At 39.7% G+C, this 57671-nt stretch carries 48 protein-coding genes and 3 tRNA genes (2 of these 51 cut by a window edge); 33 read left to right on the top strand and 18 right to left on the bottom strand.

Translation table 11 applies throughout. From position 1 onward, the window contains the following. A protein-coding gene (gene mutL / locus EDC17_RS00555; protein WP_132775892.1) for a DNA mismatch repair endonuclease MutL crosses the window boundary here: on the bottom strand, positions 1-1755 show its 5' portion. 126 nt of this gene lie to the left of the window's left edge; 1755 of the gene's 1881 nt are visible here — the first part of the coding sequence; its start codon is at positions 1753-1755; the stop codon falls past the left edge of the window. Between the two features lie 220 nt (positions 1756-1975). Here mutL and EDC17_RS17155 point away from each other — a divergent pair, with 220 nt between their 5' ends. Together EDC17_RS17155 and EDC17_RS00550 are read left to right on the top strand one after the other, a co-directional pair. Continuing rightward, positions 1976-2380 carry a hypothetical protein gene (locus EDC17_RS17155; protein WP_243645928.1) on the top strand — a complete coding sequence of 135 codons (405 nt, stop codon included), beginning with the start codon at positions 1976-1978 and terminating at the stop codon, positions 2378-2380. After that, entirely contained in the window at positions 2361-3191 is an 831-nt protein-coding gene (locus EDC17_RS00550) for a transposase (RefSeq protein WP_243645927.1), read from the top strand. The genes EDC17_RS17155 and EDC17_RS00550 overlap by 20 nt, the downstream gene beginning before the upstream one ends. 70 nt (positions 3192-3261) lie before the next feature. Here the strand turns inward: EDC17_RS00550 and EDC17_RS00545 are convergent, their stop codons facing one another. Further along, positions 3262-3732 carry an Lrp/AsnC ligand binding domain-containing protein gene (locus EDC17_RS00545; RefSeq protein WP_132775890.1) on the bottom strand — a complete coding sequence of 157 codons (471 nt, stop codon included), beginning with the start codon at positions 3730-3732 and terminating at the stop codon, positions 3262-3264. 307 nt (positions 3733-4039) lie between these two features. Here EDC17_RS00545 and EDC17_RS00540 point away from each other — a divergent pair, with 307 nt between their 5' ends. Then, complete coding sequence (locus EDC17_RS00540) at positions 4040-5083, top strand: hypothetical protein (RefSeq protein WP_132775888.1); 1044 nt, start codon at positions 4040-4042, stop codon at positions 5081-5083. Here the strand turns inward: EDC17_RS00540 and ruvC are convergent. Then, complete coding sequence (ruvC, locus tag EDC17_RS00535; protein WP_132775886.1) at positions 5080-5643, bottom strand: crossover junction endodeoxyribonuclease RuvC; 564 nt, start codon at positions 5641-5643, stop codon at positions 5080-5082. The two genes, EDC17_RS00540 and ruvC, sit on opposite strands and share 4 nt — an antisense overlap. Positions 5644-5733: 90 nt before the next feature. Here ruvC and EDC17_RS00530 point away from each other — a divergent pair, with 90 nt between their 5' ends. Continuing rightward, positions 5734-6711 carry a lysylphosphatidylglycerol synthase transmembrane domain-containing protein gene (locus tag EDC17_RS00530; protein ID WP_132775884.1) on the top strand — a complete coding sequence of 326 codons (978 nt, stop codon included), beginning with the start codon at positions 5734-5736 and terminating at the stop codon, positions 6709-6711. Then, positions 6695-7828 (top strand): glycosyltransferase family 2 protein, encoded by a 1134-nt coding sequence (locus EDC17_RS00525; RefSeq protein WP_317126021.1) that lies wholly within the window; start codon positions 6695-6697, stop codon positions 7826-7828. Before EDC17_RS00530 ends, EDC17_RS00525 begins: the two co-directional genes overlap by 17 nt. Here EDC17_RS00525 and EDC17_RS00520 read toward each other — a convergent pair. Continuing rightward, complete coding sequence (locus EDC17_RS00520) at positions 7821-8561, bottom strand: lysophospholipid acyltransferase family protein (protein WP_132775882.1); 741 nt, start codon at positions 8559-8561, stop codon at positions 7821-7823. The two genes, EDC17_RS00525 and EDC17_RS00520, sit on opposite strands and share 8 nt — an antisense overlap. Positions 8562-8724: 163 nt before the next feature. Between EDC17_RS00520 and EDC17_RS00515 the strand changes: the two genes are divergently transcribed. The 4 genes from EDC17_RS00515 to EDC17_RS00500 are packed head-to-tail and all read left to right on the top strand — an operon-like array spanning position 8725 to position 11394. After that, complete coding sequence (locus EDC17_RS00515) at positions 8725-8997, top strand: DUF2089 family protein (RefSeq protein ID WP_132775880.1); 273 nt, start codon at positions 8725-8727, stop codon at positions 8995-8997. Further along, complete coding sequence (locus EDC17_RS00510) at positions 8984-9466, top strand: hypothetical protein (protein ID WP_132775878.1); 483 nt, start codon at positions 8984-8986, stop codon at positions 9464-9466. The genes EDC17_RS00515 and EDC17_RS00510 overlap by 14 nt, the downstream gene beginning before the upstream one ends. Next, the gene (locus EDC17_RS00505; RefSeq protein ID WP_132775877.1) at positions 9450-10031 is read left to right on the top strand and encodes a hypothetical protein; all 582 of its coding nucleotides are present in this window, start codon (positions 9450-9452) and stop codon (positions 10029-10031) included. Before EDC17_RS00510 ends, EDC17_RS00505 begins: the two co-directional genes overlap by 17 nt. Before the next feature lies 1 nt (position 10032). After that, the gene (locus tag EDC17_RS00500) at positions 10033-11394 is read left to right on the top strand and encodes an alpha/beta hydrolase (protein WP_165894343.1); all 1362 of its coding nucleotides are present in this window, start codon (positions 10033-10035) and stop codon (positions 11392-11394) included. 41 nt (positions 11395-11435) lie between these two features. Here EDC17_RS00500 and EDC17_RS00495 read toward each other — a convergent pair whose 3' ends face one another. Both EDC17_RS00495 and EDC17_RS00490 read right to left on the bottom strand, forming a co-directional pair. Beyond that, positions 11436-12146, bottom strand: coding sequence for an SDR family NAD(P)-dependent oxidoreductase (locus EDC17_RS00495; protein ID WP_132775873.1), 711 nt, complete (start codon positions 12144-12146; stop codon positions 11436-11438). 6 nt (positions 12147-12152) lie between these two features. Continuing rightward, positions 12153-13073: a lysylphosphatidylglycerol synthase transmembrane domain-containing protein gene (locus tag EDC17_RS00490; RefSeq protein ID WP_132775871.1), complete on the bottom strand. Its 921-nt coding sequence runs from the start codon at positions 13071-13073 to the stop codon at positions 12153-12155. 168 nt (positions 13074-13241) lie between these two features. On the opposite strand from EDC17_RS00490, the gene EDC17_RS00485 reads away from it, so the two are divergent. Further along, positions 13242-13808, top strand: coding sequence for a hypothetical protein (locus EDC17_RS00485; protein ID WP_243645926.1), 567 nt, complete (start codon positions 13242-13244; stop codon positions 13806-13808). A 34-nt stretch (positions 13809-13842) separates the two neighbouring features. Here EDC17_RS00485 and EDC17_RS00480 read toward each other — a convergent pair whose 3' ends face one another. After that, positions 13843-15015 (bottom strand): trans-sulfuration enzyme family protein, encoded by a 1173-nt coding sequence (locus EDC17_RS00480; protein WP_132775869.1) that lies wholly within the window; start codon positions 15013-15015, stop codon positions 13843-13845. A 256-nt stretch (positions 15016-15271) separates the two neighbouring features. Between EDC17_RS00480 and EDC17_RS00475 the strand changes: the two genes are divergently transcribed. The 5 genes from EDC17_RS00475 (at position 15272) to EDC17_RS00455 (ending at position 20897) form a co-directional block, all read left to right on the top strand. Further along, the gene (locus tag EDC17_RS00475; protein WP_132775867.1) at positions 15272-17119 is read left to right on the top strand and encodes an alpha-L-fucosidase; all 1848 of its coding nucleotides are present in this window, start codon (positions 15272-15274) and stop codon (positions 17117-17119) included. 1 nt (position 17120) lies between these two features. Continuing rightward, positions 17121-19430 (top strand): glycoside hydrolase family 95 protein, encoded by a 2310-nt coding sequence (locus EDC17_RS00470; protein WP_132775865.1) that lies wholly within the window; start codon positions 17121-17123, stop codon positions 19428-19430. A gap of 259 nt (positions 19431-19689) precedes the next feature. Beyond that, entirely contained in the window at positions 19690-20145 is a 456-nt protein-coding gene (locus EDC17_RS00465; RefSeq protein WP_132775863.1) for a hypothetical protein, read from the top strand. Then, positions 20142-20606, top strand: a complete 465-nt coding sequence (locus EDC17_RS00460) for a hypothetical protein (protein ID WP_132775861.1) — start codon at positions 20142-20144, stop codon at positions 20604-20606. Before EDC17_RS00465 ends, EDC17_RS00460 begins: the two co-directional genes overlap by 4 nt. A gap of 57 nt (positions 20607-20663) precedes the next feature. After that, complete coding sequence (locus EDC17_RS00455; protein ID WP_132775859.1) at positions 20664-20897, top strand: hypothetical protein; 234 nt, start codon at positions 20664-20666, stop codon at positions 20895-20897. Between the two features lie 131 nt (positions 20898-21028). Here the strand turns inward: EDC17_RS00455 and EDC17_RS00450 are convergent, their stop codons facing one another. The 5 genes from EDC17_RS00450 to EDC17_RS00430 all read right to left on the bottom strand — a co-directional run bounded on the left by EDC17_RS00450 (position 21029) and on the right by EDC17_RS00430 (position 27656). Beyond that, the gene (locus tag EDC17_RS00450; RefSeq protein ID WP_132775857.1) at positions 21029-22045 is read right to left on the bottom strand and encodes an asparaginase; all 1017 of its coding nucleotides are present in this window, start codon (positions 22043-22045) and stop codon (positions 21029-21031) included. Between the two features lie 3 nt (positions 22046-22048). Further along, complete coding sequence (locus EDC17_RS00445; protein ID WP_132775855.1) at positions 22049-22831, bottom strand: TatD family hydrolase; 783 nt, start codon at positions 22829-22831, stop codon at positions 22049-22051. A 144-nt stretch (positions 22832-22975) separates the two neighbouring features. Then, a complete protein-coding gene (locus EDC17_RS00440; RefSeq protein WP_132775853.1) occupies positions 22976-23959 on the bottom strand; it encodes an FKBP-type peptidyl-prolyl cis-trans isomerase in 984 nt (327 codons plus the stop codon). 19 nt (positions 23960-23978) lie between these two features. Beyond that, the gene (locus EDC17_RS00435; RefSeq protein WP_132775851.1) at positions 23979-24989 is read right to left on the bottom strand and encodes a DHH family phosphoesterase; all 1011 of its coding nucleotides are present in this window, start codon (positions 24987-24989) and stop codon (positions 23979-23981) included. A gap of 48 nt (positions 24990-25037) precedes the next feature. After that, complete coding sequence (locus tag EDC17_RS00430) at positions 25038-27656, bottom strand: hypothetical protein (protein ID WP_132775849.1); 2619 nt, start codon at positions 27654-27656, stop codon at positions 25038-25040. 137 nt (positions 27657-27793) lie between these two features. Between EDC17_RS00430 and EDC17_RS00425 the strand changes: the two genes are divergently transcribed. After that, positions 27794-28183, top strand: a complete 390-nt coding sequence (locus EDC17_RS00425; protein WP_132775847.1) for a DUF423 domain-containing protein — start codon at positions 27794-27796, stop codon at positions 28181-28183. 68 nt (positions 28184-28251) lie between these two features. Then, positions 28252-30729: a replication restart helicase PriA gene (gene priA / locus EDC17_RS00420; protein WP_132775845.1), complete on the top strand. Its 2478-nt coding sequence runs from the start codon at positions 28252-28254 to the stop codon at positions 30727-30729. 34 nt (positions 30730-30763) lie between these two features. Here priA and EDC17_RS00415 read toward each other — a convergent pair whose 3' ends face one another. Both EDC17_RS00415 and blaOXA read right to left on the bottom strand, forming a co-directional pair. Then, positions 30764-31600 (bottom strand): DUF4886 domain-containing protein, encoded by an 837-nt coding sequence (locus tag EDC17_RS00415; RefSeq protein ID WP_132775844.1) that lies wholly within the window; start codon positions 31598-31600, stop codon positions 30764-30766. Between the two features lie 19 nt (positions 31601-31619). Continuing rightward, positions 31620-32432 (bottom strand): class D beta-lactamase, encoded by an 813-nt coding sequence (blaOXA, locus tag EDC17_RS00410; protein ID WP_132775842.1) that lies wholly within the window; start codon positions 32430-32432, stop codon positions 31620-31622. Between the two features lie 146 nt (positions 32433-32578). Here blaOXA and EDC17_RS00405 point away from each other — a divergent pair, with 146 nt between their 5' ends. Genes EDC17_RS00405 through EDC17_RS00395 form a run of 3 tightly spaced genes read left to right on the top strand, consistent with a single transcriptional unit; the run spans position 32579 to position 35518 of the window. After that, a complete protein-coding gene (locus EDC17_RS00405; RefSeq protein ID WP_132775841.1) occupies positions 32579-33235 on the top strand; it encodes a protein-L-isoaspartate(D-aspartate) O-methyltransferase in 657 nt (218 codons plus the stop codon). A gap of 42 nt (positions 33236-33277) precedes the next feature. Then, on the top strand, positions 33278-35083 hold the full coding sequence (locus tag EDC17_RS00400) for a MutS-related protein (RefSeq protein WP_132775839.1): 1806 nt from the start codon (positions 33278-33280) through the stop codon (positions 35081-35083). 33 nt (positions 35084-35116) lie between these two features. After that, the gene (locus EDC17_RS00395) at positions 35117-35518 is read left to right on the top strand and encodes an acyl-CoA thioesterase (protein WP_132775837.1); all 402 of its coding nucleotides are present in this window, start codon (positions 35117-35119) and stop codon (positions 35516-35518) included. A gap of 113 nt (positions 35519-35631) precedes the next feature. On the opposite strand, the gene EDC17_RS00390 is transcribed toward EDC17_RS00395, so the two are convergent. Next, positions 35632-37119 carry an SUMF1/EgtB/PvdO family nonheme iron enzyme gene (locus EDC17_RS00390; RefSeq protein WP_449441388.1) on the bottom strand — a complete coding sequence of 496 codons (1488 nt, stop codon included), beginning with the start codon at positions 37117-37119 and terminating at the stop codon, positions 35632-35634. Positions 37120-37273: 154 nt separating this feature from the next. Between EDC17_RS00390 and ispF the strand changes: the two genes are divergently transcribed. After that, complete coding sequence (gene ispF, locus EDC17_RS00385) at positions 37274-37750, top strand: 2-C-methyl-D-erythritol 2,4-cyclodiphosphate synthase (RefSeq protein ID WP_132775833.1); 477 nt, start codon at positions 37274-37276, stop codon at positions 37748-37750. A gap of 2 nt (positions 37751-37752) precedes the next feature. Here the strand turns inward: ispF and EDC17_RS00380 are convergent, their stop codons facing one another. Further along, a complete protein-coding gene (locus EDC17_RS00380) occupies positions 37753-38961 on the bottom strand; it encodes a TCR/Tet family MFS transporter (protein WP_132775831.1) in 1209 nt (402 codons plus the stop codon). Between the two features lie 198 nt (positions 38962-39159). Here EDC17_RS00380 and EDC17_RS00375 point away from each other — a divergent pair, with 198 nt between their 5' ends. The 3 genes from EDC17_RS00375 to uvrC all read left to right on the top strand — a co-directional run bounded on the left by EDC17_RS00375 (position 39160) and on the right by uvrC (position 45350). Next, entirely contained in the window at positions 39160-41196 is a 2037-nt protein-coding gene (locus EDC17_RS00375) for a hypothetical protein (RefSeq protein ID WP_132775829.1), read from the top strand. A gap of 16 nt (positions 41197-41212) precedes the next feature. After that, positions 41213-43462, top strand: a complete 2250-nt coding sequence (locus EDC17_RS00370; protein ID WP_132775827.1) for a penicillin-binding protein 1A — start codon at positions 41213-41215, stop codon at positions 43460-43462. A gap of 73 nt (positions 43463-43535) precedes the next feature. Continuing rightward, positions 43536-45350, top strand: coding sequence for an excinuclease ABC subunit UvrC (uvrC, locus tag EDC17_RS00365; protein ID WP_132775825.1), 1815 nt, complete (start codon positions 43536-43538; stop codon positions 45348-45350). A 139-nt stretch (positions 45351-45489) separates the two neighbouring features. On the opposite strand, the gene era is transcribed toward uvrC, so the two are convergent. Further along, positions 45490-46368 carry a GTPase Era gene (gene era, locus EDC17_RS00360; RefSeq protein WP_132775824.1) on the bottom strand — a complete coding sequence of 293 codons (879 nt, stop codon included), beginning with the start codon at positions 46366-46368 and terminating at the stop codon, positions 45490-45492. Between the two features lie 118 nt (positions 46369-46486). Between era and EDC17_RS00355 the strand changes: the two genes are divergently transcribed. From EDC17_RS00355 to EDC17_RS00320, 8 genes are all read left to right on the top strand, one after another. Then, positions 46487-46558 (top strand) — tRNA-Met (locus tag EDC17_RS00355). 47 nt (positions 46559-46605) lie between these two features. Next, positions 46606-46677, top strand: a tRNA-Met gene (locus EDC17_RS00350). A gap of 44 nt (positions 46678-46721) precedes the next feature. Next, positions 46722-46793 (top strand) — tRNA-Met (locus EDC17_RS00345). Between the two features lie 184 nt (positions 46794-46977). Beyond that, entirely contained in the window at positions 46978-50049 is a 3072-nt protein-coding gene (locus EDC17_RS00340; RefSeq protein WP_132775822.1) for a SusC/RagA family TonB-linked outer membrane protein, read from the top strand. Between the two features lie 18 nt (positions 50050-50067). After that, positions 50068-51780 carry a RagB/SusD family nutrient uptake outer membrane protein gene (locus EDC17_RS00335; protein WP_132775820.1) on the top strand — a complete coding sequence of 571 codons (1713 nt, stop codon included), beginning with the start codon at positions 50068-50070 and terminating at the stop codon, positions 51778-51780. A 175-nt stretch (positions 51781-51955) separates the two neighbouring features. Continuing rightward, positions 51956-53263, top strand: coding sequence for a ribosome biogenesis GTPase Der (gene der, locus EDC17_RS00330; protein WP_132775818.1), 1308 nt, complete (start codon positions 51956-51958; stop codon positions 53261-53263). Between the two features lie 30 nt (positions 53264-53293). Next, positions 53294-54766, top strand: coding sequence for a cysteine--tRNA ligase (gene cysS / locus EDC17_RS00325; protein WP_132775816.1), 1473 nt, complete (start codon positions 53294-53296; stop codon positions 54764-54766). 24 nt (positions 54767-54790) lie between these two features. Next, complete coding sequence (locus EDC17_RS00320) at positions 54791-55660, top strand: DUF4440 domain-containing protein (RefSeq protein ID WP_132775815.1); 870 nt, start codon at positions 54791-54793, stop codon at positions 55658-55660. A gap of 101 nt (positions 55661-55761) precedes the next feature. Here the strand turns inward: EDC17_RS00320 and EDC17_RS00315 are convergent, their stop codons facing one another. Then, positions 55762-57126, bottom strand: coding sequence for a peptidylprolyl isomerase (locus EDC17_RS00315; RefSeq protein ID WP_132775813.1), 1365 nt, complete (start codon positions 57124-57126; stop codon positions 55762-55764). A gap of 231 nt (positions 57127-57357) precedes the next feature. Between EDC17_RS00315 and EDC17_RS00310 the strand changes: the two genes are divergently transcribed. Beyond that, positions 57358-57671 carry the 5' end (the start) of a lactonase family protein gene (locus EDC17_RS00310; protein WP_165894342.1) on the top strand. The gene runs 709 nt beyond the window's last position, so 314 of the gene's 1023 nt are visible here — the first part of the coding sequence; it begins with the start codon at positions 57358-57360; the stop codon falls past the right edge of the window.

Genomic DNA, 57671 nt, shown 5'->3' with positions numbered 1-57671 from the left:
ATTGTCCAAAGCTGTGCCAGCTTTTATCGCTGAGCTTTTCGCTAATGATTTGGCGAGATTATCTCTCTTATTTACTCTTAAATCCGAACTATTGTGTTTGTAATCTTCCAATAATTGTTCGATTATCTGCTTTTCGTTGATATTGTTGCCTAAGTCCGCTGGTATTCCGTCTACAATATAAGTAGTTTTTCCGAATGGTCTTAATTGAAATCCCAATGTTTGCAAATCCGGCAAAATATCATTCATCAATTCAAAGTCGGCAGCTGTCAGGTCGACAGTCGTCGGAAACAAACTTTGCTGACTGCTCCCTTGATTGGTTTCTAACTGCTCTTTATATTGTTCGAAAAGAATACGTTCGTGTGCTGCTTGCTGATCAATCAGCATGACGCCCGAGTGTATTTGTGAAACAATATAGCGGTTATGAATCTGAAAAAAGCTCTTTTTCGCTTGGGCGCCAGGTACAATTAGATCAGAGTTATTTTCTTTTTCCTCCTCGTGTACAATGAGTGGCAACTGTACATGATTTTCCGTTTCCGTGATTTTGTACAAGGTATCCCAATTCTGAGGAACTGCTTCGCGGTCGAATCTTGAGCTGTAATCCGTCGATCGTGTGCTATTGGAAGGTCGCAAAGCGCCAATTTCATTCTCAAAAGGATTGAAATTAGGGTTAAAGCTAATTGTAGGAGCTTGTATCTCATCCAGCGGCTTATTCGAGATCATATTACTAAAACTCGTCTCCTGGTCAAAGTCGAGCGAGGGAGTGATGTTGTATCTTCCCAAAGATCTTTTTACCGCCGAGCGGATAATGGCGTAGATGGCCTTGTCATCCTCATATTTTATCTCGGTCTTTGTCGGATGTACGTTTATGTCGATTTTGGCTGGATCAATGTCAATGAATAGCACATACATCGGGAACGTTTCAGCTGGAAGAATATCCTCATAGGCGTTCATTACCGCATGATGCAGGTATGGATCGCGAATAAAGCGTTTGTTGACAAAAAAGAATTGCTCACCGCGTGTTTTCTTCGCGTACTCCGGTTTGCCTACGAATCCCTTTAATCCAATGATACTGGTTTCTTCTTCTACGGGTACTAGCTTTTGATTATAATTGTTGCCAAACAAATGGACAATCCGTTGTTTGAGTGTGCCCGGTGTCAGGTGAAATAATTCATTGTTCTCACTATGGAGACTGAGAAATATTTCGGGATATGCGAGCGCAATACGTTGGAATTCGTCAATGATATGTCTCATCTCGACCGAATTACTTTTCAGGAAATTGCGTCGAGCAGGGATGTTATAAAACAAGTTTTTTACGGATATACTCGTTCCCGCGGCTAAAGCTTCTGGTGATTGATTGACCACCTTTGAGCCTTCGATTTGTACGACAGTACCCAATTCGTCTTCTACTCTTCGCGTCTTGAGCTCTACTTGTGCGATCGCCGCTATTGAGGCCATCGCTTCGCCACGAAATCCCATCGAACGGATGGCAAACAAATCTTCAGCTTTGCGGATCTTACTTGTAGCGTGACGTTCAAAGCATAGTCTGGCGTCAGTGACACTCATGCCACATCCATTATCTATGACTTGGATAAGGGACTTTCCAGCATCTTTGACAATAAGTTTTATTCGGTCGGCACCAGCATCTATAGCGTTTTCAATCAACTCTTTGACAGCTGAAGCTGGTCTTTGAACCACCTCTCCAGCAGCTATTTGATTGGCAACCGCGTCAGGAAGTAATTGAATAATATCCGTCATATGCTGCAAAGTTACAAAAAAATATATGGCTAATGATTGGACATCATGATTATATACACAATAAAAAAGGTGGCCTAAGCTAGTCATGGTCGGAAGATTTTTCTTCCGATTTTTTTGTGTTTTAGCAAAACAAGAAATTGTCTTAATTAATTGATTATCAAATATTTATATTGTTTTTTTATTATGAATTTTGTATCTTTATCACTAGTAATTATATAGTATGTCTGTATTTAAAGATCACAAAATCTCTCTCAGCCAAGTTTTAGCATTTATACCCGAAGCTCTTTTAAGCCATCTTTCGGCAACCCCTAAAGTTGATTATTATAGCAAAGTGCTCCATGGGAAAAAGATGTTTTATCTGCTTTTGTTCTGTATTTTCGATAACGAAAGATTAAGTCAGCGAACATTAGAAGATACTTTTAACAGTAGTGGATTTAAAGCCCTATTTGGATTGGGAGAAGAAGAAAGGGTTCGCAGAAGCTCTATCTCCGATAGACTTTCCAAGATTGATCCCAGTTATTTCAAAGAAATCTATGAGCAGATGTACCAGCGGTTTTCAGGGGTTTACTCGAAGACCGAAATCGAAAAGTATAATCTTATACGAGTTGAGCACTATTGTTGCTGATGCCTGTACGAAGCTAAAAGAAGGCATTGACCAGAAAAGCGGTAAGAAATTAGTGAAATTTAGTTTTTCGTTTGACGGCATTTTACCTTCGGGAGTAGAAGTTTTCACTGCTCAGAAATACTCTTCCGAAGAGTCCGCACTCCCGGAAGCTATTTTAAACCAAGTAAAGAAAGAAGAATATCACGACAATATTTATGTCATAGACAGAGGCTTGCAATCAACACGGTCAATGAAAGAATTTGATGGACAATCTGTTAAATTTATCATTCGTTCGAAAGATAACAGAAAATTTGAAGAGATGGAATCATTTCTCGAGCCGAAAAAACCTCTAAAATGGGATGACTGGGAAGTACTAAAAGACAGCAAGGTAAAGCTTTATACCGGAAGTCCCATACAAAACCAACGAGGCAAAGTGCATTTTCGGCAAGAGAAAGTAGAAACTGAGTTTCGTTTGATGGTCATTAAAAGTCAAAAAACAAACAAGGAATTTTGGTTTCTAACTAACGAATTTCAACTATCAGCCAAGGAAATTTCTGATTATTACAGAAAACGCTGGGATATTGAAGTGTTTTTCAGGTTCCTGAAACAAGAACTCAACCTAAGTCATTTGGTTTCAATGAACAGGAACGGAATTGAAGTGATGGTCTATATGACAATGATAGCAGCGATGCTTTTGTTGATTTATAAAAAATCAAATAATTTGGGCTACAAAACAGCCAAACGAAGAATAGCAATGGAGCTTAGAGATATGATAACGGCCATTCTAATTATATTTGCAGGAGGAGACCCAGCTAAAGTTTTCAAAACATAAAAAATGGTCGGAAGAAATTCCGACCATGACTACCTAAGCCACATTTTTTATGTTTTTTGTCAGTTCAGAATTACAAGGTAATTTGACGTTTGATACTCTCTTCCAAAGAGATAATCGTTTCTGTGCGTTGTATACCTTTCAATCCTTGAATATCTTCATTCAAGACCTTACGAAGGTGTGCCGTGTCGCGGCATACTATTTTGGCGAACATACTATATTGTCCGGTACAATAGTGAAGTTCTACGACCTCTTTTATGTTTTTCAACTGAGCTACAGCATCCGCATATTGAGAGCCTTTTTCTAAATAGATACCCAAAAATGCTGTAATGTCAAAACCTACTTTTTGTGGATTGATGATGAGGTTGGAGCCATGAATGATTCCTAATTCTTCCATTTTTTTCATGCGTACATGAATAGTACCACCGGAAACAATCAGTTTTTTTGCAATTTCGGTGTATGGAATAGATGCGTCCTCCATCAATATTGAAAGAATTTGAACATCAAGATTGTCTAAGTCGTAATTAGAATAATTTTTTTCCATAATGTGATTTTTTCAATAACCGCAATAGACATACTAGTACGATAATTGTATATTGTTCTTTTGTGGACTTTAGTCCTTTTTTATAGATTTATAATTAGATAATTAGTACCCGAGATATAATTACCACTCCGCACTAATCCATCTTGCCTATAAATTTATCTCTTTGATTCTTTTGCAAAAATAGTAACAAAATTTGATATTTTATTTGGTTATTTTGAATATAGGCAATTTAAATTGACATATTTATATAATGTTTTTTTATAGAAAAGATATTAGCTTTAAAGGAAAAATAGAATAGGGAGGAAAAATGAAAATTGAAGATGTAATCATATCGCGCAAAAAGCCTATCTATCCAGTAGGGGTTGGATTGGCGAAGTACCTGAAAATGTACCAACGTGAGGCTAAGCTCCCGATTTCGTATTTCGACCTGCTCAATTTTCAAGAGACTGTGCCGGTGATTGACAAATTTGGAAATGACACCTATTGGGAAACACCTTTATATCCGCCCTATATTCAGGACCAATTATATGATGGACTAAAAATTATCTATGCTAACCTCAAAGCATCCGGGAATACCCGTATCGTGCAGCACAAAATTATCGATCGCATCGAGTATTGTGCTTTTGGTAATACGCGGCCTTTCCGCATCCGGATTATCAATCGACTGAATGATGTATATGATTATTTTTATGTCAAACAGGCGGACGCATCCAGAATCTATGGATTGGAGCTCGAAGAGATACTTTCGCCGAATCAAGTGAATTATATCTATGACTTCGAAACATTGGTAGAAGAGCATATTGTGGGCATTCCAGGAGATATATTCAGTAAGTCGCGCATGAATAATGCAGACTATAATCAAACGCGTATTGCCAAAGAATTTGTGAAGTTTAATGAACGCTGTAGTATAGCGCTTTTGGGAGATATGCGTGCGTATAATTTTGTGATGCAGATTACACCCGATTTTGATGATTTTCAATTCAGAATCCGGGCTATTGATTTTGATCAGCAATTTTATGAGGGCAATCCTAAGGTTTACATGCCGCAGTTTTTCAAGGAATGTTTTCCGTATGTGAAGCTATGCATGGAGCATCTCAATGACAAAACAGTCTTGCAATATCAGCAAGAGGAACGTTCGTCTATTGTGCATCGTGTACGTAGTGAGCGGCATCGCATTAAAGATTTGCGCGACGCATCCATTGGTCAGGAGTTATCGACCGCTGAGAATATTCGGAAACTCCGTGAAGGCTACGCCGAGATGTACAAAATCGATCAATACTACCGCTGCAAGACGATGACTGATATTGTGGAGTTGAATGTTAAAAATGTGATTCGGTCCGTTAAGATTTAACGCACTCTTTTTTCGTTGTCTTTTACGAAAGCGCTCCATCCGGAGTAACTTTTGGAGCCGCTAGCCGTATTTTGCTGAAAAGAGTGACACACTGCAACTGCCAATCCATCCGTCGCATCGAGAAATTCAGGTGTTTCTTTGAAGCCTAATAAATTCTGCAGCATAGCAGCAACCTGCTCTTTGCTGGCGTTACCATGACCGGTTACGGACTGTTTTATTTTACGAGGTGAATATTCGAAAATAGGGATGTCGCGACTCAAAGCTGCAGCCATCGCCATACCTTGTGCACGTCCTAACTTTAGCATCACTTGTATATTTTTACCATAAAATGGAGCTTCCAGCGCTACACAATCCGGGTTGTATTCGTCAATCAATGCCAAAACTTTCTTGAAAATGCGCTGTAATTTAAGACCATGATCATCCAAATGGCCCATCTTGACTACGCCCAGTGTCTGCAAAGACACTTTTTTGCCCGTCTCCTTTACCACACCATAGCCCAACACTACTGTACCTGGGTCAATTCCTAGAATAATCCGCTCTTTCGCTTTTTCTTTTAGCATGATACAAAAATACGGTTTTGAGTACGGTTTTTGCGTATTCCAATTGTTTTACATAAAATAATTGTTAAAATTGTGCGACCGAAACGGAAAATGTTTACTAAGCAACAAAAAAAATACTTCAACTATACACTCAAATTAACTATTGTTGGTTTGGCTTTTTGGTTTATCTATAGCAAGGTAAATAACCAAAAAAATCTCCTCGAATTCAAATATTTAATACAGAATATAGAGACCACTGCTATTTATGGAGTTATCGGGGTAGTGTTGCTGATGATGTTCTTCAACTGGTTTTTCGAAATCGTAAAATGGAAGTACCTCATTAAGGGCATTCAGGAATTATCGTTTTGGAAAGCCGTAAAATCCGTTTTCTGTGGTCTTACCTGGGCTATTTTTACCCCTAATCGTATTGGCGAGTACGGTGGACGCATTATGTTGCTAAGACCCGAAAATCGTGCTTCCGGAGCCGTATTGATGGGCGTAGGTCTTTTTGCGCAATTGGTGCTTACGAGTTTCTTTGGCGCCATAGGTATCGCCTGGTTTGTTGCTACATTCTTGGAGACGCCTTCCGTGGTCAAGCTCGGGGTGTGGATATTGGCATTTATATACGGGCTCAGCTTTATTTTGCTCTATTTTAATGTACATTGGATAGATTATCTGGTCAAAAAAATCCGTTTTCTCCAGCGCATACAGTCTTTTTTTGATGTGCTGCGCCATGTGACCTTGCCCCAATTGGCGTATGTGTTGTGGCTTTCGTTTGTGCGCTTCGTTATATTCACTTCCCAATATGTACTTTTGATGGTTGTCATACTGCCAGATATGGATTTGCTTCCTATGGTCATGATGATTTTTATCTTGTTTTTTGTGCAGTCGGCCTTACCAACATTGGACATTTTTGACTTTAGTGTGCGCAGCTTTGTGGCAAGTAATTTATATGCGTATATCACCACTCAAGATATAGCTGTAATGGCGATTGTATCTTTTATTTGGTTTGTGAATCTTATTCTTCCCGCGATTATCGGGGCATTTTTTGTGTTGAATGTAAATTATTTCAGTGATAACAATTCTTAACTTTTGTCTGACAGCCTGTGCATTGGTGTATGTGGTTATAGTGATGTACTTGCGAAAAGGATGGTCCGTGATGCCCATTTTCAATGCCGAAGATAGGCTTTCGACCAAAAAAGTATCTGTCCTGATTGCGGCGCGCAATGAGGAAGAAAATATTGGCAGGACTATCGAAGCCATATTAAATCAGAATTACCCGGCTTCACAACTGGAACTGATTGTGGTGGATGATCATTCTACAGATAAAACAGCACAAATCATTCAATCGTATTCAACACGCGGTGTCAAGTTGCTACAACTGCAGGTCGGAGATAAGCTGAATTCTTACAAAAAATACGCAATCACTAAAGCTATCGAACTCGCCTCGGGAGAAATAATCGTGACTACAGATGCAGACTGCCGGATGGGAGCTAACTGGATAAGGACGATTATGGCTTATTTTGATAAGCATGATAGTTACCTTGTATCATCGCCTGTTGCTTATTCCGAAGAAAAATCTCGATTTGAACGGTTGCAGACTTTGGAGTTTCTCTATCTAATAGGCTTGGGTGCTGCAGGGATTGGAAATGGCAATCCCACCACTTGTAATGGAGCTAATTTGGCGTATCGTCGAGATGTGTTCTTTGAAATGGGTGGGTTCAAAGGTATTGACAACTTGGCGTCGGGCGATGACGAGCTTTTTTTGCATAAAGTCGCCGAAAGACATGCTAATCGGATAGGTTTCTGCAAGTCCAGAGAGGCGATCGTATATACGGATGCTAAACCTGATCTAGCTTCTTTGATCAGTCAGCGTAAACGTTGGGCTAGCAAGAGTACCAAATACAAAGACGTCAAAGTCATTGTGTTGGGCGTGTCTATATGGCTGTTCAATCTGGCTCTTATCTGCTCGCTATTAGCTTTCTTAATCCTACTGCCTAATTTTAATTGGTGGCTGCTAACGGCTTTTTTGCTGAAAATAGCTGTGGAATTTTATTTTATGATTCCTGTGCTACGCTTTGCCAATAGGTTGGAGCTACTGAAGTATCTTCCATTCCTCACGGTCATCCATACATTCTACTTGGTGTATATCGGCGTAGCTGGAAATATTGGCACCTACGACTGGAAGGGAAGACAAGTTAATTAGGCTCTACCTTACTTCTTACCGTATCTTCCGCGAGTTTCACTATTTCTTCAATTGAAAGACCTACAGTATGTAGAGGATCGAGAACTTCCCACTTCAATGGCGTAAAGGGACGCAATGGAAAGAAGCCGTACTTCACCATATCGAATGATCCCGTAATTGCTACGGGCACGATCAGTGCATTAGGGTTTTTCTTTATAAGTGTTGCAATACCGCCGATGTTGAAGTTTTTCATCTTGCCGGTACGTGTGCGTGTACCTTCAGGGAAAATAAAAGCAGACCAATTTTTTTGTTTCATATTGTTTGCCAATTTCAAGATCTCAGCAATGGATTGTTTAGGGTCTTTGCGGTCAATATTAGCGGCTCCACCATGTTTCAGATTGAATGAAATACTAGGTATGCCGGCTGTGGCTAGTTCGATTTTGGAAATAAATTTACCATGAAAACGACGTAAAAAATATATCATGGCAGGAATATCAAACGTACTTTGATGATTAGCAACAAAGATAATAGGCGTATTAAGAGGAAGATTTTTATTGTCTATGAAAGTAACTGTATTGAATAAGATATAATTACAGTGCGTCAAAAAGAAATTCAGTATATCCACACTTCTTTTATGTGCAGTATATCCTCCTAATTTTAAAGATAGCCATTGTACCGGATGGAATATCACTAACAATAAAGCAAAGGCGATATAAAAAACCGGTGTAAGTATGATTCCTGCAATCTTTCTCATCTTTTTCGAACTTTTTAAAAATTTAGCAAATATAAACATAAGCTTTCGAGTATAGAAACGAGATTAAATACCTTAATTTTTTTGGTTTTATTTTAATAATGTTAAGGCGGTGTTTAATATTGTTAAAGTTTTTGTTATATTTATTAATAAAAAAGGAGATGAAATGAAGCTGCCCATATATTGCCCTAGTTGCGCGCAAAAATTAAGTGTTTCGAAGTTGCTTTGTACGACGTGTGAGACAGAGGTTACAGGTAAATATGAGATGCCTGTATTTATGCAATTGTCTGTGGAAGAACAAGAGTTTTTTATGGCTTTCTTGTTGTGCTCCGGCAGTCTGAAAGAAATGGCAACCCAAATGGGAAAAAGTTATCCCACTGTCCGCAATAAATTAGATGATTTGATTGTTAAAATAAAAAAATTGAATGATGAAAAATAGAGTATATAGCGAAAGGCAAAGCTTTTGGAACTGGTGGCTGATAATATTATTTGTTGGACTTTTTGTATGGCTGTTATATCCACTTTTGCTCACCGATAAAACCTTTACGAGTGAGGACTGGGTTGGATTAGGTCTGTTGGTCCTCGTCTTGATGCTACTTTTTGTGAAATTGCATACACGAATTGATAAGGCGGGTATTACCATACGGTTCTTTCCTTTTGTGATTAAAAGAACCTGGAGTTGGGATATGATCGACAGTGTATACATCAAAAAATATTCTATCGTGGATTATGGAGGATGGGGCTATCGTGTCGGAAAGAATGGGATAGCCTACAATACGAAAGGCAATTTTGGTTTGCAGTTGATTCTGAAAAATGGTGCAAGAATAATGATTGGTACGCAGCGTCCAGAAGAAGTTAAAGACATGGTAGATACATATAAACAGATGGAGCATGAAAATATTCACTAACCCTTTTGAGATTTGTTCGGAAAAAAGGCTTCTCCTTGTAGGGCTACTTGCTACGCTCTTTGCAGGATGGATTTCTACTTGCTCGAGTACGCTTATCTTTGGGTCACTAAAGGTTATTAATAATTATCACCAATCCTATGGGCAAGCGCTGATAAATTTGGCGATTACACTGGTGTCCAACAGTGTAATATTATTTGCTTTTGCACGTATTCGATACCCCAAAACACGACTTATCGATGTATTTAGCGTGGTTTTTACTGCGCATATTATTATCTATATCTTGTTGGGGTTGACCGCTTTACCAATCGTGCAAGAAAGTGTACGGGCCGTGGAATTGGAAATCTTAGATGAAGGTTTTCAAATGCCTGAATTAGAAAAAATTCACCAATTTACTTTGGGTGCTATTGGAGTTTTGTCGATCTCGCTCATTATCTATTTTTTCTACCTATTGGTTGTAGGAATGAAAATTGCAATGAATAGCAAAAGTAAGTGGGAATCGGTAGTGCTTGTATTACTCGTATTTATCTGGAACACCTGCCTACAATTTTTAAATCTTTATGTTTAATATGAAATATTTAGCTGTTTTTTTCTTCTTAATGATGCAATCTTGTATGGGATATTCCCAAGATTGGATAGGTACATGGGCTGGGAAATTGAATTTCGGGTCTCAAAATCTCACTTTCGTGCTACATCTGAGCCAGGAGAATGGAAATTGGATGGCGAAAGCCGATAGCCCGGATCAAGGCGCCTATGGTTTACCTTTTTCAGCAAGAATGAGCAAAGACTCTATTTACTTGAGCAATCCGCAAGGCATCAAATTGCAGTTGAAACTTGAAAGCAAAACGCAACTGAAAGGCGAATTTTCCCAGGGTGGGATGATTCTTCCTTTGGTGTTACATCGTGGGGAGAGCAAGGGAGCAATACCTCCTGCAGCCAAATATCAGACTCCAGCACCACCTTATCCCTATGACACGACGGAGGTTGTGATACCGAATGATTATGCGCGCATAAAATTGTCTGGCACACTTACTCAGCCCAAAGATGAAGGGAAGTACCCAGCTGTCATTTTGGTTACAGGTTCAGGTCCTCAGGATCGTGATGAATCGTTGTTTGGGCATAAACCTTTTCATGTTTTGGCGGACTATTTGACCCGCAATGGCGTTGTTGTGCTGCGGTATGACGACCGGGGCGTCGGCAAAAGTGAAGGGTCGTTTGAGAATAGTACTATTGATGATTTTAGCAAAGATGCTATCGCGGCGTTGCAATATTTGAAACAAGTAGAAAAGGTCGATATCAATAAAATAGGAATAATAGGACACAGTGAAGGAGGATTGATCGCCAACCTGCTTGCAGGGCAGGGCCTACCTAATTTATCTTATATTGTGACACTGGCAGGGCCGACAATACCCATATGGGAGTTGATGGTCGAACAATTGTACCGTGTTGGAAAAGCGGAGGGGATGTCTGAGTTTCAGCTTGCAATGGCAAAAGACATCAATAAGAAAAATTTTGACGTAGTCAAAAGTGAACTTGCTACAGATGCAGCGTTTACCCAGTTGAAAAAGAATATGAATATTTTGGAGGATTCGCCAAAGAATGAGGCTATGCGCAAGGAAATATTGATGATGTTAACTCCTGCGTACCGTTATTTTGTTCGGATTGATCCGAGCGAATTCATTAAGAATATATATATCCCAGTCTATGGAGCTTTCGGTTCATTGGATATTCAAGTGCCTTCAAAGATCAATATGGATGGGTATACGGATTACCTTCCCGAAAATTCTAAAACAGTAATTAAAGAATATGAAAGTATGAATCATTTATTCCAAAAGGCAAAAACAGGCCGCGTGGCGGAATATGGTCAGCTTGCAGAAACTATAAATGAAGAGGTACTAAAGGATATTACCGATTGGATCAAGGGATTTTAAAATAAGAGCGCGCGCCTTCTTCTGGCGCGCACTCTTATTTATTAGGGAGTCCTATTCGATACAGGTAGAATCTTTCCGTTATAGAATTTTGCTCCATTTTGGGCAAATTCGGCAACGTATCTTCCCATTTCAAAAGCTAAAGTATTAGCGTCGACGCCTGGGAATGCAGCCTCAAACATTTCTGTTTGTGAAGACCCGAGAGCCAGGCAATTTACTTTTATGTTTTTATCCTTAAACTCTTCTGCAAGGCATTCGGTAAGGACAGCAAGTGCACCCTTACTTGCCGAATAAGCGCTTAGTCCAGAAAATTTAGATGAGCCTTGATATCCGCCCATACTGCCGATGTTGACGATATGTCCACCTTCTGACATCAAAGGTACTATATGCTTAATCATATTTACATGCCCCAGTACATTGGTCTGTAACATATTAGCAAAGTCCTCGTAAGTACTTTCTAAGAAGGGCTTATTAATCAGCGCTCCTGCATTATTTATAAGGATGTCGACTTTATCAAATTTGGACTTTATAAAAGGTACCAATGAGTCGGGATAATTGTCATGTACGATATCAAATTGTGCGGGATAAAGTTTGCCGCCATCAAAATTCAAATCAGAAGCTATCTCGTGAAGGCGACGCAGTTTGTCTGCCGAACGCGCCAATGCAATCACGTTATTATCCTTATTTGCTGTCAAATCCAATACGGTTTCGAAGCCTATTCCACTGCTTGCTCCTGTGATTATAATATTTGCCATAAATGATTAATTTTCTTCGATTTTTTCAATTTCCTCTTCTACTTCGGCTGCTGAAGGCAGCTGTTTGGCACCCAAACGTTCGGGTCTAAAAATGTAGTATATGCCTGAGGAAGCCATCAGTAGAGAAATAATGTAGAAAAACAAACTTAGTAAGACTGCAGTGTGCTCGTTGATCTGTAGGTAACTTGCGCCATACAACATGACCAACTCCCGCAAGCCTACTCCTCCTCCGATAGATGGTATAATTGATACCAGTGAGGAAGCCAAAAATATGAGTAGATAAGGCGAAAATTTGCCTTGAAAATTCAGTGAATATAATATCAGAATCGCTGCTATTACTTGAAAACTCTGTACACCGATTGCCTTGATATGTGTAGGAATGAAACGCTTGGCGAAGTCTTTGAAAAAGGTGTGTAGAATAAAATAATAACTGGCTGTACCGAGGATGGCAGCAGATATGGTTAAATAATTAGGTATCGCCAATCTCGGCATGAATACGACCAGTCCACAGATGATGATGGCCAATGCCCATAGTCCGCTGAGCCGGTCAAAAAATACGGCACTCAATACTTTGCGGCCTTTGATTTGGTGTTCTTTTTTCAAGAAATACACTTTATACCCATCGCCGCCGATACCTCCCGGAAGGAAAAAATTGTACAGCAGCCCCAATTGGTATAATCTAAAATTGTATCGCTCCGATAGAAAGAGTTTGATGGCTTTAAAGAAGGAATTAAGCCGAGAAGATGCTATTAATTGCGAAATAGCATAACTACAAAAGGCTAGAAATAGATACCCCCAATTGCAATTTACCAAGGCGGTTTTTAATTCATCAAAATCGATTTTGCGGGTTACCCAATATAAAGCGCCGAGCGTGACCACGACTTTGAAAATGTTTTTGAGAACCTCCAGGGATTTATTCTTCTTCATTCTATACTTTTGCCTTGATTACAAATGTAAACAATCTCTACAATATTGATTCTTTTCATCTATAAAATTACTAGTGGTATGATTTTTGGATTAATTGACGAACTAGGTTGACAAGATTAATCTATATTTGTAGTACTAATATTCGTTAAAAGAAAAAACAATAATTAAATGATGCATAAACATATTCTTTCCTTGTTGTCACTTTTTACAGTGATAGCTTTATTATCTAGTTGTGGAGCACAACGCAAAGATGGTGGTTATAGTTCAGGTTCTTCTAATACAACTACGGCGCCATCCGGCCCGTCAGCTTCTCAATGGCGTAATGGTGTAAAAGGAACTTGGGTGTTAAATTCAGTAACTCGTCAAGATATTCCACAGTCATATACTGTAAAGAATATTTTTGATGAAGCTCCTGTAGATTGTTTTATTGGAAGTGTTTGGCATCTGCCTACCGGTAATTACAAAGGCAGTATTTCATTCAATGCTTCTGGTACATTATGTGCGACTGGAGCTGTACGTACTATTATTTGGTCTATTCACAATCCGGGAAATGGTGGTGAACCGGAATTTCAGTTTAAGAAATTATATGCAGGAGACAAAGCATCTAACGTAACCACAGGTTATCGATTAGGTCTTTCGTTTGCAGATGGTAATAGCCTAACCATGAAAATGCCTGTAGACTTGGATAATGGTTCTAGAGGTTACTTGATATTTAATTTCAGTAAACAAAATTAATAGCAAAAGCTCCGACATAAAATCGGAGCTTTTTTTATTTTGTGCTTTCTAAGGCTTGAAGAATATCTTCGATGATATCTTCTTTGTCTTCCAAACCTACAGAAAGACGAATCGTACCCGGTTTGATTCCTAGACTTTCCCGTTCATTATCCGTTAGTTTAGCATGTGTCGTTGTTGCGGGATGTGTCGCAATACTTCGCGAATCACCCAAATTCGAAGTGTAGCGAATCATTTCCAATTCATCGATAAATCGAAATGCTCTGTCTTTGCCGCCTTTCACTTCAAAAGTAACAATACCACCTCCGGCTTTCATCTGTTTTTTTGCCAGCTCATACTGCGGATGCGAAGGTAGAAACGGGTATATTACATTTTCAATTTCTGCATGTGTTTCGAGAGCTTGTGCTAATGCCAATGCATTCGAACAATGTCTGTCCATTCTCAATCCCAATGTCTCCAAGCTTTTGGATAGTATCCAGGCATTGAAAGGTGACATTGCTGGTCCGGTATGGCGAATAAAAAACATTAACTTATTGATGAGCTCTTGGTTACCAACTATTACTCCCCCCAATACACGTCCTTGACCATCCATATATTTTGTTGCCGAGTGGATGGACAGATCGAAGCCATATTTCAATGGTTTTTGTAGATATGGTGTCGCAAAGCAATTGTCTATAGCGAAGATGATTTGCGGATATTTCTTTTTCAGCTCACCTAGTTTTTCTAGATCATAAAGTTCCAGGCCCGGATTCGATGGAGATTCTAAGAATAAAATTTTCGTGTTGGCTTGAATCGCATTTTCCCATGCATCGATATCAGCAGTATTCACATAGGTGTGAGTGACACCCCATTTTGGAAATACTTGAGTCAGCAATTGGTGTGTAGAACCAAATATAGCTCTGCTCGATACGATATGATCACCAGATTCGATAAACGCAGCGAATGAAGCAAACACAGCAGCCATACCTGAGGCAAAAGCTAAGCCGGATTCGGCTCCTTCAAGCGTGGATACGCGCTTGATGAACTCCGTCGTATTGGGATTCGCATAGCGTGAATACACCATGCCTTCTTCTTCTTCCGCAAAAATTGCCCGCCCTTGCTCTGCACTTTCGAAAATAAAACTTGAAGTTAAATATAAAGGTACAGAATGCTCTCGAGTAGCCGACCGAGTGGCTTGTTCTCGAATTATTCTGGATTGATCTTTTTTCATAATGGTGATAAAGTTAAGAATTTGTTGTTTGAAAATTTGTTGATTTTCTTAAGAATTTTTGAAAATTATTAAATGTAATGCGCTGAATTTGATTCTTTTTCAAAAGTGGAGTTTATGCTGTTTGAATTTCTTTTCCTAAATGGCTATTATGGTTAACTTGGTGTAGTTTTAGGTTAATATAGTATATAGAAATCTTTGTAAATAGCCTTAATTTAGAAGTTGCAATTGATTATATTATTTAAACCCAAATAAACCTATGCGATTTTCACTCTCTTTATCTGCAGTATTATTAGGATTCATGAACGTAGTGGCCCAAGAACCCAAACCTTATGGGGCATTGCCTTCCGAGCGTCAGCTGCGCTGGCATGAAATGGAAATGTATTGTTTGATTCATTACACACCTACTACTTTTCAGGATAAAGAATGGGGATTTGGTGATGCGGAGCCAAGTATTTTTAATCCTGCAGCATTTGATGCTAACCAAATTGCACAGGCGGCTGCGAGTGCTGGCTTCAAAGGATTGATTAGTGTCGCCAAGCATCACGACGGATTTTGCTTATGGCCAACGAAGACCACCAATTATAACATAAGCCAATCTCCATGGAATGGTGTGCAAGGAGATATGGTAAAGGAATTTATGCAGGCTGCTCATCAGAATAATATGGCGTTCGGTATTTACCTTTCAGCTTGGGACAGGAATGATTTGCGATACGGCACGCCGGCCTATACCGATGCTTACCGTGCTCAACTGACAGAGCTGATGAGTAATTATGGCACATTGTTCACCTCTTGGCATGATGGCGCGAACGGCGGCGACGGTTACTATGGCGGTCGTAACGAGAAGCGAGTAATCGATCCTGTCACGTACTACGAATGGGAAGAAAAAACATGGCCTATTGTCCGCAAATTACAACCCAATGCAATGATTTTTTCGGATATCGGGCCGGATATGCGCTGGGTAGGAAATGAACACGGGCACGCTGCCGAGACATCTTGGTCGACCATAACACCGAAAGGACGCAATGGATTGAAGCCAATGCCGGGCGCGAGTACGGATGCTTCCAATTTGCCAACAGGAGACCGTAATGGTGCCTACTGGATACCGGCAGAATGTGATGTTCCTCAGCGGCCAGGATGGTTTTACCACCCTAGTCAAGATCATCAAGTAAAGACTCCCAATCAATTATTCGATATCTACCTTAAGTCTGTAGGCCGCGGAGCCAACATGAATTTGGGTTTGGCGCCTATGCCAGAGGGGATTCTTCACCCTAATGATGTCAAATCGCTGGCTGCTTTTGGTCGCAAAATAAAACATACCTTCGGTACCAATCTAACCAAAGGCGCTAAAGCTACTTCCACTCAGATGCGTGGAAACAATCCTGAATTTGCGGTAGCTAATATCCTTGATGAGGACCGATACAGTTATTATGCACCTAGTAATGCGGTCTTAAGCCCCGAAATTGAAGTCACCTTGGCGGAAGAAAAGGAATTTGACATTATCCGTTTACGAGAAAATATAAAGTTGGGTCAACGATTGGATTCGGTGATAGTAGAAGTGATGACAGATGGTCAATGGCAGAGGGCTGCTTCAGCGACAAGTGTTGGCGCTAACCGCTTAATGAAACTAGAAAAGCCGATCAAAGCCAAGAAATTGAAAATCAAACTTTACGCTCCCGTCGCGCCAACGCTAAGTGATTTTGCGCTATTCAAAGAATATGATGAAGAATTTTCATTTGATAATGTGATCAACGAACGTGCAAGAGCTTCATCCACAATCGTATCCACGCAACGGGTTTCAAAAGATGCTGTGCAGGAAGTGAATGCCGACGCGTTGGTCTTACAATTGAATGAGCCTATCTCATCCTTAGGTTATTTGCCCCGCCAAGATGGTAAAAAGGAAGGGATGGTGATGCGTTATGAGATTTTAGAAAGTAATGATGCAAAGAATTGGACAAAAGTCAAGACAGGGGAATTTGCTAATGTTCTTTCTAATCCTATCGAACAGATGGTGGATTTTGAGAAAAAAATCACTTCGAAATACATCAAATTTGTGGCGAAGGATCAAAAGGGTTTCAGCTTTAAGGAGATAAACACTTATAAATAATATGATGCGACTTCTTCTATTTCTTTTCTGGGCTCTTATCTATTTACAGGTGAATGGCCAAGACTTACGACTTTGGTATGATAAGCCCGCCACACGATGGGAAGAAACGTTGCCTTTGGGCAATGGTTGGATAGGGATGATGCCCAATGGTGGTATTTACGAAGAAAATATTGTTTTGAATGAGATTTCGATGTGGTCCGGAGGAGTGCATGATGCTAATAATTACAATGCATACAAACAGGTAAGTACTATTCAGGAGCTTCTATTTCAAGGGAAGAATGATGAGGCAGAAAAATTGGTTAATGCAAATTATGTATGTATTGGACCTGGTTCGGGACATGGACAGGGTGCCACAGTACCGTACGGTTGTTATCAGAATTTGGGATTTCTCAATATAAATTTTCTTCATCAACAAAAAGCTACCTCTTACCGTCGGGAACTGGATCTCAAAACTGCCATTGCGAAAGCTAGCTTCAAAATAAACGACACCACTTTTTCGCGTGAATATTTTACCTCGCAAGACAAGAATATTGGTGTTATGAAGTTTTCGGCAGACAAAAAGAAAGCTATCAGTGTGGCCATGCATTTTTATAGAGATGAAAATGTCCGTTCACATCAAGTTCAAGGCAATACTATTTTGGTACAGGGCACCCTACCCAATGGCATGGGTGGAGATGGTTTGCAGTTTGCTACAAAATTTTTAGTAGTCAAAAAAGGAGGCTCGATACTCAACTATGATAATCAGATTATCATAAAAGGTGCGGATGAAATCGTGGTTTATTATGCCGCATCTACAGATTACTATGGACACGATCCGTTGGAATATATAGAAAAGCAACTTGCGGGAAAGTTGGATTATGCTGCGCTGAAGAAGAAGCACTTGGCAAAATATAAAGAAGTATTTGATCGTGTAACCTTAAATATCAATGATCAAAACCCGCAGCATAACATACCTACTGATATACGGTTGTCGAATTTTTATGAAAATCCAGCTCAGGATAATGGATTGGCAACCTTATATTACCAATATGGTCGCTATTTGACTATTTCAAGTACAGCTCGTAATTCCGATAATGCTTTGCCTCCAAATCTTCAAGGTCTATGGGCACATCAGATACAGACACCGTGGAATGGTGATTATCATCTGAATGTGAATGCCCAAATGAACCATTGGGGGGTAGAGGTGAGTAATCTATCCGAATATCACAAGCCTTTTATCCAATTGATCAAGAGGTTGGCAAAAGAAGGGGAGAAAACTGCGCAAGCCTATTATAATGCACCGGGCTGGGTAGTATATATGATGACAAATGTGTGGGGCTATACCGCTCCTGGTGAAAATGCTTCATGGGGTTCCAGCACGGCGTCAGGTTGGCTGTGCAATCATATCTGGGAGCATTATCAATTTACGCAGGACGAAGAATACCTCAGAGAGGTGTATCCCATACTGCGAGCAGCCGCCAAATTTTATAAACATACATTAGTTCGGGATCCAAAATCAAATTATTTGGTGACATCTCCATCCGTGTCCCCGGAAAATGGTGTTATACTGCCCAATGGCAAACAAGCATCTGTGGTCATGGGCCCAACGATAGATAATCAGATTGTTCGTGAGCTGTATATGTCTGTAATAGCAGCAGATTCTATTTTGGTGTTGAATGACACCTTTTCCGGCCAGCTTAAAGAAGATTTAAATCAGCTTCCCCCACCCGTGGTTATCAGCCCTGACGGACGGGTCATGGAGTGGCTCGAGGATTATAAGGAAAGTGAGCCACAGCATCGTCACGTGTCACACTTATACGGGCTTTATCCGGCGCCATTTATCTCGCCTATATCGACACCCGCATACGCTTCGGCAGCTAAGAAGACTCTTGAAGTACGAGGGGATGGAGGTACGGGATGGTCTCGTGCTTGGAAAATATTGTTTTGGGCAAGATTGCATGATGGCGACCATGCCTTGGAGATTTTGCGTCAATTGCTGAAGCCTGCCCTTACACCCGAAGGAAAAGTTTCAGCCGGTACTTATCCCAATTTATTCTGTGCACATCCTCCGTTTCAGATTGACGGAAATTTTGGTGGATCTGCAGGCATTGCCGAAATGTTGATACAGAGCCATGAAAATTTTATCCATCTATTACCTGCACTTCCGAATAATTGGAAAGATGGGGAGGTAAGAGGGTTGCGGGTAAGAGGGAATATGACAGTTGATATTAAATGGAAAAATAATGCGGTGCTAGACTATAAAATCCATGGTCAAAAAGGTACTCCCGTGCAGGTGCTTATAAATAATAAATACCAGAATAAAATTATTTAAATCAATATTTGATATTTATAGTTAATAATATTATCTTAGATGTAACACGATATTTATGAACATCTAAGATATTATTATAATGAAACGTCTTATCTTAACCAGTTATAGACTTTCATTATTATTATTTTAGCTATTTCGTGTAAAAAAGATATCAGCCTCGATGAACAGAATGAAATAGTCTATCCAGTAAATTTTACGTTTACTAATTTTAAGGCTTCTACAAGTTTTCTGAAGAACGCTTCAACGAAAGCAAATCGTTATGCTAACGCTTCCAATCCGGCTAAATATAGCGAAGGGAAACTTTTGGAGTTTTAACAATGAGACCTTAACTCCAGATATCAAGTATAGTAACTATGCAAATCCATCCATTACAGTCAATAATGGAATCGTACCGACAAGTTTTGGGGCAGGCTTTGTATATGAAGAATATGCTGCAGGCAAAGCTGTCAACTTCTTAGGGCCTCGTGAGATACTTATCAAATTTCCAATTAAAGAAGTTCTTTCGATTAAACGCCTCGGTTTTGACGTCACAGGCTCAGCCACCGGCCCCAAGGATTTTGAGCTTTATTACAGTTTGGATGAAGGCGATAACTACCAGACCATCGAGCTGGTGAATCAATTTGTCAATGTAGCAGCTAATTCCAAAAGTTCTTTTACTTATGATCTTGAGAGTTTAAATCTTCGGGTGATGAATTGTGGTTCAAAATGGGGATGAAAGCAGGAGATCGAGGTACAGGAAGCGCTTATAATGAATATTCAGGCACACTTCGTATTGACAATCTCCATTTGATCGGCTCAGCACCCACGTCCAATACATCTTTTGTCGTCAATAAATTGCATTATTTTCTCTTCCATGTAGATCGCCCAGAGATCACGAAACAAGGAATAATACAGGATGCAGAAAACCCTTCTTTGGAATTGGAATTGCCCACAGGAGATTATAAAGTATTCTTTGTATGGAATAGTTCTGAGGAAGAATTAATACTGCCGAATACTGCATCCTCGGCAAATGAACTGTACACAGTAACTATTTTTTCGAATCGACATGCTGAAATATATGGCTATATGGGCGATTTGGAAGTCAATAGCAACATGACATCTAACATTGTGCTGCAGCGGCTCTATAGCCAGGTTAAAATCGAATTTACCGACGCCTGGGATTTGTCACATATCTAAAAAATAGTCATCAAGCAAGAGCATGAACCTTTCTTTTTTAGCCCGTTCAACAGCAGTATGGTCAATCCAATATTAGATCAGAGCAGTGTGGAGGTGGAAGATGATTTTCAACTGAATAAGCAGATCGTATTCAATCAATTTATGGGTTTATTGAGTGAGACTAAACCTATACAGTACTCCGTAGAAGTATATGACGATACGGGTATAATTAAAACTTTAGGATTGAGCAGTGCTTTAAAAAATAATATACAATTAGTATTTATAGGTAAATTACTCGACGATGTAGAGTAGGGGTGGGATTTCAAATCACTAAAAATGAAAATTGGGATAATGAAAATGAAATAGCGTTCAGATTTATAGTGATTGATTTTCAAATAGAGGAAAATGCTTTTTTGCAAATTCCTCTATTTTTATTTCAGCAGTTAGTCATTAATTGTGAGTTCACCACGTAAATCCTTTTCGACCCAGTATGCTACAGCATCTTGGTCTGCTAATTCACCTTGCAGGTACATGAGCTTGGTTACAGCAGCTTCGAAAGTCATGTCATAGCCGTTGAGGACGCCAATAGCTTTTAGTCCTTGGCTCGTTTCGTATCTTCCTAATTCTACTGAACCCACCTTACATTGCGAGATGTTAAGGATATTTTTGCCTTGTCGTATGGCGTCGCTCAACAAGTCCAAAAACCATTTTTCGGTGGTTGTATTGCCCGAACCAAAAGTCTCCATGACGATAGATCGTGCATCCGCATTCAATATAGCCTGTATAGTCGAGGGGCTGATTCCGGGGAATAATTTGAGTACAGCCACTCTATTGTCCAGATGATTATGAGAAATAAATTCTTTCTCTGAATTATTCACCAAGGCATCAAAATTATACTTCAGATGAATGCCCGCTTCAGCAAGCACGGGATAATTAGGGGAGCGGAATGCTTCAAATTTGGCGGAATTGTATTTAAATGACCGATTGCCGCGAAACAATTTATTGTCGAATAAAATACAAACTTCTTGGACAACAGCTTTGCCATTATGTTTGGCACTGGCGATTTCTAGCGCAGTCATCATATTTTCGCGTGCATCCGTACGGATCTCGCCGATGGGCAATTGGGAGCCAGAAAATACGACGGGTTTTTGTAATCCTTCCAACAGAAAGCTTAAAATAGAGGCTGAGAATGCCATCGTATCCGAGCCATGGAGTATGACAAATCCATCATAATTTTCGTAATTGTCTCGAATCAGTTGCGCCATTTCTATCCATATAGCAGGACTCATATTGGATGAATCGATGATAGGGTTGAAGGAATGAACTGTCAATTGATAATTCAGCCGACTTAAATCAGGCAGATTCCGTTGGATCAACTCGAAGTCAAAGGGCACAAATGTGCCTGTGTCATCTTGTACCATCCCAATGGTGCCACCTGTGTATATGATGAAAATATTCATGCTTTATATGCCAAAAACTTGTTTTGAATTCTTTGTTGTTATTCTTGCGACTTCATCAATACTAATCTCATGCAGGTCCGCGACTTTTTGAGCTACATGTAGCAAATACGCGCTTTCATTCTCCTTGCCTCGATAGGGCGAAGGGGCCAGATAAGGAGAGTCCGTTTCAAGCACCAAATGCTTCAGATCGAGATCTTTAACGACAAGATCCAAACCTGCTTTTTTGAAGGTGACTACACCTCCGATACCCAATTTGAAGCCTAAATTAATTGCACGATTTGCTTGTTCTAAAGTGCCTGTAAAGCAATGAAAGATGCCAAACAACTTATCATCCTGCATCTCTTCCAACACCTCAAATATTTCATCAAAAGCTTCACGACAGTGAATATCAATAGGAAGACCTAATGCTTTGGCCCAATTGATTTGTGTGCGAAAAGCATCTTTTTGCCATTCCAATGTGCTCTTATCCCAGTATAAATCTATCCCTATTTCACCAATAGCATAAATTTTATGTTGCGCTATTGCTTTTTCGATTTCATCAAGCTCCGTTTTGTAATTCTCCTTTACGCTGCAAGGATGCAATCCAAGCATGGGGTAACACATATTTGGATAGGTACTGACGGTTTCCATCACCTGCGCGATAGATTCACTTTCTACGTTAGGAAGGAAAAGACGTTGTATATTATTAGTCACACATCTATCGATTTGTTCTTGCATTTTAGGCGAGCCCACGTGATAATATATGTGCGTATGCGTGTCGGTAAGGATTTCTACTGGAACTGTCATGATGATTTCTGCTACAAAAATACTAATTTGTCAAAAGAGTAGGGCTTATAAAATCAAAAAATACGATTTTGATAACAAAATCGTATTTTAATTTTTAATCTTATAATATTGTTGTTAATATATTATATATTAATTGTTTTTTGATTATGGTTGGACAGGTGTCGGTGTCTGAGTAGGAGCACCAGCCACTGGAGCTTGACCTTTGATAATGTCTACCAATTCTACATCAAAAATAAGTGGAGCGTACGGAGGGATACCACCTTGAGGTGCACCATTAGAACCGTAAGCTAAGCTAGAAGGGATAATTAATTTCGCTTTACCACCTTTGTTCAATAATTGAAGACCTTCTACCCAAGCAGGGATAACTGGATCAACACCTAGAGCAAATTTGATTGGCTCATACGTACGCATAGGATTCGCTGGAATGTTTTCTTTATCCGCTACTTCTTTCACTGATGTATCGAAAACTTTTCCGTGAACTAGACGACCTGTGTAGTTTACCATTACTGTATCACCGATAGCTGGTTTTGCGCCTTCACCTTGCTTTTCAATTACGTACTGTAAACCTGAAGCCGATTTTTTAGGCTCTAATTTGTTTGATTTTACGTAAGTATCGATTTTACCCGCTTCCGCTTTCTCCAAACCACCGATTAATTCTTTGTAGTAATTATCTAATTGCACGTGTGCTACCGAATCAGGTAACTCTGCTTTTTTGAAGTGTTTTCTAACTTTTACTGTGAATGTTAAGTAATGATCTGCAATAGGAAGTTTTGGTTGACCCGATTTTGCAGCCATGGTATCCAAGTTAAGACGGAATATAGCGCTATCACCTTCTCCTAAGTGTTTAAACATAGAAGAGTAGCTACCTTTGTAGTTACCAGGGATTGAATCCGGTACGATTTGTACGTATTGAGGAAGTCCTAAGTCGTATGTGCTTTGGATTAGGGAGTCATTTCTATCTGAAGTAACTACCATGTCCACGAACAAATGGTCGCCATCTACAGCTTTTGCACCACCTTCATCCTTTACGATTTTGTATTCAAGACCACCGTCTCCTTTTTTAAAATTTTGGCATGAAGTAGTGAAAATACCTACTGCAGCAGCTAATAAAAATAATGATTTTTTCATTTTATTGATTAATACTTATTTACTGTGTTAAAATTTCTGAGTATTCAGGTAAAATTGATTTAAATTTATTTACAACCGATGATAATTCTTCTGAGGAGCTGCCTCCTGAAGCATTTAAGTGTCCACCGCCATTGAAATATTTCTTACATATCTCATTACAAGGGATTTCACCAATCGAACGCAAAGATAGTTTAATTAATTCGGTTCTGTCAACAAATAATGCTGCCAGTCGGATACCTTTGATCGAAAGGGCATAATTTACTAACCCTTCGGTGTCGCCCGTAGAGATTTGAAATTGAGCCAAATCTTCTTTCGAGATTGCAAAAAGCGCGGTGTTATATTCGGGAATGACTTCCAAACAATTCAATAAACAATAGCCTAAAAATTTTAAGCGACGTTCGGTCGAACTATTATAGATTTGCTCATGAATCTCCCAATTGCGTGCTCCGGCGTCGATCAGGCTTGCTATGATATGATGCACAGCGGAAGTAGTCGAGCGGAAACGAAACGAACCTGTGTCGGTCATAATGCCAGCATACAGACAAGTCGCGATATCGGCATCGATTTGATCAGCAGATTGACATCTCTCCGCGATGAAAGTATAGATTAATTGGGCGGTAGCCGCAGCATTGGAATCCCAATACATCAAGTCCGCAAAATCTTCAGGATCTAAGTGGTGATCTATCATCCATTTTTGGCCGGAAGCAGCAGCAATAATAGGTTCCAAGATATTGGTCCGTGATAAAGCACTATAATCAAGACAAAAGATAATTGCCGCCTCTTCAATTAATTTTACGGCCAATTCGGGGTTTTCGGGATAAGAAATTACATCCTGACGGCCTGGCATCCAATCCAAAAATGTAGGAAAATCAGAGGATACCACTATCGATACCTCATGATTGTTTTTTTTGAGCCAATGGTATAATCCTAATGAAGAACCCAGTGCATCACCATCGGGTTTGTGGTGTGTAGTAATGGCTATTCGTGTAGGTTTGGTCAGTAATTGTAAATTCTCTTCTCCTTGTAACATATCTTTATTAAGAATACAAACGTACAAATAATTAGTTTCTACCTCAAATTATTTTTGATGCTTGAATGCATACAATTTCTTATCTCTTCGCATACACAAAAGATAGGTTTCGCTATTGTAATTAATCCCTCCGTAATAGAATAAAGGCTGACCTTCTACGGGAAAACCATCCAGCACCGCTCCATTGTCACCAAAAAGATACAACAGATTGGATGCCTTGGAAGCGACACCTATAAAATAGTCATTGGAGGTTCTATTCTTAAAAAACTGCGGCTTGTTGTCTATATTTCGAGTGAAATAATGCTCAAACTGCAATTGCAGTGAATCTTCATTGTTATATACTTTTAATTGATTTTCATTTAATAAAATCAATTCTGGAAATGCTCTTCCGGAGATCTGTCTGAAACCTGTCCAGAATTTGTTCTTTAACTCTTCTAATTCCCATCTGACATGTGAAGTTCCTTCTCTACTGCGGTACACCAAACCATCATCCACTACAGCTTGTACTTTTAGGTTTGAAAAGTCCATAATAGATTGAACTTTACTATCGGAGGGGATTTTCTCTGTCGAAGTAGTTTTTCCTTTGTCATTCAGCCAGATTATCGTGCCGTTATCCGTACCAAAAAGCACTTCGTTTTTTTGTGTCAAAATTAAGTTTGTCGTGATGCGCTGCGATATATTTTCTGAATCCCAGTCTGTGTATCTATTGCCTTCCATGGTATAGGCGTAGATCGAATTCGCTGTAGGCACCAAAATAATTTCTTGATCATTGGTATTGAATAGGGTGGGTTCGAATAGAGGTTCATTCGGAATTCCAGTCGAAAAACCTTTCAGATTCTTGCCGTTGGTATCCAGGCGGTATAGACGACTTCGGTCCGTAACTAATAGGATACTGCGGTCAGCGAGTTGTTGTATCTCTCCGACAATACGGCCTGCAATTATTGTAGACCATAGTTTGTTTCCCGAAGGATGTATAGCATGTAGTGTGTGATCCAACTCTTGGATTAGAATCATCTGGCTGGTGTCCGAATGCTCGAATACATACGGTGCCGTAATCGCTCTATCCTCCAGCTGATAAGTCCATGTTGGCGTACTTCCTAATGCATTTTTGCTTTTGTATAAGGCATATACTTGAGAAGAGAAGTTTCCATTATTACCGGACAACTGCAATGACCAGGAGTAAAAATCTTGATAGCCGTAATTCTCTTTATTTCTGAATTTCTTTTGGTAATGAATGGGGAGAGAATACAAAATCTTGGAAAAAGAATTTTTGTTGTGCACAAATAGTGTAACATTGGCTTCATTCCCTTGCAGTTTTTCAAAGTTTTTGAAACCTAATGTTCCCGTCAATAAATCTTTGCGACGAAAATTGTTGATATAATTCTGAAGTTCATTTCGCGAATTTGCAACTACCATTACATCATCTACACGGCTTACATAAGGACGGGTATGGTATTTAAAGACTTCTCCATATAGTGCATACAGCACATTCGCATTTCTGAATCGGAAAATATCCTCTCCTTCATGTTCCAAGATCCGGTTTTCAATATGCTTCCACCGAGCGGTATCTGCTATTCCGATGAATCCAACATGCACTTGATTCGTTTGCTCGACCAAGGCAAAATTATGCTGCAATACATGAGAAAGTTTACCAATCGACGAGCTGCTGTCGGCTAGATTTTGAAAAGTGGATTCAAGCTTTTTGAATTCTTCACGCGCCTCAAAATATTGTTTTAAGTCGGCCTCAAATTTCGCGTAATTGCTGATGCTGTATTCCATGAATACAGCTGTATTGGAAGGGAAATAATTGTAAAGTCTCTGCGTCTTCTTCGTTTGATTGCGGAAAAGCGCAATGTAGTTGCCTTTTGAATTATCCACCTCACTTTCACCCGTAAGCATAAGGGCATCTTGCTTGAAATTGATATTCCACGCGGACTGCCCCTGTAATCCAACAAATTGATCGGAAAATATTCCTTTTTCACGCTGCTGGAAATGTTTGACTACAGCACTGTAGTTTTGATGTGGGAAAAACACACTCAGGGGCGTATTCCTTGAACTATGTTGAATGAAGTAATCGATCTGCTTTTCGCTAAGTTTAGGGATAGATTTATTCAACACAGCGAGTATAATGTCTTTGGAATATGAAGCAAATAGTACCTGCTGGTAATATGTGGCGTATAGCGTTGTATCAGGCGTACCAAAGCTGAAAGCCGTGATTCTTTCGCTTAAGGTATCTATCGTCTGTATTTTGTAGTTCGCGCTATAGGCATTCATTAAGTTATTGACGTCACTTTCACTAATATTTTGTGCGGTAGGCACCGTAAATAGCATGTGTAAGGAGTCCGCATGGGGATGAAAAGAGAGAAATACATCTTGGCCTTCAATGAATTCATATAGAGCCTCGTGACGTAAAATTTGATTTTTATATCTTTTAATGAGCTCCATTTCTTGATGACCTAATAAGGCATCGAATAGATCAAAATCTTTAAAAATATTGTCGGTGATTTCGTCATTCTTAATAGAGGCGATCAAATACGTATTGTCTGGAAGATATTTTAGGGGTTTTAGGGTACTATGTTGTTCTTTATTGATATCGCGGAAATAAAATATCGATGCCGCAATGACTCCAACAAACAACAGTACCGTAACAATAATCGTATTCCTCATTTTACAAACCTAATTATTTCCATTTTTGAAAAGAAGGAAAAGACAGTAAAAACATTATTTTCTATAGTTTTTTCCTAATATATTTTTAGTACATTTATCACTGTATTAACTTAAAATATATTTTTGAATAGCTATTAATGAATAAACAAATCATTCTAACAGCTTCATTATTTGGACTTATAGCTGTGATTTTAGGGGCTTTTGGTGCACATGGACTTGAGAATAAGATTAGCGATTATCACATTGATACATGGAAAACAGCTAACCAATATCACTTCTATCACACATTTGCTTTGTTATTTTTATCTACTTTTTCACGCGCAAAAAGTCAGTCAATACGAGTTTCATATATCTTTTTTACCATAGGGATTTTACTGTTTTCAGGTTCGCTATATCTACTCAGTGTTCGTGAGCTTTTGGGAATCACAAAAATCTCCATCCTAGGTCCAATAACGCCATTGGGCGGACTGTGCTTTGTAGTCGGATGGGTAGGGTTATTTGTGGCAGCGCTCAAAAATAGAGCATAGCCTGTTAAACATTCAAAATATTGAGCCCTTGATAATACTATCAGGGGCTTTTTCTTACATTTGTGTATATGTCGAATCCAGAATTATTTGCAGAGCGAAAAACTTTTTTTGTGGAAGTTATCTTGCCTTTGGCGATTGCCAAAACATATACTTATCGGGTACCATTTGAATTGAATGATAAGATAGGTATTGGTGTGCGTGTCATTGTGCAATTTGGTCGCAATAAGGTGTATTCGGCTATTGTAAAACATATTACGACAAATCCTCCCGAAAAGTATGAAGCCAAATACATTATGGATGTGGTGGACGAGTACGCTATCGTGGACGAAAGTCAGTTGAAATTGTGGGATTGGATAGCGGACTATTATATGTGTCATCTGGGGGAGGTCATGCAGGCAGCTTTGCCGGCAGCCTTGAAGATGGCGTCCGAAACAAAAATCATAGCCCTAGCCAAGGAAGAACGGGATCGTTCCGATTTATCGGACAAAGCCTTTTTGGTATTGGATGCATTGGACGTAGCTGGTGAATTGTCGGTGGGCGATGTGTCCAAAATATTGGGACAGAAGTCCGTATTTCCACTATTGAAATCACTTTTCGAAAGTGGATTTATTCAAATTTCGGAAGAGATAAAAGAGCGTTATAAGCCAAAAACAAAGACTTTTTTGATCTTTTCGTCTTTATATAGCGACGGAGAAAGCAAGCGCATCCTGTTAGATAGTTTGAATCGTGCGCCCAAGCAGCAAGATGCGGTTTTGGGATTTATGCAATTATCCAAAACCAAAGAAGATGTTTCCCGTCAAGACTTGATGGAAGCTACGGGATGTGGCGCAGGTGCCATTACAGCTCTCATAGATAAGGGTGTTTTTGAAGTCAAACAAAAAGTCGTAAGCCGTTTTCAAGGCATGGATGTGTTGCTTACCAAAGATTTTACCTTTAGTGAGATCCAACAAAAGGCTTTTGAGGATATCAATACACACTTCGAACAGAAAGATGTGGTGCTATTGCATGGGGTTACCGCTTCCGGCAAAACACAAATCTACATCCGTATGATTGAACAAGCATTGGCATCAGGCAAAAATGCGTTGTACCTATTGCCCGAAATTGCTTTAACCACACAGATTACAGAACGGCTGAAATTGCATTTCGGCAATGATTTAGGTGTTTACCATTCCAAATTTAACGATAATGAACGTGCTGAGGTGTGGCACAAAGTGCTGAAAAATGAATTCAAAGTTGTGATAGGGGCCCGTTCGGCCGTGTTTTTGCCTTTTCGAGATTTGGGATTAATCATCGTGGATGAGGAGCATGAAAATTCCTATAAGCAATATGATCCTGCTCCGCGCTACCACGCGCGTGATACAGCCATATATTTGGCGCATCTGCATTATGCTAAGGTATTACTGGGGTCAGCAACACCTTCGGTCGAAAGTTATTATAACGCGAAAGCCAATAAGTACGGGTTGGTCGAATTGCTGCAACGCTTTGGAGAAGCGCAATTGCCAGAAATTGAAATTATCAATATACCGGAGGCGGCGCGAAAAGATGAAATGCACTCCTATTTCAGTGCGAGTCTGTTGAAAGGCATTGAAGAAGCTGTATCAAAAAAAGAACAGGTTATTCTATTTCAAAATAGACGTGGTCATACACCTTTTGTGCAATGTAGCACCTGTGGTTATGTGGCGAAGTGCGTTAATTGTGATGTGAGTTTAACCTATCACAAATCTTCCAATCTTCTGCATTGTCATTATTGTGGACACTCCGAAAATACGGTCAATGTATGTCCCGGCTGTGGCATGCCGCATATGGAAAGTAAAGGGTTCGGAACAGAACGTGTAGAAGAAGAGTTGGAAATACTGATGCCAAATCTGCGTATTGGTCGTCTGGACTTAGATTCTACCAAAGGAAAATATGGTTTTGACCGTATTATCTCAGCCTTTGATGACCATGAATACGATGTGCTGATTGGCACGCAGATGGTCGCTAAGGGATTGGATTTTGGTAGAGTAAGTCTTATTGGTATTCTAAATGCCGACACAATTATTAACTTTCCCGAATTCAGAGCATATGAACGCGCTTTCTCGCTTTTTTCACAAGTAGCGGGTAGGGCAGGGCGACGACAAGATCAGGGAAAGGTGATTATTCAGACTTACACGCCCAATCATCGCGTCATTGAGCAAGTGGTCAATCACGATTATGATGGCATGTTTATGAAAGAAGTGACGGAGCGCAAGAATTTTGCTTATCCACCGTTTTATCGTATCATACGTATTGATGTAAAGCATCCGGATCAACAGCAAACGTTGGATTCTGCGCAGAAACTAGCTAATCTCTTACGTACATCTCTTGGGAATCGTATCTTGGGGCCTGAGCCACCATTAGTAGCACGGGTACGTAATCACTATATACAGACTATTACACTCAAAATAGAACGTACAAATATTTCGATTCAGAAAGTAAAGGAATTAATTCGTACAGCGCTATTGCATTTTGAATTGGATAAATTGAATGCTGGCGTACGGACCGTCATCGATGTAGATCCTTATTAAAAATAAAAGAGCGAGTATTTACTCGCTCTTCCTGTTATATTTTAACTTTAGAGACTTTAAACGGTTTCTTTACTGCCTTGTGAGCGGCTTGTTTAGCGATTTTCGCTTGTTTGTCCGTTACTTGCTCGGGTTTGTAACTGTTTTTACGCACATCTTTTCCCAATAGCTTTTCGTACCATGTACAGGCAGCAGTGAATCGTCCGAAGTTCAATTCGAGATGGTAGCCATCGCGTGTATAGGTGTCTCCTTGTGATGAAGTTCGTGCATTCTGAATCGCCGTACCTGCCGGAACGACCAGGTCAAAATCTTTCATTTTGCTGATTTTCTTGGTTGCATCTACAATGGAAGCATACATTTTTTCTTGGCTTTTGTCGTAATTGGCAAAGCCTTTATGATCTGAATCCTGTTGGTAAGCCCAAGTTTGATGGTACAGCAACTTCGTATGTGGTTTTTTCAACGAATTGACATAGCGAATCAATTCGGGCAAGTCTTTCATAATTACAGTATGTTGCCCTGAAAAAGGACTCGCTTGCTGCAGACTGATATAATCCCAATCTTCGTCGGCAATGGCGTGGGAGATACTCACATCTTTGGTGGTCATTTTTTTACCATCCAAACCCACCTTGCGGTAAGAATAGGAAGCTTTGTCTTCACGGGAATTTTTGACATGTAATTCTATCGAAGCACCGCCAATATACATGTTGCCGATAATGATTTGTTGCCCATCTGCTTTGGCCAGATCATATAGGTAATTTTCTATTCCGTCTTCCGAAAAGCTATTTCCAATGGCTAGGACTTTCAGGATTTTTTCTTGAGCGGAAACACTCATTGTAAACGTAAAAGCTAATAAAAGAGTAAGAAGCTGTTTCATGTTATTTATGTGTTGTCGATTAGAGTATTTCTAATAATTTAAGGATTTCGCGCGTCACCAATTCGCGACCAGCAGCAAATTTGCTGACATCTTTTTGATCGATAGGTTCGACGTTGAGCGCAAAGTAATAAACTGTTGACTTTTTATCCAATATGCCTACGAACCAGCCATTGTTGATGCCATTTTCGTCGGACCATCCGGTTTTGCCAAAATACCTATAACTGTCCGTATTTTCTTTCTCAAAAATACGGATCATTTTATCATGGGTTGTATTGAGGATGGGAAGTTTTTTGGTATAAAAGCGTTGCAGAAAGTCTATCTGTTCGAAAGGAGAAATGCGGGACTTCCCTTGTATCCAGAAATTATCAATATTGCCCTCATGCACATCCATATTGCTATAATGCAGTTTATTCAAATAAGCTTTCATCCGCTTGGCATCAATATCTTTGGCTACCTTTTGAAAACAAGGTAAGCAGGACGCCTGAAAAGCTTCCCGTACCGTCATATCTTTTTCCCAAGAAGGAAAGGCCCGTTTCTGACCATCCCATTTCAACACGACATTTTCATCTTTTAGAACTTGGGTTTCCAAAGCAATTATGGAATTCGGAATTTTGAAAGTGCTGGCCGGAAGATAGCCTTTTTCGGCAGCTGCAAAATCATTGGAATAATAAATATTTTGCTTGCTATCAAAGATTAAAATCGTACCCTTCAAGGACTGTTGGCTGAGTATTTCTTCTATTTTCTCCTTATGGTCCTGATTTCGTACTGGATTGTTTCCTTGAAAATCACAGGATAGAAAAAGGAGCAATATGAAGGGTAAAAAATAGCGCATCGTTGTTTGAATTTTTAACTTTATGAAATTACCTATTATAAATTATAATCCCTAAAATATGAAACCAAAATCTAAACTAATTGGCTTCGAATTAATTGTATTTATTCTTTAATTATATGGTTAAACAATGGTATTTTTGAAGGACGATGGCATATAAATTCATAGATAATTACAGAGAGAAGGGAGCAAGGAAGAAGCTGGTAAAGCATCTTGAAAGTAGAGGTATACAAGATAAACGTGTACTGGAGGCTATCGGTAAAGTACCTCGTCATTTCTTTTTTGATGAGACATTTTGGAATCAAGCATATAAGGATATTGCGTTCCCAATAGGGGATGGGCAGACTATCTCGCAACCATACACGGTTGCTTACCAATCGGAGCTGCTGCATGTCAAAAAGGGCGATAAAGTGCTGGAGATTGGTACAGGCTCTGGCTACCAGACCTGTATATTGCTCGAACTGGGGGCAGATGTGTACACGATAGAGCGCCAAGAGAATTTGTATCAGCGTACCATACAGGTATTGCCCTATATGGGTTATAAGCCTAATTTTTTCTTAGGCGATGGGTCCAAAGGTATTCCCGAAAATGCACCTTATGACAAAATCATTGTCACCGCGGGTGCTCCTTTTGTTCCTGAGGTAATGTTAAAGCAATTGAAATTAGGAGGTTTACTCGTCATTCCTGTAGGGGATGAAAAATCCCAAAAAATGGTTACTATTCTACGCGTTGCTGAAAATGACTTTGAGCGCATAGAATTGGATACATTTCGTTTTGTGCCGCTTGTGGGTGACAAAGCTTGGTAATTCTACCTATACTTCGGGCGCTTTTTCCTATCTTTAGCGCTAATGAAGGCGTTTTACGAAAAAAATATTCAACAGACTCAACAAGAGCTAACGGCTCTCGATAAAAGTATAAATGCAAACAGTTTGATGCGTTTGGCGCTGATTATAATCGGCGCAATAGCTTTATTCCAGATTTTTCAGATGAATAATGTGTGGATATTGCTGGGTGCCGTGTTTGCCATCGTATTGGGCTTTGCCTATTTGGTGTTGCGGCAGAGTAAACTGGAAAAGCTGCGGGATGAGAAGAAAGCGTATTTGCGGGTCAACGAAAATGAGTTGCACGTGGAAGCTACTTCCCAAAATATGTATGAGGATGGAAAGGATTTTGACGATCCCAAACATGCTTATATTTCGGATTTGGATATTTTTGGTGAGAAATCACTTTTCGCAGTAATCAATCGTGCTGCTACGGTAGACGGTGTCCGCACTTTGGCTTCGTGGTTTCAAGCGCCTGCACAAAAACAGGAAATCCTGGACCGTCAGCATGCCGCGGCAGAATTGGCGGGCAAAAGGGAGTGGACACAACTATTGCAAACCAAATTGCTCTTTAATCTCGGACAGAAAACAAATATCAAAACCTTTTTGAAGCGTTATTTGGAAGATGAAGCCCTAAATTTTGGTTCTTCGTTCATGCGTCTGTATGTGAAGATTGTACCATTTATTTTTGTAGTGGGCATACTTGTGTCGTTGTTTGTGACGCCAATTTGGAATTACCTTTTGTTGTTGGCTATAGTTCACCTACTATGGGCGATGGCATTGGGCGGCAGGGTATCCTATTTTTCCAGTCGGATAGATAAGATCGGATTTACCCTAATATCCTATGCCGATGCGGTCAAGATGGTGGAGGATGAAAAATTTTCTGCCCCGTTGAATCAACGTCTGCAGGCTGCATTGAAGACGGACAATCAGGAGCATTTATCTACTGGTTTCAAGCATTTAGGTGGTCTAGTGGACAAATTGGATGCACGAAATAATATTTTGGTAGGTGCATTTTTAAATATGCTGATGTTGTGGGATTTCAAACAGGTCTTGGCGATTGTAGATTGGAAGAAAAATTACGAAGGCAATGTATTAAAAGCCTTTGAAATCATTGCTTCTTTCGAAGCTTTGGTGAGTTTAGCGACATTAAAAAGCAATCACCATACTTGGGTAGAGCCAGCAATTTTGGACAATCCCCAGTCGGATAGGATAGTGGCGGAAGCGATCAATCATCCTTTGATACCGACACATCTAGCCGTAGCCAATGATTATAATGCACATGATCATCAAGCGGCCCTGATTACAGGGTCCAATATGGCGGGCAAAAGTACTTTCCTGCGTACAATAGGCATCAATGCGGTATTGGCTTATGCTGGAGCAGTAGTATGTGCCAAACAATTTGCCCTGCCTATTTACAGCTTGGTGAGTTATATGCGTATCAAAGACAGTTTGAATGAAAGTACCTCGACATTCAAAGCGGAACTGGATCGAATGAAATTTATTTTGGAAAAATTGGCATCTGATCCCCATACCTTTGTGCTGATAGATGAGATGCTGCGTGGTACCAATTCGGTGGATAAGTATTTAGGCTCCAAAGCTATAATACGTAAAATTTTAGCAATCGATGGCAAAGGTATAGTCGCAACACATGACTTGCAGTTGGCTTCTTTGGAGGAAGAGTATGAAGAGAAATTGAAAAATTTTCATTTTGATATTCAGGTGAGGGATGGAGAGATGCTGTTTGATTATAAACTGAAAGATGGAAAATGTACCATTTTTAACGCGTCACTGTTGCTAAAAGGAATAGGTGTCGATGTGCAAGATGTTTAGAAATCGTACTTTTGCACCAAGAAATTAAAAACAATGACTTTAGAAGAAAGAATAAATCAGTCGGAAACTCGGGTATGCGTCACTGTATTTCCTTTTGTGACCAACCATCATGATACCTTATTTGGAGGGAAAGCCATGGCCATTATGGATGAAGTGTCTTTTATGGCGGCCACTCGTTTTTGCCGTAAACGATTAGTCACTGTGTCTTCAGATAAGATCAACTTTGAAAAGGCTATTCCTTCGGGAAGTATTATTGAAGCCATAGCGAGAGTAGATAGTGTAGGCCGTACCAGCGTAAAAGTGAAAGTAGAAATCTACCTCGAGAGTATGTATAAAGATGGTAGAGAGTTAGCGATTCAGGGTATGTTTACCTTAGTGGCACTCGATGACGATAAAAAGCCTATTCCTGTATTAGAAGGATTGGATGTGGATTAATAAAAAGAAGCCGGTTCGCCATATAACGAACCGGCTTCTTTTTATGTAAGTCTGAAAGATTAAGTTTTAACTTATTACGAATTAATCTGACAGCTCTTTTCTTTTAATAAGTCTTATTTCCGAGGTCCAAATACATTTCCGACCATTGTCATCGCACATCTAAATCCTGTCATCGCATTGGACTCATCTTGTTGCATATGTCTACGTGTACCTGGATTCAACCAATATGCGCGATCATTCCAAGATCCACCTTTGAAAACTCTGGATTTGTCATTGACCAAAGTTGTTTTGCCATAGAGCTCTTTTTGTTCTTCATCTTTGAAGCCTCTTACATCATTGTCATAGGTAGCAGCTTGTTCCGTATTTGCAGCTTGCAATTCTTCCCAAGTTTGTTTACGAGGAGATTTTGCTGCCACTTTAATAGGACGTCCAAATTGATCTTTGGCTAATTTGCGATTTTCCGCATCTTCATACTGATTGTCCATGAATACATGGCCACGGTATGGGTTGAAATCATCAAAGTCTTCGAATGACAATTGACGATATACATCGCTAACCCATTCATTGACGTTGCCGGCCATATTGTATAATCCGAAGTCATTGGGTTGGTAGCTTTTGACAGGTACTGTGATATCTCCACCATCATTTAGATCGCCTGCTACACCCATATTGTTACCACTTGTGATTTTGAAGTTGGCCATCATGCGTCCTTGTGTGCGACGTTTATGATCACGAACGCCTAGGCCATTCCAAGGGTAGGTTTTGTTCGATTCTATATTGCCCTCATAGGTATTTCCAATCAAGCCTAATGCAGCATATTCCCATTCCGCTTCAGTGGGAAGTCTGTATGCTTGCTTTAATATTCCGTCTTCCATACGTACGGTGCGACGGCCATTTTGCTGTGCGCCTGGACGATTATCCTTTGGCATGTTTTTACCATCGTAACCAGGTCCTTGCAATTGTCCGTTTAAGTATATCTCTGAATTGAACGGTTGACCATTTTGCTGTTGGCTTGCTGTCTTGTAATCCACAAGGATGCCACGCTGTCTTAGAATATGCTCGTTCACACGATCAGTACGCCACTGACAATAAGCGTTTGCTTGTTCCCAAGTTACACCTACTACCGGATAATCTTGGAAAGAAGGGTGGCGCAGGTAGAAGTTTACATACGGCTCATTGTACGAAAGTGGATTACGCCATACCAAACTATCTGGCAAGGCATCGTAATACATTTTTTGATCTTGAGGAAAGTTCTGAGAAATCCAATGTAAATATTCTAACCAATCGGCGTTGGAAACCTCCGTCTCATCAATATAAAATGAAGCTACAGTAACCCTTCTTTTTAGATTATCGTGCGCGTAGGCTACATCTTCATTGAGACTGCCGCCCATGACAAATGTTCCACCTTCGATCGCTATTAATCCAGGGCCGAGGCTTTCTTTTACTTTTCGATTGATCTGAAGACCTCCATTTTCGGGGTCATTGTATTTCACACCTGTTTTATCAGATACATTATTTCTATTGCTTTTACACGAAAAAACAGTAAATAGGCTCGTCGTTATAAGTATTGCTGGTATTAACACACGCAACTTCTGTATAATCGGATAGTATTGATGATAGTAATATCCAAAAATATGAATATTTTTATAACATACGGAAGATTAAAGACGAGTTTTTTGCCTTATTTTTTGCCGATGGAGACTTATCGGCATTTTAAATTAGTATTCTGCGCTGAAAGTCTTAATTTCGTCTACTATGAAGATTAAAGTAGGATTTGGTTTTGACGTGCATCAAATGAAGGAAGGGCATCCCTTTGTGCTTGGTGGCGTACAGTTGGAGCATCATGCTGGTGCTTTTGGTCATTCGGACGCTGATGTGCTGGTGCATGCTATTTGTGACGCTATATTAGGCGCAGCCAATCTAGAAGATATCGGCTATCATTTTCCAAATACAGATATGAAGTGGAAAGGCGTAAGTAGTCTGCTATTGCTTCAAGAGTGTATCCGATTGGTGAATGAAAAAGGTTGGAATGTAGGTAATATCGATGCCATGTTGTGCCTCGAAGCTCCGAAAATCAAACCTTATATTCCACAGATGAAAGAAAAAATTGCGGCAGCTGCTGGCTTGGATGTCGAGGATATTTCCATCAAAGCTACGACGAATGAAACAATGGGCTTTATTGGTCGCGAAGAGGGCGTAGTCGCTTATGCGGTCTGTCTAATACAGAAGTAAAACTATTTTTTTCGAAAATATAATCCCGTGATAATAAGCGCTACAGCGGCTAATACGGCGGATAAAATAAATGGTGCACCTGGAAAATACGGGTGCACTTCTTTGCGCGAAAAGTAGGAGAACAAGGTGGTCATCAGTAAAGGGCCTATTATGGAAGTCAAACTAATGACTGAAGTTATTCCTCCTTGTATCTGTCCTTGTTCGTTCGGTGGTATATGATCCGAAATATAACTTTGCAACGCTGGCCCCGCTAATCCCGCCGAGACAAACAATATACTGATAGCATACATCATCCAACTTTGGTTTGCAAAACCGAATAAGGTGTAAGCACAGACGTATAAGACGAGTCCGAGTATGATGGCATTTTTTAAACCCAACTTTGGGATGGCTATTCGGATCAACCCGGCTTGCACAATCATAAGCAAGGTGCCTACAAAACCTAAGGAAAGTCCCACCATTTTTTCATCCCATTCAAATTTCTCCATCGTAAAATAAGACCAGGTACTCTGCACTGAATTGGCAGCAATATTTATTAGGAATATGCTCAAAAATAGGGGCAGGATATGGGGATAGGATTTAATATGGATAAATGCTCCAATCGGATTGGCCGTCTTCCAACTGAAGGGTCGCCGAAGCTCGGGTTTCAACGATTCCGGAATGACGAAATATCCGTATATAACATTCAGAAGGCAAAGGATGGCTGCTGCAAAGAAGGGTACGCGGGAACCGTATTGCCCCAAAACACCTCCTAGCACGGGGCCTAAGATAAATCCAAGACCGAAAGCCGCACCCAGCAATCCAAAGTTTTGGGCTTTCTTCTGTGGTGTGCTAATATCTGCGATATATGCTGCAGCCACTGTGTGGCTAGCGCCCGTAACTCCAGCGACAAGCCGGCCAATAAATAGCCAGAGAATGGATGGAGCCAAGCCGGTTAAAATGTAGTTAATACAAAAGCCAAATAACGAAAATAGCAAGACTGGTCTACGGCCGTATTTGTCACTTAGATTTCCTAAGACGGAGGCAAAGAAAAATTGGGCTAAGGCATATACAAACACTAACCAGCCACCATACTGGGAGGCTTGACTTAAATCACCGCCTATAAGCTCTTGGATCAATTTTGGCATTACAGGAATAATGATTCCTAGCCCGATAGAGTCAATGACGACAGTAATGAATATAAAGAAAAGTCCTTTTGATGATGCTTCTTTCATTTTAGATTACTAAGGTATGCAAAGTGGTAATATTTTTTAAACTATTTGTTTAAATGATTTGACTTTCAGGGTTTTTAAGGTTGTGAAATGTTGTATTTGAATCAACAATTGTAAACCTCATACTCATTTTTAGTGGTGCGAATTTCATTTATTTGTAGATACCTCATACTTCTAACAATACTATTAAATGTTAGTTGTATGTCCTACAAGAAAATCAATCACAAGGCGGAAACAAAACGAGATGCGTGGCAGGAATTTAAGTTTCGGTATAATGCTTTGTTTCATTTGGAACAAAAGTTAGCCCATTGGGAAGAAGAGCTTCTATTGGCAGATATTGAAAAAGGTTATTTTTCCATTATTCATCAGCCACAGGTGACCAACCCGCAAACCCTAACTGATGCGATTGGCCGTTTGCAAAATCTTTTGCAGCAGCAACCTCCAGACAATATTCGTCATGCTATTTATTGCCAAATAGCGCGAGCATACTATTTGCAAGCCGATTACTATACCGCTGTCGCCTATCTTGATCTTGTCCGCACATCGCAATATAAGGAAGATGCTATGATGCTCCGGGCTCAGGCCATCTTACATACAAAAGAATCGGATTCAGCCCTTACAATATTGCACACACTTAATTCTGAAAATTTATCCAAAAATAAGCGTGCGACATATTATGCCACTAAAGCAGCTATTTTTCAGGATTTGCAAAAGATAGATTCTAGTATTTTCTATTTGCAAGAAGCCTTATCTCATCGACCTCCGAAGTATTATAAAGCGATGTGGCAGCTTCAGCTTGGCAAGCTGTTAGCGCCTAATGAAATTCTCAAGTCCGATAAGCAGTTTAAAAAGGTAGCTTCTTCGCTTCATGCAGCAAGTACGCTCACGGTTACTGCATGTCTCGAAAGAATCAAGCTGCAACATACTACGAGCGAAAATAAAATATTGTCTAGTCGTGATTTGTTTCACAAAGGCTTTACCATAAATAAAGAGTGGTTAATCTATTCGTATATAGCAGATGAATATCAAAAGTCGGACGTCTTAGATTCTGCTATGCTGTATTATGATAAAATATTGCAGGCTGAGCAAGCACCGTTGGAAACAAAGAATTATACACAGTGGCAATTGGCTCAGCTGTATATAGGAAAACGAGAATTCGATTTGGCCGGAAGTCATTTAGATGAAATCGTGCTGGCATCAGCTCCAACCTTTTCGGAACGAGAAATTGTGCTGATCCAAAATAAGCACAAGTGGTTGCCCTTATTGGCTAAATGCTATACAGAGCAGGATAGCGCTGGAAGAGCTCAATTTGAGTTAGCACAATTTTATCAAAGCTTGGGTGTGGAAAAGGATGCATTTGTGTTATTGGAAGATTTAGTGCAAAGATTTGGAAATTCAAATCAGGAATATGTCTCATCTTTAGCCCAAATTTCCGTTAATAATCAGAATCCGAAAGTAGCAAATACGGAAGCTAATGAGTTATTTGTTGAGGCGTATAATGAGTTGTATGCTCAATTTGAGGACGGAGACTTCAATCAGGTCGTTCATCAAGCTGATAGTTATCTTCGAAACTATCCTTTTTCGCCTCAGGCTCTCTCCAAGCTAGCTTACTTACGGGCATTGGCAATTGGTTATAGTCAACCTGTAGATTCTTTTCTACAAACCTTGGATTTACTAATTGCTAATTATAATTTCGATCCTTTGCTACATGATCGGGCTTTAGCACAGGCAGGATTTATTCGGGAGAATATTTCCGAATTTATCCTCCGAGCACAAGCTCTTGAAAGAAGCACAGGCTCATCATCACTTTTTGAGGCACAGACGACAGCGGATGTAACGTTAAAGTCTGTAAATTCCACTAATAATGGAACGCTTATTGTTGATGATTTGCCCATTAATGAACCCTATTATTTTGTAATCTTGGTGGACGATGCATCTTCTAATTTGACGCCTACACGCTATGCTATAGGACAATTTATGCGAACGCAGTTTCCACATGCTGCTTATAAGCACGCTTTGGTCAGTTTGAATTCCGGCCATAAGCTCATCCGGGTAGGTGTTTTTGAATCATTGGAAGCGGTTAGATTATTTGAAAAGAGGATTGTGGATCTGCTGCCAGAAATAATCAAGGTTCGTGAAAAAAAATATAGTACCTTTGTAATTCCAAAAATGGAGTTTGATAGAGAGCAAGATGCTTCTTCTATCAATAAGTATTTAAATAAATATATAAGTAAGTAGTATTCTACGGGTTAACATGAAGAGAGAATCGAAGAATAGTAAGCTAACAGCAGAAGATATCCAGCGTTATACACGCAATTTTTGGAAGATTCTATTGGGAATAATTGGGTTTGGTTTATTGTTTATATTTCTGGTCCGTATCGGCTTATTCGGCAGTTTGCCAGGGTTCGATGAATTAGAAAATCCGCAGAGCAATTTGGCTTCCGAAATTCTTGCCGATGATAATCGTATTTTAGGAACGTACTATAAGGAGAATAGATCAAATGTCGAATACAAAGATTTGTCACCTTATCTGGTCAATGCGCTTATCGCTACAGAAGATAAACGTTTCTATGGTCACTCCGGTATAGATTATTCGCGTACCATCACTACGGTGTTTCACACCTTGACGGGCAACAAGCAAGGTGGTAGTACGATTACGCAGCAGTTGGCTCTAAATTTATTTGCGGAGAAAAGAGAACGTAACACGATTAAACGTATAATGCAGAAACTTCAAGAGTGGATTACTGCAGTACGTCTTGAACGCAATTATACCAAAGAAGAAATCATCATGATGTATTTTAATACAGTGGATTTCGGGTATAAAAATACATACGGTATTAAGTCGGCGGCTAGAACTTTTTTCAATACGACACCAGACAAGTTGAAGCTCGAAGAAGCTGCGGTATTGGTCGGTATGCTAAAAGGTCCAACCTTATATTCACCAGTGCGTAATGTAGAACGCTCCAAGGACAGAAGGAATCTGGTGATGGCCAATATGCGTAATGAAGGTTTCATCAGCAATGAGGAGTTGGAAGCGGCGAAAGAAAAGCCATTGAAACTTGAGCTTAACGTATCCAGCTATGGCGAAGGTTTAGCACCTTATTTTCGTGCCGTACTGAAGGATGAGATTAAAAAGGAATTTCAACGTTTGGGTATCACCAAAGAAGATGGTACACCATATGATTTGGACAGAGACGGTCTGAAAGTATACACACCAATCAATTATGAGATGCAAGAATATGCTGAAGCTGCTCAGAAAGAGTGGATGCAAAAATTGCAGCGCGAATTTGATAAACAATGGAGAAGTCGTAATCCTTTCACCGGAGAGCGAGCGAAGCTGTTGCAGACAGGTATGCGCCGTTCGGATAGATATATACAGATGAAGAACGATGGAGCGTCGGAAGAGGAGATCAAGAAAGCTTTCAATACGAAAACATCCATGACCATATTTACTTGGCGTGGGAATGTAGATACGTTGATGACTCCAATGGATTCGATTAAGTATAATAAATTAATCCTGCGCAACTCCATGATGTCGATGGAACCAAAAACTGGGCACATCAAAGCATGGGTCGGAGGTATTAATTTTGAGCACTTCAAGTATGATCAAGTGAAAATGGGTATCCGTCAAGTAGGTTCTACTGCTAAGCCATTCACGTATGCTGTGGCAATTGATAATGACTATTCACCATGTCAGCCGATTCCAAACTATCAACAAACATATGGTGATTGGACACCGCGCGGGACAGTACAAGGTGGAAATCCGATTACACTGAAGAATGCATTGAAGTATTCCCAAAACTATGCTTCAGCCTATCTTATCAATCTGGTAGGGGCTTCAAATGTAGCTGATTTGACGCGTAAAATGGGGGTTACCTCTACAGTTCCGAATTATCCATCGATAGCTTTGGGAGCTTATGAGGCTTCAGTATACGATATGGTGGGTGCTTATTCAGCATTTGTCAATCACGGAACATGGATTAAGCCGATGATGATTTTACGTGTAGAGACTAAAGATGGTACTGTGTTGTATGAGAATAGACCGGATGTGAAGAAGGTGTTGAATAGCGAATCTGCATATATCATGGTCGACATGCTCAAAGGAGTGGTAGATGGTGGTACAGCTAGTCGTCTTCGTCGGGCTGAGTTTGGGGGGCTTACATACCCGATGGGTGGTAAAACAGGTACGACCAACGATAATTCCGATGCTTGGTTTATTGGTGTTACACCAGACTTGGTAACGGGCGTATGGACAGGTGCCGAAGATCGTAGCATCAGCTTTAGTAATATGCAATATGGTCAAGGTGCTGCAGCCGCATTGCCAGTATTTGGTTTGTATATGAAGCGGGTGTACGCTAATAGTAAGTTGAATTATTCGAAAGAAGATTTTCCACTTCCTCCGGATGGTTTGAGTCGTACGATCGATTGTTCGAAATATGGCGGTGTTTATTATGGCGGAGAGCCAAAAGAGCCCGAATTGCAGGATGATCGTTTAGGATTTTAGAATATTTTTAATAAATAATGCGCCAGACAATGAATTTTTGTAATTTGTTGTCTGGCATTTTTATTTGACGTTAATGAGTTCGTTTAATTATAAAGAAGAGTTAAAGAAGATTCCGCATAAGCCTGGGGTTTATCAATATTTTGATAAAGAGGATGTGTTGATTTATGTGGGTAAGGCAAAGGATTTAAAGAATCGGGTAAGCTCCTATTTTGTCAATGACCGACAACTCAACTCAAAAACACGGGTGCTGGTGCGTAAAATCCAGCGCATTGCTTTCACCATAGTTGACACGGAGATCGATGCTTGGTTGTTGGAAAACAATTTAATCAAAAAGCATAAACCTCGCTACAATGTCATGCTGAAAGATGATAAGACCTATCCTTGGATTGTCATCAAAAACGAACCTTTCCCCCGGGTGTTTTGGACCCGCAAATATATTAAAGACGGTTCTACCTATTTTGGTCCATACGCTTCAGTGGGAATGATGCATATTGTCTTGGATACCATTAGAGAACTATTTCCGCTGCGTACCTGCAACTTGAATCTACATCCTGAGCAGATCGCTAAAGGAAAATATAAAGTCTGCCTCGAGTATCAAATAGGCAATTGTAAAGGGCCCTGCGAAGCCCTGCAGACATTGGAAGATTACGAACAAAATTTGTCTGATATCAAGGATATTCTGAATGGTAAAATTTCGGTAGTGAAAACGAGGATAAAAGAGCAGCTGAACGGAGCCGTAACGGCTTTGAATTTTGAAGCAGCACATCACCTCAAAAATAAACTCGACAAATTAGAAAATTATCAGTCCAAATCCACCGTCGTGAGTGCTTCCATCAGCAATGTAGATGTATTCAGCATTGCTTCGGATGATAGTCTGGCCTTTGTGAATTTCTTGAAAGTAATGAATGGTGTAGTGATTCAGACGCAAACATTGGAAATGAAAAAGCGTCTTGATGAATCCGATGAAGAACTTCTACAAATCGCTATTCCGGAGATTCGGAATCGGTACAAATCATTGTCTCGAGAGATAATAGTTCCGTTCAACTTAGCTATTGAGGCGATACCTGAAGAGGTGAAAATTCATGTGCCAAAGTTGGGTGATAAGCGCAAATTGTTGGATCTGTCACTTAAGAATGTAGCCTATTTCAAAAAAGAACGTATGCTGCAGTATGAAAAGCTGAATCCCGAAGTTCGTACTGAGCGTCTGTTGCTTCAAATGCAAAAAGACCTTAGACTCAATGTGCTTCCTCGACATATTGAGTGTTTTGACAACTCCAATATACAGGGGAATTTTCCAGTCTCGGCCATTGTCGTATTCCGGGATGCTAAGCCGGCTAAGAAAGATTATAGGCATTTTAATGTGAAGACAGTTGAAGGGCCAAATGACTTTGCTACCATGGAGGAGGCTGTTCACCGACGTTATAGACGGATGTTGGATGAAGGGCATGATCTGCCTCAATTAATCGTAATTGATGGGGGTAAAGGGCAACTGGGCGCTGCTTTGAAAAGCTTGCGATTATTGGGTATTGATAAGAAAGTGACAGTCATTGGTATTGCGAAGCGATTGGAAGAAATTTATTATCCGGGCGATCAGTATCCTTTATATCTGGACAAGAAATCCGAAACGTTAAAAATTATACAGCATTTGCGGGACGAAGCGCACCGATTTGGTATAACTTTTCACCGGAATCAGCGCAGTCGCAAAACTTTTGTATCCGAATTGGAAAATATTCCGGGCATAGGCAAAACAACGGTTGAGAAATTATTAAAGACTTTTAAATCTGTCAAAAGGATCAAAGAACAACCGGACGAAGAATTGAAAAAAGTGCTGAATCTAAAACAAATTAAAGCACTACGTGCGTATTTCCAAACTACCGAAGTACAATAATTTCCTAGCGTCAGGTTAATTAAATATAGAAAGAGATTCCAGTTACAGCAAAAAAGGAGAGGGACTAATCCTTCTCCTTCATTATTTATAGACCTAGTTATATAGGATTTAAATATTCTATTGATCCGCAGATTTAAGGTTAATCTTCATAACCAAATCTTTTAAGGATATTCTTTTTGGCTCTCCAATCGGGAACTACTTTTACAAATATTTCCAAAAATACCTTTCCTCCGATAAATTCTTCAATATCTTGGCGTGCATAGGTTCCCACTTTTTTGATCATGGATCCGCCTGTGCCGACGATGATATTCTTTTGGGAATCACGTTCTACATATATTTCAGCAGAGATTCGCGTGATGTGTCCCTCTTCTTTGTAGGAAGTGACAGCAACCTCAGTGCTATATGGGATTTCTTTAGCATACAGTTTGAAGATCTTCTCACGAATAATTTCAGAAGCAAAGAAACGCATAGATTTATCCGTCAATTCATCTTTTTCGTAGTACGGCGGATGAATCGGAAGTTTGTCTTTGATGTAAGTCAATATTGGGGGAACATTGTACCCTAGCAATGCAGACATTGCAAATATAGCTTCAGGATTTAGCTTTTCTTTCCAATATTCTATTTTCTCTTTCACCTGTTCTTCGGTGGACTTATCGATTTTGTTGATCAATACGGCGATAGGTGACGATGTTTTAGTCAATTTTTCTACCACGTCATTTTCATCGTGCTTCTCATTGATATCAGTCACAAATAATATAATATCGGCGTCAATAAGGGATCCTTCGACAAAACTCATCATCGATTCTTGTAAAGAATACTTAGGCGTAATGACTCCAGGAGTGTCCGAAAAGATAATTTGATGGTTGTCATCGTTGACAATCCCCATTATACGATGACGAGTAGTTTGCGCTTTAGGAGTGATAATTGACATTTTTTCACCCACTAAAGCGTTCATTAGCGTAGACTTACCCGCGTTTGGTTTACCTATTATACTTACGAACCCAGCTTTATGCGACATTTTTTTGATATTTATTTGTTTTACAAAGAAACAAATAATATCTTTGTACTCCAATTAAGGGAGTAAATAATCTTTGATTTTTGATATAAGAACAAAGATTTTGACATATAAAATATAATGCGGGATGGAGCAGTGGTAGCTCGTCGGGCTCATAACCCGAAGGTCATCAGTTCGAGTCTGGTTCCCGCTACTAAAATTTAAAGTCTAACGCGAGGTTAGATTTGTTTGAAAACACAATGCGGGGTGGAGCAGTGGTAGCTCGTCGGGCTCATAACCCGAAGGTCATCAGTTCGAGTCTGGTCCCCGCTACTAATATTAAAGTCTAACGCAAGGTTAGATCATCCAAAATACAATGCGGGATGGAGCAGTGGTAGCTCGTCGGGCTCATAACCCGAAGGTCATCAGTTCGAGTCTGGTTCCCGCTACTAAAGGTAAAGCCTTACACTACGGTGTGAGGCTTTTTTTTGTGCCTATGTATTTAAGGAATTTACACAACCGATTGCTCAATTTGCGCAACCGATTTCGTTTGGTATTTCTTTTTAGTTAATCAGATTATGCTCTAATTTGGCTCTCCAGATAACTAATTTATACACTATACCATATAATCCTATGCGTAAAACATTTATACCTAAGCGGTCTTTTCATCGCAAAAACGCATTAATTTGGGGGCTAGCCTTAAGTACGCTTTCTACCCATACTGCCCTAGCACATCCTGTGCATGTGAAATTCGAGAATTTATATTTGGCACAACAAACATCAATACAAGGGGTGGTGACTGATTCCAATGGTCCTATTGCGGGAGTCACTGTACTAGTCAAAGACAAGAATACAGTTACCAGCACCAATGTATCTGGAAATTTCAATATTTCGGCTGCTGTCGGTGATGTATTGGTATTTTCTCTTATTGGATATGAATCTAAAGAGGTCGTAGTAAGCAGTACGAATATGTCTGTCGTGCTAACTTCCACAAACGAAGATATTGAAGAAGTAGTAGTTGTCGGTTACGGTACGCAACAAAAGCGCGAGAGCCTTACTGGATCTTTGCAATCGGTATCTGGTGCCAAGCTGCGTGATATAACGACGCCTGCGGTGGAAAATATGTTGAATGGCAAGGCTGCTGGGGTATTTGTCGCGCCAGGTTCAGGTCGTCCAGGTGCGAGAGGGGCTGTTGTGATTCGAGGGCAAGCCACTATCGGCGGTACTACAAGTCCATTGTGGGTGATTGATGGCGTTATAGTAGGATCTAATCCTGGAGATATCAATCCCGATGACATTGCGAATATGACCATATTGAAAGACGCGGCCTCTACATCTATCTATGGATCGCAAGGTGCAAACGGTGTAATTGTAGTAACAACAAAAAGACCGAGTGCACAAAAAATGACTTTGAGTTATTCAACCAAGTTGGGTTTCAACCAACTCAACAACGGTAATCTTGAAGTGATGAATGGACAAGAGTTGTATGATTACTATAAATCCTTTGCTAATGCTAATGAAATCAGTTTTCCACGCTGGAACGATGATTTAAGAAATAGTAATTTCGATTGGTGGAATTTAGCTACCAAAACTGGTTTTGTGCAAAATCACAATGTTTCCCTTCAAGGGGGTGGTGAAACGTTACAATCATATCTTTCCTTAGGTTACTATAATGAACTGGGGGCTGTAAAAGGTTATGATTACGACCGCTACAATGTACGCATTAACACGGTGTACAAACCTTTTGAGTGGTTGTCGATTAAGCCTTCGTTAGTCGGGGCACGAAGAGGGGTAGAAGATGCACAATATTCGACGACAGCTATGTACTCCAATTTACCTTGGGATAGTCCATTTGACGAAAATGGTAATCTGGTTCCTCATCGTTCAAGTAGTTGGGTAAATACTCAAAATACCAACTATTTATATGATTTACAATGGAACAAAGGAGCAAATACCAATTATGAATTAATGGGAAATATGGATTTCGATGTGAAATTGACGAATTGGCTTACTTTTTCTTCCATTAATAATTACCGCTTCAACACGTATAGTTCTAATTCCTATACAGATCCTAGATCCAATGGAGGAGAAAGCGTGAATGGCCGCCTAGCGGAATATCGTTCGGAATATACGAGACGATACACGAATCAAGTGTTGCGATTTAACCAATCATGGGGAAGTCACGCCCTTAATGGTATTGTTGCTTATGAGTTTAACGACTATTCGTCAAAAACTCTTGATGTGTACGGTACAGGTTTTATTCCGGGATTTGAAGTATTGGATGTCGTATCCAAGCCCGAACGTACTAAAGGAGGTATCACACAGTGGGCTACGCAGTCCTATTTGTCCAATGTCAATTATTCCTATGAAGATCGCTATTTAGGGCAAGTGTCATTACGTCGTGATGAAGCATCCAATTTTGGTAAACGTTTTGGAACTTTTTATTCCATCAGTGGGGGATGGAACATTCACCGTGAAAATTGGTTTGATGTATCTTGGATTAATAACTTAAAATTACGTGCGGCGCATGGTACTGTAGGTAACAGACCTTCAGAGTTATATCCACAATACAATTTGTATTCGGTGTCAGCAGCTGCAGGTTATGATGGTCTTCCAGGTGCTTTGATTGGCAGGATTGGTAATCCTAATCTAACCTGGGAAGAAACAGCAACGACAGGATTTGGTGTAGATGCGGCATTTTTTAGTAGTCGTTTGCGATTAAATTTCGACTGGTATAATAAGAATACAGAGAATATCCTTCTAAATGTTCCTATCTCTCAAATGACGGGTGTAGGTTCCGTGTACAAAAATATCGGCGAGATGAATAATAAAGGTATCGAACTGAATATTGGAGGAGACATTATCCGCACTGATGATCTACAATGGTCGTTGGATGTTAATTTGGGCCACAATAAAAACAAGTTGACACAATTATACGCGACACGCCAATCTGATGGAACATATGTTGTCAATCCAATTATCGTTGGTGATGCTTTAGGTATAGCTGGTTCGGCTAGTAGAATTCAAGAGGTAGGATTACCTATCAATACGTACTATATGCCAGAATGGGCTGGTGTTAATGTAGACACAGGAGCACCAATGTGGTATAAGAATACAAAAGATGTCGAAGGCAATATAACAAGTAAAGAGACTACAACAAATTATTCGGAAGCGACTCAACAAAGATTGGGTAAATCATATCCAGACTTGTTTGGTGGTATCAACACATTCTTGGCTTATAAAAACTTCGATCTGAATGCGGTATTGGGTTATTCCATTGGTGGACAGATTTACAATTATGCTAGACAAGAATATGATTCGGATGGTACTTACACGGACAGAAATCAAATGAAATTACAAGATGGATGGTCAAGATGGGAAAAGCCAGGTGATAATGCGACACACCCTATTGCCAAATACAACAACCAAGATAAAGGAAATTTAGTATCGTCAAGATATTTAGAAGATGGTAGCTTTTTAAGATTACGTTCATTGTCGTTGGGCTACAAAGTTGATTTAAGTAAGTACAAAATTAATAATGTAAGATTCTTCTTCACGGGTGAGAATTTATTTACCGTGACAAATTATTCAGGAGTTGATCCAGAGATCCCTTCCAATGACAATGGGGAGGTTATTGCGTCTGCAGGTCCAGGAGTTTACCCAGCGGTACGTAAGTATGTTTTTGGTTTAAATGTTACATTTTAATAACAAGGGAAATTAATTATGAAAAAGATATTTTTTGCATTATTTATAACAGCATCAATCGCCTCGTGTGATGTAGATCGCTTTCCATATGGCTCGATGGACTCGGAGACTATCTCTTCGAATCCTGAAGCTTCTTTGGATGCATTGTTGAATGGTGCTTATGCACAAATGAAGTCCTGGTCCGATCCGATGCATCGTCTAGGCGAATATGCCGGCGACAATATGATGATTAGAGGTTCTTCTACAGATGCATTCTATGAATTTATATCCTTCTCGCGTACGCCAAACAATTATAGGTTAACGAATTTTTGGGATGCGAGTTATAAAGCAATCGCACAATCTTCAAATATTATAAAAATGGTTGAAGAAGGTAAAGATGCGGTAACGGATAGTAAATTGGGTGAATGTTATTATATACGTGGTCTGATGTATTTTTATCTGGTACGTGCATTTGGAAAACCTTACTATCAAAGTCCAGAAACAAACCTAGGTTTGCCTATTGTAAACGGAACTCCAGATGATGTGGTAAATAATTTGGAATTACCGGATCGCTCGACCGTAAAAGAAACGTATGAGCAGATCATCAACGACTTGAAGAAAGCAGAAACGATGATCACCGTAGATCGAGGACCTATATTCGCATCTAAAGAAGCTGCACAGGCGCTGCTATCAAGAGTATATCTGTATATGAGTGGTACGTATGAGACGCCAAATAGAGAATATGCACAACTTGCGGTAGACTACGGCACGAAAGTGATCAATTCAAATAAATATAATTTGCTGTCGCGTGAAGATTTCATGAAGTATAATACCTTCACTCCGGAAAATAATGATGAAACAATTTTTGCTATCAAGCGTGTGGCATCCGAGTTTTCTGGTTATGACCATTACTATGGCGTAGGTGGTATGTATGCCAATATCGGTGGTATGGGTTGGGGTGAAATGTTCGCCAGTGCCAAATACATCGATTTATTGAACGAAACTGGCCGCAATGACTGGAGACCGGATCATTACAAAATCGTAGATGCGCGAGCAGCCTTTATTGAGCCGACTTACAGAAAGGATGAGACTACAGGAGGATATACTGAAGTATTCCGATTCATAAAAAAAGAAAACAATAGCTTGAATTATGTGCAAGCGGTAGTTACGAGATCCGGGTCTACGATTACAGCAAATGAGGGTACTAATACTTTTACACTCATTCCTGTGGATGCAAGTCAAGGGGTGTACCGAATCATTTATACAGACGGTAGTAGCTATACAGGTGTGCTGGATTATTTTATCAATCTGAATCGCGTGTATCCACAGTTCTATATCACCAAAGCTTCGCGTGAAGGAGAAGATTCTCACTTGCATTCGCCAGTGATTAGCCGCTTAGGCGAAGTATACCTAAATCGTGCTGAAGCGTACGCTAAATTAGGAAATTACAGTGCCTCATTGACTGATTTGAATGCCATTCGTAACCGTTCCATTATCAATGGCGGCTATGCAACATTAAATGCTTCGAATGCAGCAGATTTGATTGACAAGGAACGTCAATTGGAATTGGCGTATCAGGCAGAGAGAAGTTTTGATGTGTTCAGAAATGGAAAGTCATTGAAGAGAGAGTTCCCAGGTCCGCACAGACAATTCGAAGAAATTAAAGCGACGGACTTTAGAGTGATTTACTTTATTCCTCAATCTGCAATCAATTCATATTCAGGCACATTGACGCAAAATCCAACAAGTTAAATCTTATTAGTATAATAGGTTGATTAGGAGGCAAGAAAGAAATTTCTTGCCTTTCTTTTTTGCATGGAATCTCTAAAAATATTACCAGCTATTTTATGTAACTTTGTAGCCTATATTTCATTTTGAAATAAGTTGCCGTGAGGGTAACGCGCGAGTTTAAAATTTTAAAAAAATTATGGCAAATATTGTTGCAATTGTAGGTCGCCCCAATGTGGGGAAATCGACGCTATTTAACCGCTTGACGGAAAGTAGAAAAGCTATCGTAGATGATTTTAGTGGAGTGACACGTGATCGTCACTACGAGATGGCAGAGTGGATAGGTAAAAAGTTCACTGTAATAGATACAGGTGGTTTTGTGCATGGATCGGATGACATCTTCGAAGAGGCTATCCGTGATCAGGTGCATATCGCTATCGAAGAAGCATCTGTTATTATCTTTATGGTAGATGTAAAGGTAGGAATTACAGATTTAGATGATGAGATAGCGGATTTACTACGTCGTACCTCCAAGCCGGTATATGTCGTGGCTAATAAAGTAGACCATGCCAAATTGCATCATGAATCTTCTGAATTCTATGCTTTTGGATTAGGTGAGGTGTACAATGTTTCCTCAGCTACAGGTTCAGGAACAGGTGAGTTGTTGGATGCGATAGTTTCGCATTTTCCATCGCCAGAAGAAGAGGAAGAAGAAGATTACCTTCCTAAAGTAACTATCGTAGGCCGTCCGAATGTAGGTAAATCCTCCTTGACGAATGCCTTGTTAGGTACAGATCGTAATATTGTAACGGATATAGCTGGTACCACACGTGATACCATCAAAATCCATTATAACCAATTCGGTCACGAGTTTTTATTGGTTGATACTGCCGGTCTTCGCCGTAAGAGCAAGGTAAATGAAGATATCGAATTTTATTCTGTAATGCGTACCATCCGTGCGCTAGAAGATTCGGATGTTGTCGTGTTGATGCTCGATGCCAATGATGGTATCGAAGCGCAGGATATTAACATCTTCCACTTAGCAGAAAAAAATAAAAAGGGTATTGTCATTGTAGTCAACAAATGGGATACTATCGAGAAGGATAATAAAACGATGAAAGAGTTTGAAGCTCGCATCAAAGAAAAAATAGCTCCATTCACGGATATTCCTATTATTTTCACATCGGTGACGGAGAAACAACGGATTTTCAAAGTGGTAGAAACTGCGATGGAAGTACACCGTAACAAAACCAAAAAAATCCCTACTTCAAAATTGAATGAAGTAATGTTGGGTGTGATCGAGAATTATCCGCCACCAGCAGTAAAAGGTAAATACATTAAAGTCAAATATGCTACTCAATTGCCGGGTAAAGCACCGATGTTTGCTTTCTTCTGTAATCTGCCGCAGTATATCAAAGATCCGTACAAGCGTTACGTAGAGAATAAATTGCGTGATAATTTTGACTTTACAGGCGTGCCTATTCAAGTGTATTTCAGACAAAAATAATTTTTACAATCAAAACAACTAAAGTTCTATATGCAACACAATCTCGTACTTTATAATACATTAACACGTAAAAAAGAGAAGTTTGAGCCAATACATCCCAATTTAGTAGGAATGTATGTTTGTGGTCCTACCGTCTACAGCGATGTGCACTTAGGGAATTGTAGAACTTTCGTTTCCTTTGATTTAATATTCCGTTACTTACTGCATTTAGGCTACAAAGTGCGCTATGTACGTAATATTACGGATGCCGGCCATTTGGAAGGAGATAATGATGAGGGCGATGACAAATTTGCTAAAAAAGCAAAATTGGAACAATTGGAGCCGATGGAAATCGTTCAAAAATATACTATCGGTTTTCACGATGTATTGCGTTTATTCAACACATTGCCACCAAGCATCGAGCCTACTGCTACGGGACATATTTCGGAACAAATCGAGATGGTCAAGCAGATTATCGACAACGGTTATGCTTATGAAGTAAACGGTACCGTATACTTTGATGTGGATAAATACACCAAAGAGCATAATTATACCATTCTGACCAATCGTAATCTGGAAGACTTGCTGAATAATACGCGAGAACTTGGCGGTCAGGATGAGAAAAAAGGAAGATTGGATTTTGCACTTTGGATAAAAGCGAAGCCAGAACATATTATGCGCTGGCCTGCACCTTGGAGCGTAGGTTTTCCAGGTTGGCATATTGAATGTTCGGCGATGAGCCGCAAATACTTGGGTGATCAATTTGATATCCACGGTGGTGGAATGGATTTGGCAGCTACCCACCATACCAATGAAATAGCACAGTCACAAGCTTGTAATCATACTACACCTTCCAAATATTGGATGCATACCAATATGTTGACGGTTAATGGTGCTCGTATGTCGAAGTCAGCAGGCAATGGATTTTTGCCGGGCGAATTGTTTACGGGTAATCATCCGCTGCTACAAAAAGGATATTCGCCAATGGCGGTACGTTTCTTTATGTTGCAGGCTCATTACAGAAGTACATTGGATTTCTCCAATGAAGCTTTGGACGCGGCGGAGAAAGGGTATAAGCGACTAATGAATGCCATTGCTTTATTGGACAAGATTGTTCCAGCGAAGTCTTCGCAAATTGACGTGGATTTGGAAGCATTGACGGCACGTTGTTACGCCGCTATGGATGATGATTTCAATTCTCCGGTTCTTATAGCAGAGTTATTTGAAGTTGTGCGTTTGATTAATTCTATTTATGACGGCAAACAACAGGCTGACGAAGCGACTTTGCAGCAGCTCAAAAAGCTAACGAATGATTTCGTCTTTGATATTATGGGCTTAAAAGATGATCAATTGGGAGGAAATAGCGACAATATCGATAGACTCATGGAATTGGTGATCAGTCTACGTAATGAAGCGAAACAAAATAAAGACTATGCGACATCCGATAAAATCCGTAATGAGTTGTCCGCCATTGGTATCCAACTAAAAGATAGCAAAGATGGAACACTTTGGAATAAGATTTGATTAAGGGATAGCAAATAATTGTAGATGAAATATTCAACTATTCTCAAAACCGTATCTATTGCCTGTGCGTTCATTCCATCGCACATTCTATTCGCTCAGCTACCCGAGAAGGTAGGCGGGCTGATTACAGCTGACCGCAATGCCGCAATCATCGCTAAGGCACAAGGTCCCCATGCTGCATTCTCATCCATCATCGATAAGACATCGACATTCTATGTTCCGTCGGCTGTCAATGCGCTTAATTATTTGAATAACAGGCCAAATATACCAGATGTGCTGAATTGGGAGCCCAACTTTGCATTGGTGTCCAAAAGTTTGGAATTCGGGGTGACATCAGGCTCGATGGAATTTCAAAAGGTCGGCGCTATTAAACGTTATGGACAATATTTAACCATTTGGAAGCGCGATAAGAAGGGTGTTTGGAAAGTAGATTTGCGCGCAGAAGTGGAAAATTACGGTAAGCAAACGGCTAAAGATCTTAAATTTCAAGAACCAGATGATTCGTGGTATTTAAAACATCGTTCGCAAGTGCGCTTGAAGCAACGCGAGGATATTGTACAGTCTACCGACCAGTTGTTCTCTACCATTGCTAAGCGCGATACAGAAGCGGCTTACAGAGAATTTATGGCCGAGGAAGTTCGTTTTTATTATCCTTGGCAAAATGAAATTGAAGGCAAGAATAATGTAATCAATTTTATAAAAAAACAACGCATTGATATTGTGACCGAGCCATTGAAAGTAGGACGCGCATATAGCGGCGAGTATGCATATTCACAAGGAACGGCAACTATACATAGTAAAGATAAGGCAGTCAAATTCAATTATCTTCGCGTTTGGGAATTAAAGGATGATTACCAATGGCGCGTAATCTTGGAAATGATGTTCGAAAGGTAGTTGTTTTAACAAGTACTACCTGACTTATACGAAAAAGAGAACAGGCTTGGAAATTTCCAAGCCTGTTCTCTTTTTATTGTTGTACTCTTGTATTGTTGATGCTATTTACTAGCTAATTCTTTAGTGGGTTTGGTCCAGATTTTTAATTCCTCACAAGACATGAATTCAGGATTAATGTCGATGTATGTTGTTTCTCTACGACTTTCAAACCATTCACTCAGCTTACGGTTGATTTTATCTTGCCTTGCAGCTTCTTTGATCTTCGCAAAGTCTTGTTCCATATTGGCTTTATGTGGCGGAATGCGAGATTTCAAGAAATAAATACGATATGATTTCTCATTCATTCTTTTGTCCGTATACAGAAGAGGTTTAGAAATATCACCTACTTGTAAGGGGTCAAGCGCATTAAATACCTCCACATCTTCCAATTGATCCATAGGAATCAACGTCGAACGATCTTCCATATTGGATACTACACCACCCGCATATTTGGTGTTTTGATCATCGGAATAAATAGAAGCAGCTTGGTTGAAGTTTAATTTTTTCGTGGCAATAAGATCCGCGATACTGTCAATTTTAGCTTTAGCTCTATTCAGCGATTCATTTGTTGGTTGTTTCTTTACCAATATATGTCTTACATTCACTTCCTCTCCGCGACGCTCTAGTACTTGCAAGAAGTGAAAACCGAATTGTGTTTCAAATACAGGAGATATTTCACCTTTTTTCAGTCTAAAAGCTTGAGCAGAGAATTCTTTTACCCAGTTCTCGCGCGTATTGAAACCTAATTCTCCACCGTAAGGTGCTGATCCATCTTCCGAATACAAACGAGCGATCGTACCAAAGTCCGAGCCATTCAACACTTGTTGTCTATAACCTTCAGCTTTGTTGCGGAATATATCTTTTTCCTCTTTGGTCAATACAGGATTGATCACCAATTGGGCATATTCAATCTCCGTATTAAAATAAGGAAGGCTATCCGCATCGAGACTGTTGAAATAACGTTTTACTTCCTCCGGTGTAACATCGATTTTAGAAACAATCTGTCCCTGCATCTTGTTCCCTTTCAATTGTTCGGCAACAGCCGGGCGCAGTTCTTCTTTATGTTGTAAAATAGAACGGTTCAAAAATTCCTCTAAGCGCTCTTTACCTCCTGCACGTTGTACCATTGAACGGATACGAAAGTTCAATTGATCGTCTACTTCACTTTCAGAGACTTCGATAGAGTCAATTACAGCTTGTTGAGCTAATAGTTTTTGCGTCAGAAGCTGTTGTAGGATATAACACTTTACTTTGTCGTCAGGTTTGTTGCCTTGAGCCAAAAATTGAGTGTATTCTAATTCTAAATCAGATTGCGAGATATGAGCACTCCCTACAGTAGCAATGATACGATCTACTAACTTTTCTTGTGCCGATAAGGAGTTAAAATATACCGTCAGAATAAATAGTATTCCAAAAAGTTTTTTCATTAATTGTGTGTGTCAAATTTTATGATACAAAAATATTAGAATAATTTATAAAAGCATTATTTTTCAATGATTAATGCTAACTTGCTTCTAATAAAAATCGAGTAATTCGCTTTACCTGCGAATATAGTATTTTGATTTTAGCTAATGACCTATTTAACGAATTTTAACGCGTTTATGAAAAGTAAATCATCGTCCTTAATCTTTTTTCTTCTGACAACTGTTATCTTTCATATGGAAACATTATACGCACAGACTCAAACGATGTATGTAGGGACTTATACAAATCAAAGCGAAAGTAAAGGTGTATATATCTATAATTTGGACGAACACAGCGGAAAAGTGGAATTGTCTAAGACGATCCCCATGAGCAATCCCTCTTTTTTGGCACGGAAGGGAGATATTTTGTACGCGGTAAATGAAGACAATGAAGGTATGCTTATTGCCTATGATCTTAAACAAGCCAAAGTCCTAAGTGAAGTATCAACAAATGGAATGCATCCTTGTCATGTAGCGTTAAGCCCGCGGGATTCTATTGTCATCGTATC

Origin of the sequence: Sphingobacterium alimentarium (assembly GCF_004342685.1) — a bacterium.
In the GTDB taxonomy this organism is placed as follows: domain Bacteria; phylum Bacteroidota; class Bacteroidia; order Sphingobacteriales; family Sphingobacteriaceae; genus Sphingobacterium; species Sphingobacterium alimentarium.
The sequence above is the reverse complement of the archived record's forward strand: the minus strand, read 5'-3'. Positions and strand labels throughout refer to the sequence as shown.

Coding starts and splice junctions, on each gene's coding strand:
- EDC17_RS00510 (WP_132775878.1), top strand. CDS start 8,984: ATGATGAAAAATAGAGTATATAGCGAAAGGCAAAGCTTTTGGAACTGG.
- EDC17_RS00460 (WP_132775861.1), top strand. CDS start 20,142: ATGAAAGCAGGAGATCGAGGTACAGGAAGCGCTTATAATGAATATTCA.
- EDC17_RS00335 (WP_132775820.1), top strand. CDS start 50,068: ATGAAAAAGATATTTTTTGCATTATTTATAACAGCATCAATCGCCTCG.
- EDC17_RS00465 (WP_132775863.1), top strand. CDS start 19,690: ATGCTAACGCTTCCAATCCGGCTAAATATAGCGAAGGGAAACTTTTGG.
- priA (WP_132775845.1), top strand. CDS start 28,252: ATGTCGAATCCAGAATTATTTGCAGAGCGAAAAACTTTTTTTGTGGAA.
- EDC17_RS00485 (WP_243645926.1), top strand. CDS start 13,242: ATGATGCATAAACATATTCTTTCCTTGTTGTCACTTTTTACAGTGATA.
- EDC17_RS00315 (WP_132775813.1), bottom strand. CDS start 57,126: ATGAAAAAACTTTTTGGAATACTATTTATTCTGACGGTATATTTTAAC.
- EDC17_RS00515 (WP_132775880.1), top strand. CDS start 8,725: ATGAAGCTGCCCATATATTGCCCTAGTTGCGCGCAAAAATTAAGTGTT.
- EDC17_RS00455 (WP_132775859.1), top strand. CDS start 20,664: ATGGTCAATCCAATATTAGATCAGAGCAGTGTGGAGGTGGAAGATGAT.
- EDC17_RS00505 (WP_132775877.1), top strand. CDS start 9,450: ATGAAAATATTCACTAACCCTTTTGAGATTTGTTCGGAAAAAAGGCTT.
- EDC17_RS00395 (WP_132775837.1), top strand. CDS start 35,117: ATGACTTTAGAAGAAAGAATAAATCAGTCGGAAACTCGGGTATGCGTC.
- EDC17_RS17155 (WP_243645928.1), top strand. CDS start 1,976: ATGTCTGTATTTAAAGATCACAAAATCTCTCTCAGCCAAGTTTTAGCA.
- EDC17_RS00415 (WP_132775844.1), bottom strand. CDS start 31,600: ATGAAACAGCTTCTTACTCTTTTATTAGCTTTTACGTTTACAATGAGT.
- ruvC (WP_132775886.1), bottom strand. CDS start 5,643: ATGCTAAAAGAAAAAGCGAAAGAGCGGATTATTCTAGGAATTGACCCA.
- EDC17_RS00445 (WP_132775855.1), bottom strand. CDS start 22,831: ATGACAGTTCCAGTAGAAATCCTTACCGACACGCATACGCACATATAT.
- EDC17_RS00520 (WP_132775882.1), bottom strand. CDS start 8,561: ATGAGAAAGATTGCAGGAATCATACTTACACCGGTTTTTTATATCGCC.
- EDC17_RS00470 (WP_132775865.1), top strand. CDS start 17,121: ATGATGCGACTTCTTCTATTTCTTTTCTGGGCTCTTATCTATTTACAG.
- der (WP_132775818.1), top strand. CDS start 51,956: ATGGCAAATATTGTTGCAATTGTAGGTCGCCCCAATGTGGGGAAATCG.
- EDC17_RS00340 (WP_132775822.1), top strand. CDS start 46,978: ATGCGTAAAACATTTATACCTAAGCGGTCTTTTCATCGCAAAAACGCA.
- ispF (WP_132775833.1), top strand. CDS start 37,274: ATGAAGATTAAAGTAGGATTTGGTTTTGACGTGCATCAAATGAAGGAA.
- EDC17_RS00530 (WP_132775884.1), top strand. CDS start 5,734: ATGTTTACTAAGCAACAAAAAAAATACTTCAACTATACACTCAAATTA.
- EDC17_RS00400 (WP_132775839.1), top strand. CDS start 33,278: ATGAAGGCGTTTTACGAAAAAAATATTCAACAGACTCAACAAGAGCTA.
- uvrC (WP_132775825.1), top strand. CDS start 43,536: ATGAGTTCGTTTAATTATAAAGAAGAGTTAAAGAAGATTCCGCATAAG.
- EDC17_RS00435 (WP_132775851.1), bottom strand. CDS start 24,989: ATGTTACAAGGAGAAGAGAATTTACAATTACTGACCAAACCTACACGA.
- EDC17_RS00375 (WP_132775829.1), top strand. CDS start 39,160: ATGTCCTACAAGAAAATCAATCACAAGGCGGAAACAAAACGAGATGCG.
- era (WP_132775824.1), bottom strand. CDS start 46,368: ATGTCGCATAAAGCTGGGTTCGTAAGTATAATAGGTAAACCAAACGCG.
- EDC17_RS00480 (WP_132775869.1), bottom strand. CDS start 15,015: ATGAAAAAAGATCAATCCAGAATAATTCGAGAACAAGCCACTCGGTCG.
- blaOXA (WP_132775842.1), bottom strand. CDS start 32,432: ATGCGCTATTTTTTACCCTTCATATTGCTCCTTTTTCTATCCTGTGAT.
- EDC17_RS00500 (WP_165894343.1), top strand. CDS start 10,033: ATGAAATATTTAGCTGTTTTTTTCTTCTTAATGATGCAATCTTGTATG.
- EDC17_RS00475 (WP_132775867.1), top strand. CDS start 15,272: ATGCGATTTTCACTCTCTTTATCTGCAGTATTATTAGGATTCATGAAC.
- EDC17_RS00545 (WP_132775890.1), bottom strand. CDS start 3,732: ATGGAAAAAAATTATTCTAATTACGACTTAGACAATCTTGATGTTCAA.
- EDC17_RS00540 (WP_132775888.1), top strand. CDS start 4,040: ATGAAAATTGAAGATGTAATCATATCGCGCAAAAAGCCTATCTATCCA.
- EDC17_RS00495 (WP_132775873.1), bottom strand. CDS start 12,146: ATGGCAAATATTATAATCACAGGAGCAAGCAGTGGAATAGGCTTCGAA.
- EDC17_RS00370 (WP_132775827.1), top strand. CDS start 41,213: ATGAAGAGAGAATCGAAGAATAGTAAGCTAACAGCAGAAGATATCCAG.
- EDC17_RS00440 (WP_132775853.1), bottom strand. CDS start 23,959: ATGAAAAAATCATTATTTTTATTAGCTGCTGCAGTAGGTATTTTCACT.
- EDC17_RS00490 (WP_132775871.1), bottom strand. CDS start 13,073: ATGAAGAAGAATAAATCCCTGGAGGTTCTCAAAAACATTTTCAAAGTC.
- EDC17_RS00380 (WP_132775831.1), bottom strand. CDS start 38,961: ATGAAAGAAGCATCATCAAAAGGACTTTTCTTTATATTCATTACTGTC.
- EDC17_RS00425 (WP_132775847.1), top strand. CDS start 27,794: ATGAATAAACAAATCATTCTAACAGCTTCATTATTTGGACTTATAGCT.
- EDC17_RS00320 (WP_132775815.1), top strand. CDS start 54,791: ATGAAATATTCAACTATTCTCAAAACCGTATCTATTGCCTGTGCGTTC.
- EDC17_RS00450 (WP_132775857.1), bottom strand. CDS start 22,045: ATGAATATTTTCATCATATACACAGGTGGCACCATTGGGATGGTACAA.
- EDC17_RS00405 (WP_132775841.1), top strand. CDS start 32,579: ATGGCATATAAATTCATAGATAATTACAGAGAGAAGGGAGCAAGGAAG.
- EDC17_RS00430 (WP_132775849.1), bottom strand. CDS start 27,656: ATGAGGAATACGATTATTGTTACGGTACTGTTGTTTGTTGGAGTCATT.
- cysS (WP_132775816.1), top strand. CDS start 53,294: ATGCAACACAATCTCGTACTTTATAATACATTAACACGTAAAAAAGAG.